General features: G+C 74.1%; 51 protein-coding genes, 1 tRNA gene and 2 pseudogenes. 25 read left to right on the top strand and 29 right to left on the bottom strand.

Annotation, left to right across the window (positions count from 1 at the left end):
- Positions 1–81: 81 nt before the first annotated feature.
- Positions 82–597 carry a GNAT family N-acetyltransferase gene (locus ET526_RS14170; protein WP_135468356.1) on the top strand — a complete coding sequence of 172 codons (516 nt, stop codon included), beginning with the start codon at positions 82–84 and terminating at the stop codon, positions 595–597.
- A gap of 38 nt (positions 598–635) precedes the next feature.
- Here ET526_RS14170 and ET526_RS14165 read toward each other — a convergent pair whose 3' ends face one another.
- The 7 genes from ET526_RS14165 to ET526_RS14135 form a co-directional block, all read right to left on the bottom strand.
- Entirely contained in the window at positions 636–1,568 is a 933-nt protein-coding gene (locus ET526_RS14165) for a phosphotransferase family protein (RefSeq protein WP_135468355.1), read from the bottom strand.
- The gene (locus ET526_RS14160) at positions 1,565–2,164 is read right to left on the bottom strand and encodes a malonic semialdehyde reductase (RefSeq protein WP_135468354.1); all 600 of its coding nucleotides are present in this window, start codon (positions 2,162–2,164) and stop codon (positions 1,565–1,567) included. The genes ET526_RS14165 and ET526_RS14160 overlap by 4 nt, the downstream gene beginning before the upstream one ends.
- 247 nt (positions 2,165–2,411) lie before the next feature.
- Positions 2,412–2,972 carry a NifU family protein gene (locus ET526_RS14155; protein ID WP_135468353.1) on the bottom strand — a complete coding sequence of 187 codons (561 nt, stop codon included), beginning with the start codon at positions 2,970–2,972 and terminating at the stop codon, positions 2,412–2,414.
- Positions 2,973–3,058: 86 nt separating this feature from the next.
- Complete coding sequence (locus tag ET526_RS14150; RefSeq protein ID WP_135468352.1) at positions 3,059–3,559, bottom strand: universal stress protein; 501 nt, start codon at positions 3,557–3,559, stop codon at positions 3,059–3,061.
- Positions 3,559–4,308, bottom strand: a complete 750-nt coding sequence (locus ET526_RS14145; protein ID WP_158295590.1) for a TIGR02186 family protein — start codon at positions 4,306–4,308, stop codon at positions 3,559–3,561. Before ET526_RS14145 ends, ET526_RS14150 begins: the two co-directional genes overlap by 1 nt.
- Positions 4,305–5,213 (bottom strand): sulfite exporter TauE/SafE family protein, encoded by a 909-nt coding sequence (locus ET526_RS14140; protein WP_135468351.1) that lies wholly within the window; start codon positions 5,211–5,213, stop codon positions 4,305–4,307. The genes ET526_RS14145 and ET526_RS14140 overlap by 4 nt, the downstream gene beginning before the upstream one ends.
- An 89-nt stretch (positions 5,214–5,302) precedes the next feature.
- On the bottom strand, positions 5,303–6,070 hold the full coding sequence (locus tag ET526_RS14135; protein ID WP_135468350.1) for an MlaA family lipoprotein: 768 nt from the start codon (positions 6,068–6,070) through the stop codon (positions 5,303–5,305).
- A gap of 59 nt (positions 6,071–6,129) precedes the next feature.
- Here ET526_RS14135 and hpnI point away from each other — a divergent pair, with 59 nt between their 5' ends.
- The 4 genes from hpnI (at position 6,130) to ET526_RS14115 (ending at position 10,750) form a co-directional block, all read left to right on the top strand.
- A complete protein-coding gene (gene hpnI / locus ET526_RS14130) occupies positions 6,130–7,296 on the top strand; it encodes a bacteriohopanetetrol glucosamine biosynthesis glycosyltransferase HpnI (protein WP_135468349.1) in 1,167 nt (388 codons plus the stop codon).
- A 5-nt stretch (positions 7,297–7,301) separates the two neighbouring features.
- Positions 7,302–8,159 carry a hopanoid biosynthesis-associated protein HpnK gene (gene hpnK, locus ET526_RS14125; RefSeq protein ID WP_135468361.1) on the top strand — a complete coding sequence of 286 codons (858 nt, stop codon included), beginning with the start codon at positions 7,302–7,304 and terminating at the stop codon, positions 8,157–8,159.
- Complete coding sequence (locus ET526_RS14120) at positions 8,156–9,085, top strand: isoaspartyl peptidase/L-asparaginase family protein (RefSeq protein ID WP_135468348.1); 930 nt, start codon at positions 8,156–8,158, stop codon at positions 9,083–9,085. The genes hpnK and ET526_RS14120 overlap by 4 nt, the downstream gene beginning before the upstream one ends.
- An 87-nt stretch (positions 9,086–9,172) precedes the next feature.
- The gene (locus ET526_RS14115) at positions 9,173–10,750 is read left to right on the top strand and encodes a fatty acyl-CoA synthetase (RefSeq protein ID WP_135468347.1); all 1,578 of its coding nucleotides are present in this window, start codon (positions 9,173–9,175) and stop codon (positions 10,748–10,750) included.
- A gap of 9 nt (positions 10,751–10,759) precedes the next feature.
- On the opposite strand, the gene ET526_RS14110 is transcribed toward ET526_RS14115, so the two are convergent.
- Together ET526_RS14110 and ET526_RS14105 are read right to left on the bottom strand one after the other, a co-directional pair.
- Positions 10,760–11,233 carry a hypothetical protein gene (locus ET526_RS14110; RefSeq protein ID WP_135468346.1) on the bottom strand — a complete coding sequence of 158 codons (474 nt, stop codon included), beginning with the start codon at positions 11,231–11,233 and terminating at the stop codon, positions 10,760–10,762.
- Between the two features lie 106 nt (positions 11,234–11,339).
- Entirely contained in the window at positions 11,340–11,573 is a 234-nt protein-coding gene (locus ET526_RS14105; RefSeq protein WP_135468345.1) for a hypothetical protein, read from the bottom strand.
- Positions 11,574–11,913: 340 nt separating this feature from the next.
- Here ET526_RS14105 and rho point away from each other — a divergent pair, with 340 nt between their 5' ends.
- From rho to ET526_RS14090, 3 genes are all read left to right on the top strand, one after another.
- Positions 11,914–13,188: a transcription termination factor Rho gene (rho, locus tag ET526_RS14100; RefSeq protein ID WP_135468344.1), complete on the top strand. Its 1,275-nt coding sequence runs from the start codon at positions 11,914–11,916 to the stop codon at positions 13,186–13,188.
- An 89-nt stretch (positions 13,189–13,277) separates the two neighbouring features.
- Positions 13,278–14,585 carry a DUF1800 domain-containing protein gene (locus ET526_RS14095; protein ID WP_135468343.1) on the top strand — a complete coding sequence of 436 codons (1,308 nt, stop codon included), beginning with the start codon at positions 13,278–13,280 and terminating at the stop codon, positions 14,583–14,585.
- The gene (locus ET526_RS14090) at positions 14,582–15,766 is read left to right on the top strand and encodes a DUF1501 domain-containing protein (protein ID WP_135468342.1); all 1,185 of its coding nucleotides are present in this window, start codon (positions 14,582–14,584) and stop codon (positions 15,764–15,766) included. The genes ET526_RS14095 and ET526_RS14090 overlap by 4 nt, the downstream gene beginning before the upstream one ends.
- Positions 15,767–15,792: 26 nt before the next feature.
- On the opposite strand, the gene ET526_RS14085 is transcribed toward ET526_RS14090, so the two are convergent.
- The 4 genes from ET526_RS14085 to hemE are packed head-to-tail and all read right to left on the bottom strand — an operon-like array spanning position 15,793 to position 19,161.
- Positions 15,793–16,245 (bottom strand): CopD family protein, encoded by a 453-nt coding sequence (locus ET526_RS14085; protein ID WP_135468341.1) that lies wholly within the window; start codon positions 16,243–16,245, stop codon positions 15,793–15,795.
- Positions 16,242–16,934 (bottom strand): HAD family hydrolase, encoded by a 693-nt coding sequence (locus ET526_RS14080; RefSeq protein WP_135468340.1) that lies wholly within the window; start codon positions 16,932–16,934, stop codon positions 16,242–16,244. Before ET526_RS14080 ends, ET526_RS14085 begins: the two co-directional genes overlap by 4 nt.
- Positions 16,931–18,055: a ferrochelatase gene (gene hemH, locus ET526_RS14075; RefSeq protein ID WP_135468339.1), complete on the bottom strand. Its 1,125-nt coding sequence runs from the start codon at positions 18,053–18,055 to the stop codon at positions 16,931–16,933. Before hemH ends, ET526_RS14080 begins: the two co-directional genes overlap by 4 nt.
- Before the next feature lie 41 nt (positions 18,056–18,096).
- A complete protein-coding gene (gene hemE / locus ET526_RS14070) occupies positions 18,097–19,161 on the bottom strand; it encodes a uroporphyrinogen decarboxylase (protein WP_135468338.1) in 1,065 nt (354 codons plus the stop codon).
- 299 nt (positions 19,162–19,460) lie between these two features.
- Here hemE and ET526_RS14065 point away from each other — a divergent pair, with 299 nt between their 5' ends.
- The 3 genes from ET526_RS14065 (at position 19,461) to ET526_RS14055 (ending at position 21,789) form a co-directional block, all read left to right on the top strand.
- Entirely contained in the window at positions 19,461–20,354 is an 894-nt protein-coding gene (locus ET526_RS14065) for a pyruvate, water dikinase regulatory protein (RefSeq protein WP_135468337.1), read from the top strand.
- Positions 20,354–20,977 (top strand): Maf family protein, encoded by a 624-nt coding sequence (locus ET526_RS14060; protein WP_135468336.1) that lies wholly within the window; start codon positions 20,354–20,356, stop codon positions 20,975–20,977. Before ET526_RS14065 ends, ET526_RS14060 begins: the two co-directional genes overlap by 1 nt.
- 236 nt (positions 20,978–21,213) lie before the next feature.
- On the top strand, positions 21,214–21,789 hold the full coding sequence (locus tag ET526_RS14055; RefSeq protein ID WP_135468335.1) for a hypothetical protein: 576 nt from the start codon (positions 21,214–21,216) through the stop codon (positions 21,787–21,789).
- Between the two features lie 61 nt (positions 21,790–21,850).
- On the opposite strand, the gene ET526_RS14050 is transcribed toward ET526_RS14055, so the two are convergent.
- The 3 genes from ET526_RS14050 to soxC are packed head-to-tail and all read right to left on the bottom strand — an operon-like array spanning position 21,851 to position 24,384.
- On the bottom strand, positions 21,851–22,315 hold the full coding sequence (locus ET526_RS14050) for a DsrE family protein (RefSeq protein WP_158295589.1): 465 nt from the start codon (positions 22,313–22,315) through the stop codon (positions 21,851–21,853).
- Between the two features lie 25 nt (positions 22,316–22,340).
- Positions 22,341–23,111 (bottom strand): c-type cytochrome, encoded by a 771-nt coding sequence (locus ET526_RS14045; protein WP_204623633.1) that lies wholly within the window; start codon positions 23,109–23,111, stop codon positions 22,341–22,343.
- Positions 23,104–24,384: a sulfite dehydrogenase gene (gene soxC, locus ET526_RS14040; RefSeq protein WP_135468334.1), complete on the bottom strand. Its 1,281-nt coding sequence runs from the start codon at positions 24,382–24,384 to the stop codon at positions 23,104–23,106. The genes ET526_RS14045 and soxC overlap by 8 nt, the downstream gene beginning before the upstream one ends.
- A 195-nt stretch (positions 24,385–24,579) precedes the next feature.
- Between soxC and ET526_RS14035 the strand changes: the two genes are divergently transcribed.
- The 4 genes from ET526_RS14035 to ET526_RS14020 all read left to right on the top strand — a co-directional run bounded on the left by ET526_RS14035 (position 24,580) and on the right by ET526_RS14020 (position 26,428).
- A complete protein-coding gene (locus ET526_RS14035; RefSeq protein WP_135468333.1) occupies positions 24,580–24,975 on the top strand; it encodes a c-type cytochrome in 396 nt (131 codons plus the stop codon).
- Between the two features lie 11 nt (positions 24,976–24,986).
- Positions 24,987–25,376 (top strand): transcriptional regulator, encoded by a 390-nt coding sequence (locus ET526_RS14030; protein WP_204623632.1) that lies wholly within the window; start codon positions 24,987–24,989, stop codon positions 25,374–25,376.
- A complete protein-coding gene (locus ET526_RS14025) occupies positions 25,373–25,873 on the top strand; it encodes a GlcG/HbpS family heme-binding protein (protein WP_135468332.1) in 501 nt (166 codons plus the stop codon). Before ET526_RS14030 ends, ET526_RS14025 begins: the two co-directional genes overlap by 4 nt.
- A gap of 479 nt (positions 25,874–26,352) precedes the next feature.
- Positions 26,353–26,428 (top strand) — tRNA-Glu (locus ET526_RS14020).
- A 383-nt stretch (positions 26,429–26,811) separates the two neighbouring features.
- Here ET526_RS14020 and ET526_RS14015 read toward each other — a convergent pair.
- Positions 26,812–28,173 (bottom strand): annotated as a pseudogene (locus ET526_RS14015) (IS5 family transposase).
- A gap of 356 nt (positions 28,174–28,529) precedes the next feature.
- Between ET526_RS14015 and gcvA the strand changes: the two are divergent.
- Positions 28,530–29,459 (top strand): transcriptional regulator GcvA, encoded by a 930-nt coding sequence (gcvA, locus tag ET526_RS14010; RefSeq protein ID WP_135468331.1) that lies wholly within the window; start codon positions 28,530–28,532, stop codon positions 29,457–29,459.
- Here the strand turns inward: gcvA and ET526_RS14005 are convergent.
- From ET526_RS14005 to ET526_RS13970, 8 genes and pseudogenes are all read right to left on the bottom strand, one after another.
- Entirely contained in the window at positions 29,456–30,445 is a 990-nt protein-coding gene (locus ET526_RS14005) for a Bug family tripartite tricarboxylate transporter substrate binding protein (RefSeq protein ID WP_135468330.1), read from the bottom strand. The genes gcvA and ET526_RS14005 overlap by 4 nt on opposite strands.
- A 38-nt stretch (positions 30,446–30,483) precedes the next feature.
- Positions 30,484–31,212, bottom strand: coding sequence for an enoyl-CoA hydratase/isomerase family protein (locus ET526_RS14000; RefSeq protein ID WP_135468329.1), 729 nt, complete (start codon positions 31,210–31,212; stop codon positions 30,484–30,486).
- A 19-nt stretch (positions 31,213–31,231) separates the two neighbouring features.
- Positions 31,232–33,658 (bottom strand): xanthine dehydrogenase family protein molybdopterin-binding subunit, encoded by a 2,427-nt coding sequence (locus tag ET526_RS13995; RefSeq protein ID WP_135468328.1) that lies wholly within the window; start codon positions 33,656–33,658, stop codon positions 31,232–31,234.
- Entirely contained in the window at positions 33,651–34,145 is a 495-nt protein-coding gene (locus ET526_RS13990; RefSeq protein ID WP_135468327.1) for a (2Fe-2S)-binding protein, read from the bottom strand. The genes ET526_RS13995 and ET526_RS13990 overlap by 8 nt, the downstream gene beginning before the upstream one ends.
- 18 nt (positions 34,146–34,163) lie before the next feature.
- The gene (locus tag ET526_RS13985) at positions 34,164–35,048 is read right to left on the bottom strand and encodes an FAD binding domain-containing protein (RefSeq protein ID WP_135468326.1); all 885 of its coding nucleotides are present in this window, start codon (positions 35,046–35,048) and stop codon (positions 34,164–34,166) included.
- A gap of 297 nt (positions 35,049–35,345) precedes the next feature.
- A complete protein-coding gene (locus tag ET526_RS13980; protein WP_135468325.1) occupies positions 35,346–35,723 on the bottom strand; it encodes a transposase in 378 nt (125 codons plus the stop codon).
- A gap of 209 nt (positions 35,724–35,932) precedes the next feature.
- Positions 35,933–36,394, bottom strand: a pseudogene (locus ET526_RS22085) (helix-turn-helix domain-containing protein); the annotation flags it as partial.
- A gap of 140 nt (positions 36,395–36,534) precedes the next feature.
- The gene (locus tag ET526_RS13970; RefSeq protein ID WP_135468323.1) at positions 36,535–37,212 is read right to left on the bottom strand and encodes a hypothetical protein; all 678 of its coding nucleotides are present in this window, start codon (positions 37,210–37,212) and stop codon (positions 36,535–36,537) included.
- A gap of 96 nt (positions 37,213–37,308) precedes the next feature.
- On the opposite strand from ET526_RS13970, the gene ET526_RS13965 reads away from it, so the two are divergent.
- Entirely contained in the window at positions 37,309–37,497 is a 189-nt protein-coding gene (locus ET526_RS13965; protein ID WP_135468322.1) for a hypothetical protein, read from the top strand.
- Between the two features lie 4 nt (positions 37,498–37,501).
- Here the strand turns inward: ET526_RS13965 and ET526_RS13960 are convergent, their stop codons facing one another.
- The 4 genes from ET526_RS13960 to ET526_RS13945 all read right to left on the bottom strand — a co-directional run bounded on the left by ET526_RS13960 (position 37,502) and on the right by ET526_RS13945 (position 41,706).
- Positions 37,502–38,074, bottom strand: coding sequence for a transposase (locus ET526_RS13960; RefSeq protein WP_158295587.1), 573 nt, complete (start codon positions 38,072–38,074; stop codon positions 37,502–37,504).
- Positions 38,075–38,148: 74 nt separating this feature from the next.
- Positions 38,149–39,120 (bottom strand): quinone oxidoreductase family protein, encoded by a 972-nt coding sequence (locus tag ET526_RS13955; protein WP_135468320.1) that lies wholly within the window; start codon positions 39,118–39,120, stop codon positions 38,149–38,151.
- Entirely contained in the window at positions 39,117–39,602 is a 486-nt protein-coding gene (locus tag ET526_RS13950; RefSeq protein WP_135468319.1) for a methylated-DNA--[protein]-cysteine S-methyltransferase, read from the bottom strand. The genes ET526_RS13955 and ET526_RS13950 overlap by 4 nt, the downstream gene beginning before the upstream one ends.
- A gap of 49 nt (positions 39,603–39,651) precedes the next feature.
- Complete coding sequence (locus ET526_RS13945; RefSeq protein ID WP_135468318.1) at positions 39,652–41,706, bottom strand: thioredoxin domain-containing protein; 2,055 nt, start codon at positions 41,704–41,706, stop codon at positions 39,652–39,654.
- A gap of 92 nt (positions 41,707–41,798) precedes the next feature.
- Between ET526_RS13945 and ET526_RS13940 the strand changes: the two genes are divergently transcribed.
- From ET526_RS13940 to ET526_RS13905, 8 genes are all read left to right on the top strand, one after another.
- A complete protein-coding gene (locus ET526_RS13940; RefSeq protein WP_240048401.1) occupies positions 41,799–42,188 on the top strand; it encodes a (2Fe-2S) ferredoxin domain-containing protein in 390 nt (129 codons plus the stop codon).
- Positions 42,189–42,219: 31 nt separating this feature from the next.
- The gene (mnmE, locus tag ET526_RS13935; RefSeq protein WP_135468317.1) at positions 42,220–43,536 is read left to right on the top strand and encodes a tRNA uridine-5-carboxymethylaminomethyl(34) synthesis GTPase MnmE; all 1,317 of its coding nucleotides are present in this window, start codon (positions 42,220–42,222) and stop codon (positions 43,534–43,536) included.
- 4 nt (positions 43,537–43,540) lie between these two features.
- Positions 43,541–44,170 (top strand): hypothetical protein, encoded by a 630-nt coding sequence (locus tag ET526_RS13930; RefSeq protein ID WP_135468316.1) that lies wholly within the window; start codon positions 43,541–43,543, stop codon positions 44,168–44,170.
- A 33-nt stretch (positions 44,171–44,203) separates the two neighbouring features.
- The gene (gene mnmG, locus ET526_RS13925) at positions 44,204–46,075 is read left to right on the top strand and encodes a tRNA uridine-5-carboxymethylaminomethyl(34) synthesis enzyme MnmG (RefSeq protein ID WP_135468315.1); all 1,872 of its coding nucleotides are present in this window, start codon (positions 44,204–44,206) and stop codon (positions 46,073–46,075) included.
- Complete coding sequence (rsmG, locus tag ET526_RS13920) at positions 46,072–46,692, top strand: 16S rRNA (guanine(527)-N(7))-methyltransferase RsmG (RefSeq protein WP_135468314.1); 621 nt, start codon at positions 46,072–46,074, stop codon at positions 46,690–46,692. Before mnmG ends, rsmG begins: the two co-directional genes overlap by 4 nt.
- Positions 46,685–47,491 carry a ParA family protein gene (locus ET526_RS13915; protein ID WP_135468313.1) on the top strand — a complete coding sequence of 269 codons (807 nt, stop codon included), beginning with the start codon at positions 46,685–46,687 and terminating at the stop codon, positions 47,489–47,491. Before rsmG ends, ET526_RS13915 begins: the two co-directional genes overlap by 8 nt.
- Positions 47,488–48,369: a ParB/RepB/Spo0J family partition protein gene (locus ET526_RS13910; RefSeq protein WP_135468312.1), complete on the top strand. Its 882-nt coding sequence runs from the start codon at positions 47,488–47,490 to the stop codon at positions 48,367–48,369. Before ET526_RS13915 ends, ET526_RS13910 begins: the two co-directional genes overlap by 4 nt.
- A 119-nt stretch (positions 48,370–48,488) precedes the next feature.
- A complete protein-coding gene (locus ET526_RS13905) occupies positions 48,489–50,900 on the top strand; it encodes a recombinase (protein ID WP_135468311.1) in 2,412 nt (803 codons plus the stop codon).
- Positions 50,901–50,949 lie beyond the last annotated feature (49 nt).

Below are 50,949 nucleotides of genomic sequence, written 5' to 3'. Positions count from 1 at the left end.
CTGCTGCTGACCGAGGGCGGCGGCTACCGGCTCGATCCCACGGCGGGCCAGGCCGTCGCGGCCTGACCGCGCGGCCGCGGGATGGAGGCGCGGAGCGTCCTGACGGCGCGGCTGCGCCTGCGGCCCTTCCGCCCGGAAGACGCCCCCGCCTATGCGGCGATCCGCGCCAGGCCCGAGGTGGTGCGCTTCCTCCCGGGCGGCGAGGCGCTGGCCGCCCGCGCGGCGGAGGATGCGCCGCGCCTCGTCGCCCGCTTTGCCGCACAGTGGGAGGCGGTGGGCTACGGCCCCTGGGCGGTGGAGGAGCGGGAGACGGGCCGGCTGCTCGGCCATTGCGGGCTGCGGCTGCTGCCCGAACTCGGCGGCGAGACCGAGATCCTCTACCTGCTGGACAGCACTGTCTGGGGCCGCGGCCTGGCGAGCGAGGGCGCGGCGGCGGCCCGCGACTACGGCCTCGGCCGGCTCGGCCTGACGCGCCTTGTCGCCTACGCGCTGCCCGAGAACGCGGCCTCGGTCCGCGTCCTGCGGCGCATCGGCATGCGCGAGGAGGGCCCGGCGCGGGCCTTCGGGCTCAACGCCCTGCGCTACGCCATCCCCTGAGCGCCAAAACGCGCGGCCCGGCTCCGGGGCGCGCGCCTTCACGGCGGCCGGCCGCCGGCCCAGTCCGCGACGATCCTCAGCATCGCGGGGGCGCGCGCGGCATCCCCGGCGTGGTCCGCGAGCTCCGACAGCCGGAGCACGCCGCTGAGCAGCGCGATGCGCGCGCCATCGAGGGCGCGGCCGGTCAGCGCCTCGTACTCGGCGACGATCCGCGCGGTGAGGTCCCGCGCGATCCAGTTCGGGTAGACGAACTCCCGATGCAGGGGGCCGAAGCCGGAACCGCCGAAATCGTAGAGGCCGTTGAGGCGCCCGGCCGTATGGTCGAACGCCATGTTCCAGCCATGCCCGTCGAAGAAGCCGTAGGTCGTCCCGTGCGGGTCCGGCGGCAGGTCCTGCCAGGCCGTGATGGTCCGCTCGGCGTAGGAGCGGAGCCGGGGCGGCAGGACCGGCCAGACCCGCCGCAGGATGGCCTCCGGCGGCAGCCAGGGGGTGACCGGCCCGGCCCCCGCGCGCTCCATCACCCGCGCGTCGAGCGCGTGAAGCTCGGCGAAGAAGAGCGCCATGTCGGCGGCCAGGCGCTGCCGGGACGCGGCCGGCAGCGCCTGGTACTGCGCGCCCAGCAGGTGCTCGCCCGCGATCTTGGCGTGGCGGGCGAACAGCGGCGGGCCGGGATGGAGGATCGGCTCCGGGACCCGCATGGTCACCGCCGGGCGGATGGCGGCGAGCAGCCCGGCCTCCTTCGCCAGCCGCCGCTCCGCCGCCTGGTGGCGCGGGAACCTGAAGATCAGCCGGTCATCGACATCGACGGCGACGCAGTCCCACCCCTCCGTGAGGAGGGCGAAGCTCGAGAACGCAAGCTCCGGGAACGCCCCGAGGATGACGGACCGCAGCGCCTCCAGGGTCGGGCACGGAGCGGCGCCGCCCGCGAGCGGCGGGCCGGAGGCCGGGCGATCCGCGCCGCCCTCCCTCATTCCAGCCGGCACGCCTCGTCGAAGGGCAGCCGCGGGCTGCGCGGGAACAGGCCGGAGGGGTCGCCATAGCCGAGGTTGACCAGGAAGTTCGACTTCCATCCGGTGTCGGCGAAGAAGGCCTGGTCCACCTTGTCGTTGTCGAAGCCGCTCATCGGCCCGGCGTCGAGGCCCACCGCGCGCGCCGCCATGATCAGGTAGGCGCCCTGCAGCGTGCCGTTGCGGAAGGCGGTGGTGTGGGCCAGCGCCTCGTTGCCGGCGAACCAGGAGCGCGCGTCGGTGTGCGGGAACAGGCGTGGCAGCAGGTCGTAGAATTTCGGGTCGTGGGCGACGATGACGGTGACCGGCGCGGCCATCGTCTTCTCCGTGTTGCCCTCCGACAGGGCGGGGCGGAGCTTCTCCTTCCCCTCGCGGGTGCGGATGAAGACGAAGCGGGCGGGGGAGGAGTTGGCGCTGGTCGGGCCCCATTTCAGCAGGTCGTAGAGTTCCTGCAGCTTGGTGTCCGGCACCGGCCGGTCCTGCCAGCGGTTGTGGGTGCGCGCGGCACGGAAGATCTGGTCGAGCGCACGGTCGTCGAGGATCGAGGGGTCGGTCAGCATCGGGTGCGGATCCCTGTCTCTGGTGCCGTCGCCGCCCGCGCCCGGTCCGCGGAGGCGGAGGGACGGAGCGGCGCCTCGGCGGCTTGATAGGCGCGGCGCGGCGGCCGGCGCCAATCGCGGCCGCGCATCGGCCCCATCACCGCGGCGAATGGCGGGGCTCGCACGGCGGCCGCCGGCCGGGTTCCGCGACCCCCTCGGAGAGGCGCGGCATCCCCGATGGGCGCCCGTCGCGGCCTCGGCGCGGCTGTCAGGCCTCCACCTGCTCCACCGCCACCACCTCGGGCACGTAGTGGCGCAGCATGTTCTCGACCCCGTGCTTCAGCGTGGCGCGGGAGGAGGGGCAGCCGGAACAGGCGCCCTGCAGGTGCAGGCGCACGATGCCGTCGCGGAAGCCGCGGAACACGATGTCCCCGCCATCGCCCGCCACCGCCGGGCGCACGCGGGTGTCGAGCAGTTCCTTGATCTGCTCGACGATCTCGGCATCGGCGGGGTCGTAGTCCTCGGCCCCGTCCTCGTCCTCGCCCTCGAGCACCGGCAGGCCTGCCAGGAAGTGCTCCATGATGGCGCCGAGCACCTGCGGGCGCAGGCTCTGCCAGTCGGCCTCGCCGCTCTGGGTCACGGTGATGAAGTCGGCGCCGAGGAACACCCGGGCGACGCCGGGCAGGGCGAAGAGGCGGGCGGCGAGGGGACTGCGCGCCGCCGCCTCGGGGCCGGCGAAGTCGGCGGTGCCGCGCGCGCCCATCACCTCACGGCCGGGGAGGAATTTCAGGGTGGCGGGGTTGGGGGTGCCTTCGGTCTCGATGAACATGCGGTCCTGTCCACGCGGGTTTCCCGACTGATCTGGTCTGCTTTGGCCCGCCGCGCAACCGCCGGCGGGCCCGGTCCGGGGCCGGATCAGGTGACCCGGTCCAGCTCCGCGTCGTCCAGCCCGCCGGGCACGATGGTCATCGGCACGGTCAGGCGCGCGGCGTAGCGGCCGGTGAGGGCGGTGATGAGGGGTCCCGGCCCCCCGCCCCCGGTGGCGGAGGCCAGCACCAGGATGGAGATGCGCGGATCCTCCTCGAGCAGCGCCAGCAGCTCGTCGCGGGGGTCGCCCTCGCGGATGATCAGGATCGGCAGGGTGCCGGTCATCTCGTTCACCTGGGCGGCGAGGCCGGAGAGCAGCTTCTCCGCCTCCTCCCGGCGCTCCTCCTGCATCATGGCGCCGACCCCGGCCCATTCGACCAGCTCGGCGGGCTCGAGCACGCGCAGCAGCGCCACCCGCCCCCCGCCCTTGCGGGCGCGCAGGCAGGCGTATTTCAGCGCCACCTCGCGCTCCGGGCTGTCGTCCACCACCACCAGGAAGACGCGGTCGCGCCTCGCGGGAGCGGCGGCTTCCTCCTCGGTCTGCGGCATCAGCTCCTCCGGAACAGGACGCTGCCCAGCCAGCCGGCCAGCGCCGCCAGCAGGACGCAGGCCAGACCGTAGACCAGCGGCTGCACCTCGGCGACGGTCGCGATGCGGTCGGCGGCCCCGACGCGGTTCACCCAGAAGCCGAGCTCCTCCCGCGCCGCCACCTGGCGGGCGCGCACCAGCAGCACCTCCACCCGGTACTCGCCGGTCGGCACCGTGGCGGGCAGCGCGATGGTGGCGTGGAACAGGCGGTTGCCCCGGATCTCGACCGGCGTCGCGTCCTCGGACCACAGGCCGCGCTCGGTCTCGAGCGCGAGCAGCGCGGCGCGGAAGGCGGGGCCGCGCGCGCCGCGGCTTTCGAGCGGCAGGGCATCGAGGCCCACGCCGTGCCGCATCCGCTCCTGCTCGGGCAGGATCTGCCAGGCCGGACGGGTGGCGGCCAGGGCGTAGAAGCCCGGCACGTGTTCGAACCGCGCCGACGGCCCGTTGACCCAGAGCAGCCCCGCGACCTGCACCTTGCGCCGCACCACGATCGGGCGGGTGGGGCCGCGGACCAGGATCACCACCTCGTCCCCCCCGGGGCCGATCGGCTCCCCGGTGCTGCCGAAGACGGTGAGGGTGGCGCCGGTGAAGCCGGTGGTGACCTCGACCACGCCCTGCGACAGGGCGGCAACCAGCGGCGGCTCCGCCGCCGCCGCGCGCGCCGGAGCGAGGGCGAGCGCGAGCAGCAGCCACCACCACGGCGCCGTCACAGCGCCGGCCCGATGCTGAAGGGCCGCTCCGGCGGCCGCACCAGGTCCCAGAGCAGGCTCGCCGCCACGGCGAGCACGAGCAGGCCGAGCAGGGCCCGCGTCTCTTCCCCGCGCAGCCGCGCGCCCATGGCGGCGCCGAACTGCGCCCCGGCGACCGCGCCCAGCAGCAGCAGCATGGTCAGCACGATGTCCACCGTGCCGAGCTGCACCGCCTGCAGCAGCGTGACGTTGGCGGTGACGAACACCACCTGGAACAGCGAGGTGCCGATCACCACCGCCGTCGGCATGCCGAGGAAGTAGATCATCGCCGGCACCAGCATGAAGCCGCCGCCCACGCCCATCACCGCCGACAGCACGCCGACCGCGAACCCCACCAGCAGCGGCGGGATCACCGAGATGTAGAGGCGCGACTTGCGGAAGCGCATCTTGAAGGGCAGGCCGTGCGCCCAGAGGTGCTCGTGCAGCCGCCGCCGCACCGCCTGGCGCCGCCGCAGGATGGCCCGCACGCTCTCCATCACCATCAGCGTGCCGACGGTGCCGAGCACCACCACGTAGAACAGCGCCACCGCCAGATCCACCTGGCCGATCCGGCGCAGCAGGCCGAAGAGCTGCACCCCGGCGGCGGAGCCGAGGAGGCCGCCCACCAGCAGCACCGTGCCCATCTTCGCGTCCACATTGCCGCGCCGCCACTGCGCGATCAGGCCGGAGACGCTCGCGCCGAGCGTCTGGTTGGCGCCCGAGGCGACGGCGACCGGGGAAGGGATGCCGATCAGGATCAGCAGCGGCGTCAGCAGGAAGCCGCCGCCCACGCCGAACAGGCCGGACAGCCAGCCGACGGCGAAGCCGATGCTCACCAGCAGCAGGGCATCCACCGACATCTCGGCGATCGGCAGGTAGACCTGCATCGCGGCATCCGGCTAGGGCGGGCGGGGGGCAGACGCCGGTTTGGACCCGGAGCGGATCGGACGCAACCCCCAATCCGCGGCCCGGCGCCTCAGCGCGACGGCGGCGCCTCCTCCCCCGGGTCGTCCAGCACGTCGAGGCCCACACCCTCGGGCGTGGCGAGGCCAAGCTCCGCCGCCCGGCGCTGCCGCGCGACGCTGCGCAGCCTGGCGTAGAAGTCGAGCGACTCGGCCCGCAGCGCGTCCAGCGCCTCGACGGTCTGCTCGCGCGCGTCGATGCCCCAGACCACGTCGCGCGCCGCGATGCCCCAGATCGGGATCAGCCAGTTCAGCGGGTTGAGGAATCCGTCCGTCACCATGCCGACCGTGTCGCGGGGGTTGGAGGGGCCGGCGATCGGCAGCATCAGGTAGGGCCCGCCGGGCAGGCCCCAGGCGTGCAGGGTCTGGCCGAAATCCCGCGGCTTGCGCTCCGGCCCGCCGAACTGGGCCATGTCGAACATCCCGCCCAGCCCCATGGTCGAGTTGATGAAGAAGCGCATCAGGCTCTCGCCCGCCGCCAGCGGCCGGCCCTGCAGCAGGTTGTTGGCGACGAAGCGCGGCTCGTCCATGTTGTTGATCACGTTGCGCACCCGGGTGCGGACCCAGGAGGGCACCGCGTCGCGGTAGCCGAGGGCCACGGGGCGGATGCAGCAGTCGTCCACCGCGAGGTTGAAGTCGAGGATCCGCCGGTTGGTGTTCTCCCAGGGGTCGCCGGTGTCCACCGGGGGGGCGCCGGTCGCGGCCTGCCGTCCGGCGGGGGACTGGGCGCAGGCGCCGAGCAGCAGGGCGAGCAGCAGGGCGAGGAGGGGGATGCGGGTCATGGCGCGGGGGAAGGTAGCCGAAGCGCGTCGCGGAATCAGAACAAGGATCGCGGCGCGGCATGGCTGAGGCGGCGCTCCTCGCCGCCGGGCTCGCGGCGGCGGCGCTGGCCCTGGCCGGAGCGGCCTCGGCGCTGCTCGCGGCGCGGGCGGTGCGCCGCCTCGCCGCCGCGGCGCCGGCGGCGGGGCCGGCGCTGCCCGCCTCGGTGCTGAAGCCGCTGCACGGGCGGGCGCCGGGGCTTGAGGGAACGCTGCGCACCACCCTCGCCCAGCGCCACGCCGCGCCCTTCGAGCTGCTCTGCGCCGTGCGCGACCCGGCCGACCCGGCCGTGCCGGTGGCCGAGGCGGCGCTGGCCGCGGGGGGCGGGGCGCTGATCCGCGACCCGGCGCTGCACGGACCGAACCGCAAGGCCTCGCAGCTCGAGAACCTGGCGCGGCGGGCGCGCCACCCGGTGCTGGTGGCGGTGGACGACGACATCGCCGTGCCGCCGCACTGGCTGACCGCGGTGACGGCGCCGCTCGCCGACCCCGCCATCGGGCTGGTCACCTGCCTCTACCGCGGGGAACCGGCGGACGCCTCGCCCTGGTCGCGCCTCGCCGCGCTCGGCATCGACTGGCACTTCCTGCCCAGCGCCGCGCTGGGGGAGGCGATGGGCCGCGCCCAGGGCTGCTACGGCGCCACCATGGCGCTGCGCGCGGAGACGCTCCGCCGCATCGGCGGCTTCCGCGCCCTGGCCGGGCTGCTCGCGGACGACCACGCGCTCGGCGCCGCGGTGCGGCGGCTGGGCCTCCGGGTGGTGGTGGCGCCCGTGATCCCGGGGCATGTGATGGCCGAGCCCTCGCTGCGGGCGCTGCTGGCGCACGAGCTGCGCTGGGCGCGCACGGTGCGCCAGCTCGACCCGCGCGGCTATGCCGGGATGGCGCTGACCCATCCGCTGCCCTTCGGGCTGCTGGCGGCGGCGCTGCTGCCCGGCGGGTGGGGCCTGGCCACGCTCGGCACCGCGCTCGGGGCACGGCTGGCGCTCGCCGTGCTGGTGGACCGCGCGCTCGGCCGCCGCCCCGCGCCGGGGCGGCTGGCGCTGCTGCCGGCGCGCGACCTGCTCTCCTTCGCCGTCTGGCTCGCGGGGCTGGCCCGCGGCAGCGTGACATGGCAGGGTCGGCGCTACCGCATGCGCCGGGACGGGACGATGATCGAGCCGGGGCAGGCCCCCGGCGGCAGGGCAGGGTGAGCGCCATGGCCCGCGCGCGGCCGGAGCGCCGCGTCATCCTCACTGCCGACGATCTCGGCCTCGCCCCGGAGGTGAACGAGGCGGTGGAGCGCGCCCACCGCGAGGGCGTGCTGACCGCCGCCAGCCTGATGGTGGGCGAGCGGGCGGCGGCGGGGGCGGTGGCGATCGCCCGCCGCAACCCGCGCCTCGCCATCGGCCTGCACCTGACGCTGACCAACGGCACGCCCGTGCTGCCGCCCGCGCGCATCCCGGCGCTGGTCGGCCCCGACGGGCGCTTGCGCGACGACATGGCCGCGCTCGGCCTCGCCCTCGCCGCCAGCCGCGCGGCGCGGCGGCAGCTCCGCGACGAGATCGCGGCGCAGTTCGCCGCCTTCCGCGCCACCGGCCTTCCCTGCGACCACCTGAACGCCCACCGGCACTTCCACCTGCACCCGGTGATCGCCGCCCTCGCCTTCCGCGCGGCGCGCGAGCACGGCGTGCGCGCCGTGCGCATCCCCTGGGAGCCGCCGGCTCTGGTCCGCGCCGCCGACCCCGCCACACCGCGTACCCAGAGCCGCGCCCTGGTCCCCTTCGCCGCGCTGCTGCGCCGCCTCGCCGCGCGCTTCGGCCTTGCCGCGCCCGACCGGGTGGTGGGGCTCGCCTGGTCCGGCGCCTTCACCGCCGGGCGGCTCGCGGCCGTGCTGCCCCTGCTGCCCGCCGGCACCACCGAGATCTATCTCCACCCCGCGACCGCGGGCGGCTTCCCCGGCGGGGCCCCCGGCTACCGCCACGCCGAGGAGCTGGCGGCGCTGACCGATGCGCGGGTGCGCGAGGCGGCGGCGGGGCTCGCCAGCGGCGGCTACGCGGCAATGCTTGGCGCATGAGCGGCTGGACCCTGGCGATCCATGGCGGCGCCGGCACGCCACCCGCGGCCGAGCTGACGCCGGCGCGCGAGGCCGCCTACCGGGAGGGGCTGCTCGCCGCCCTCGCCGCCGGACGGGCGGTGCTGGAGGGGGGCGGCACCGCGCTCGACGCGGTGGCGGAGGCGGTGCGGTCGCTCGAGGACTGTCCGCTGTTCAACGCCGGCCGCGGCAGCGCGCTGACCGCCGCCGGCCGGGTGGAGATGGACGCGGCGGTGATGGACGGCGCCGCCGGCCGGGCCGGGGCGGTGGCGGCGGTGACACGCATCCGCAACCCCGTTGCTGCGGCCCGGCGCGTGATGGAGCGCACGCCGCACGTGCTGCTGGTGGGCCCCGCCGCCGACGCCTTCGCCGCGGCCGAGGGGCTGGCGACCGAGGAGCCCGCCTGGTTCGTCACCGCGCACCGCCGCGCGCAGCTCGCCGCGGCGGCAGGGCGGGTGGCGCTCGACCACGACCTCCCCGGAAGCATGGGCACGGTCGGCGCGGTGGCGCGCGACGCGGCCGGCCGGCTCGCTGCCGCCACCTCCACGGGCGGGATGACCGGCAAGCGCGACGGGCGGGTCGGCGACAGCCCGCTGATCGGCGCCGGCACCTGGGCGGACGGGACGGTCGCCGTCTCCTGCACCGGCACCGGCGAGGCCTTCATCCGCTGCGCCGCGGCGCACGAAGTCTCGGCGCTGATGCGCCTCGGCGGCCTTGGCCTGCGCGCGGCGGCGGAGCGCGTGGTGCTCGGCCGCGTGCCGGAGAGCGGCGGCCAGGGCGGGCTGGTCGCGGTGGACGCGGCCGGCGCGGCGGCGCTGGTCTTCGGCACCGCGGGGATGCATCGCGGCCTGCTGCGCGCGGGCGGAGCGCCGGAGGTGGCGATCCTGCGCGGGCCCGGGGAACCCTGACGCCGCCCGGGCCTTGCATCGCCGCCGCGGCCCGGCAGACTGCGCGCCGCCCGCGCCCCGGGCGCGGCCGAGAGCAGGGAGACCACCATGGACGCCAATGCCGCCCGGGCCGGGCGCAGCACCGTCGGCGACGCGCTGCGGCGCGCGGCGCGGCGGAACCGCGACCGCACCGCGCTGCGCTTCGCCGACCGCCGCTGGAGCTTCGCCGACCTCGACCGCGCCGCGGACCGGGTGGCGCGGGCGCTGCTCGCGGCGGGGCTCGCGCCCGGGGAGCGGGTGGTGGCCTATGGCCGCAACTCGGACGGCTACCTGCTGCTCTGGCTTGGCTGCGCGCGGGCGGGGCTGGTGCACGTGCCGGCGAACTATGCGCTGACGCCGGGGGAGCTCGCCTACATCCTCCGCCAGTCGGGGGCGCGGGCGCTGTTCCACCAGCCCGCCCTGGCCGCCGCGGCGGACCAGGCGGCGGCGCAGGCGGGGGTGACGCTGCGCGGCACCATAGACGGGGGCGGGGGCGCGGCCGATGCGCTCGCCGCCGCGCTGGATCCGGCCTGGGACCGGGGGCCGCCGCCGGACGAGGCGCTCTCCGACACCGACCTGGTGCAGATCATCTACACCTCGGGCACCACCGGGGCGCCCAAGGGGGCGATGATGACGCACCGCGCCTACATCGCCGAATACGCCGCCGCCGCCATGGCGCTCGACTTCTCGGAAGAGGACCGGGCGCTGGCGGCGCTGCCGCTCTACCACACGGCGCAGATGCACGCCTTCACCATGCCCCAGCTCCTGGTCGGCGCCGAGACGCTGCTGATCGAGGCGCCGGAGCCGGCGCGGGTGCTGGCGCTGATCGAGCGGGAGCGGATCACCAGCTTCTTCGCGCCCCCCACCGCCTGGATCAGCCTGCTGCGGCACGAGGAGTTCGGGAGGCGCGACCTCTCCTCGCTGCGCCGCCTCTACTACGGCGCCGCCATCATGCCGGTGCCGGTGCTGCAGGAGCTGCAGAGCCGCCTGCCCAACGCGCTGCCCTACAATTGCTACGGCCAGAGCGAGATCGCCCCGCTCGCCACGGTGCTGCGGCCGGAGGAGCACGCGGCGCGCCCCGCCTCGGTCGGCCGCCCGATCCTGACCGTGGAGACCCGCATCGTGGACGCCGAGATGCGCGACGTGCCGCCGGGCGAGCGCGGCGAGATCGTGCACCGCTCGCCGCAGCTGCTGACCGGCTACTGGGGCATGGAGAAGGAGACGGAGGAGGCCTTCCGCGGCGGCTGGTTCCACTCCGGCGACGTCGGCACCATGGACGCGGAGGGCTACATCACCATCGTGGATCGCGTGAAGGACGTGATCAACACCGGCGGCGTGCTGGTGGCGAGCCGGGAGGTCGAGGACGCGATCCTGACCCACCCCGCGGTCTCGGAATGCGCCGTCGTCGGCCTGCCCGACCCGCGCTGGATCGAGGCGGTGACGGCGGTGGTGGTGCTGCGCCCCGGCCAGCAGGCGAGCGAGGAGGCGCTGATCGCCCATGCGCGGCAGACGCTCGCGCCCTACAAGCTGCCGAAGCGGGTGATCTTCGCCGACCACCTGCCGCGCAACACCGCGGGCAAGCTGCTGAAGCGGGAGCTGCGCGCGCGCCACGGCGGCAGCGCGGAGGCGCTGCCGGGGGTGGGCTGAGGGGAAGCCTCAGCCCGCCGCCCGCTCCCCGGTGAAGCCGAGGCGGCGCAGGGCGGCGATGGTGTCCTCCGCCGAGCGGTGGTGGACGAAGACGCCGCCCTTCCGCTCCCACCCCTCGCGGGCCGAGGCGCGGTCGTCCACCAGCACGTGGCCGGGGCCGGACCAGCGCGGCTTTTCCCGGCTCATGCAGGTGATCACCGGCACATGCGCGCCCAGCATCCGCGCCACCCAGCGGCGCTTCTGCTCCGGCGCCCAGGCGCCGAGCGGCAGGCCGGTGAGGATGGTCGGGCGATGCGGCTCGCAGAAGCGCCACAGCGCCTCGGCGTCGTGCAGGAAGGCCAGGGTCTCGAAGAAGCGCGGCGCGCGGGCGAGCGCGGCCCACATGGTCTTCAACGGCAGCTCCTCCGGCCGCTTCCCGGTCACCTCCCGCACGCCGCGGTCGAAATCGGCCAGCACCCCGTCGAGGTCGAGGAACAGCCGCATCAGCGCCGCCTCCTCCCGGCCGCGGCCATGGCGACAGCCCCATCGCTCCGGCCGCGGGGGCGGCGTGGCCCGCCCGGCCGGTTCCGGCCCCCGAGCGGGCGGGGTCCTACCCCTCGTGGCGGCCGCGCGGCGGCCCCGCGGTGGGGAGGGGCGCGAAGAGGCCGAGGCGGCGCCGCAGCGGCTCCAGCCGGCGCAGCGGCTGGCGCACCGCCCGCACGCAGTGCATGGCGCTCTCCCCGCTCGTCCCCGCGCTGGCGCGCCACAGCAGCGCGAGCCGCGACCATGCGCGCGAATCGGCGCGCAGCCGGCGGAGCCGCCGGCCGAGTTCGTCGCCGTCCATCGTTTCCTCCTTCCGACACGGAAGCTGAACGCGCGGGCGCGGCGCCGGTGGCGCGGGCCTTGAACGCGACCGGCCCTTCCACCATCTGCGCATTGACGGGCGGGGTCGTGGTGCTTAGGGTTGCGGCGCGTCTCCCCCGCGGTGGACGAAGCGGCCTGTCCGCCTCGCCATCAATCTCCCCTTCTTCTTTCGGGACAGCGCCGGCCGGCGGCGGAGGGCCACTCAGGGCCCGCGGCTTCCGGCACAGGCGACGGGCCGAGGCCCAGGCGCGGCGCCCCCGCGCCGGCGCCGGCCAACGGGAAGGGTCCCGGCCTCCCTTCGCATCCGGACGCGTTGCGCCATGCATCTCTCAGAACTCAAGTCCAAGAGCCCAGCCGACCTCCTCTCCTTCGCCGAGAGCCTGCAAATCGAGAACGCGTCCAACCTGCGCAAGCAGGACATGATGTTCGCGATCCTGAAGCAGCTCGCGGAGAACGACCAGGCGATCTACGGCGAGGGCACCCTCGAGATCCTGCCCGACGGCTTCGGCTTCCTGCGCAGCCCGCAGGCCAACTACCTGCCCGGGCCGGACGACATCTACGTCTCCCCCGCCCAGGTGCGCCGCTTCGGCCTGCGCACCGGCGACACGGTGGAGGGGCAGATCCGCGCCCCCAAGGACGGGGAACGCTACTTCGCGCTGCTCAAGGTCAACGCCATCAATTTCGAGCCGCCCGAGGCGCTCCGCCACCGCATCAATTTCGACAACCTGACGCCGCTCTACCCGAACCGGCGGCTGAAGATGGAGAACCCCGAGCTCGAATCGGTGGCGAAGGGGCCGACCAAGGACTACACGCACCGCGTCATCGACCTGATCGCGCCGATCGGCATGGGCCAGCGGGCGCTGATCGTGGCGCCGCCGCGCACCGGCAAGACGGTGATGCTGCAGAACATCGCCCGCAGCATCACCGCCAACCACCCCGACGTCTACCTCATCGTGCTGCTGATCGACGAGCGGCCGGAGGAAGTGACGGACATGGCCCGCACCGTGCGCGGGGAGGTGATCGCCTCCACCTTCGACGAGCCGGCGACGCGCCACGTGCAGGTGACCGAGATGGTGCTCGAGAAGGCGAAGCGCCTGGTCGAGCACAAGCGCGACGTGGTGATCCTGCTCGATTCGATCACCCGCCTCGGGCGCGCCTACAACTCCGTCGTGCCCTCCTCGGGCAAGGTGCTGACGGGCGGCGTGGACGCCAACGCGCTGCAGCGCCCGAAGCGCTTCTTCGGCGCCGCGCGCAACATCGAGGAGGGCGGCAGCCTCACCATCATCGCCACCGCGCTGATCGACACCGGCAGCCGCATGGACGAGGTGATCTTCGAGGAGTTCAAGGGCACCGGCAACTGCGAGATCGTGCTCGACCGCAAGCTCTCCGACAAGCGCACCTTCCCCGCCATCGACATCACCAAGTCCGGCACGCGGAAGGAGGAGCTGCTGGTGGACCGCGCGACGCTGGCCAAGATGTGGGTGCTGCGCCGCATCCTGAACCCGATGGGCACCCAGGACGCGATGGAGTTCCTGCTGGACAAGCTGAAGTACAGCAAGACCAACCAGGACTTCTTCGACGCGATGAACACCTGAGGGCGGGCCGGGGCGCCTGCCCCGGCCCCGTCACACTCCGTTACGCGCCGGCGGCGGAATTCGCCCCCGGGTTGTGCTAGGCAGGGCCCATGCCGCCCGCCGCCGGCCATGTCGCCGCCATCCGCTTCGGCCTCGGCCCGAGGCCCGGAGAGGTGCCGCCCGCCGATCCCCTCGCCTGGCTTGAGGCCCAGCTCGGCCCCGAGGCGCCGCTCCCCCCCGGCCCCAGCGCCGCCGACGGGCTGCGCGCCCGCCAGGCCGACGAGGAGGATCGCGCGGCGAATGGCGGCATGCCCCCCGGCCGCGGCCGCGTCCCCGCCCTGGCGCGGGAGGAGGCGCTGGCCTGGGCGCGCCGCCGCCTCGCCACCCCCCAGCCCTTCCGCGAGCGGCTGGTGGACTTCTGGATGAACCACTTCACCATCAGCCGCCGCGGGCCGCTGGTGAACGCGGTGGCCGGCGCCTACGAGCGCGAGGCGATCCGCCCCCACGTCACCGGCCGCTTCGCCGACATGCTGCTGGCCGTGGCGCGGCACCCGGCGATGCTGCTCTACCTCGACAATGCCGGCTCGGTCGGCCCTGCGAGCCCGGCCGGCCGGCGCGGCGGGCGCGGCCTGAACGAGAACCTGGCGCGCGAGATCCTGGAACTGCACACCCTCTCCCCGGCCGGCGGCTATACCCAGGCCGACGTGCAGGCGCTGGCGCGCCTCCTCACCGGCTGGAGCGTGGCGCTGCGCGCCGAGCCCTTCGGCTTCGTCTTCCGCGCCGCGGCGCACGAGCCGGGGGAGAAGCGCCTGCTCGGCCGCGTCTTCGGCCCCGGCGAGGCGGAGGGCGAGGCGGCGCTGCGCTTCCTCGCCACCCACCCCGCCACCTTCCGCCACCTCGCCACCCGCCTGGTGCGCCACTTCGTCGCCGACACCCCGCCCGAGGCGGCGGTGCGCGCGGTGGAGGGGCGGCTGCGCGACACCGGGGGCGACCTCGGCGAGGCGGCGCGGGCGCTGATCCGCCTGCCCGGCGCCTGGGAGCCGCCGCTCACCAAGCTGCGCGCGCCGGTGGACCACGTGCTCGCCGCCTGCCGCGCCCTCGGCCTGCCGGAGGAGCGGGCGGAGGCGGTGCCGGCCGGGCTCGCCGCGCTCGGCCAGCCGCTCTGGCGCGCGCCGCAGCCCAATGGCTGGCCCGACACCGCCGCCGAATGGGCGGCGCCCGAGGCGCTGATGCGCCGGGTGGACTGGGCCTACACCCTCGCCGGCCGCTTCGGCGCCGGGGCCGACCCGGCGGCGGTGGCCGAGCTGGCGCTCGGCCCCCTCATCCGGCCCGGGACGCTCGCCGCCATGGCCCGCGCCGGGGCGGTGCGCGACGCGCTGACGCTGCTCCTCGCCAGCCCGGAGTTCATGGCCCGATGAGCCTCCGCCCCACCCGCCGCGGCTTCCTGCTCGGCCTCGCCGCCACCGTCGCGGTCGGCCGCACCCGCATGGCCTTCGCCCGCCTGCCGGGGGAGCGGCGGCTGGTGGTGGTGATCCTGCGCGGGGCGCTGGATGGGCTCTACGCCGTGCAGCCCTACGGCGACCCGGCGCTGGCCGGGCTGCGCGGGCCGCTCGCCCTGCCCGAGCCGGGGCGGGAGGGGGGGCTGCTCGACATGGGCGGCTTCTTCGGCCTGCACCCGGCGCTGTCCGCCCTGCACGGCATGTACGCAGCGGGGGAGGCGCTGGTGCTGCACGCCGTCGCCGCCCCGCACCGCAGCCGCAGCCATTTCGAGGCGCAGGACCTGCTGGAGGGCGGGGCGCCCGAGCGCCTCTCCAGCGGCTGGCTGAACCGGGCGCTGGCCGCGGTGCCGAACCCGCCCGAGGCGCGGGCGGGGCTCGCCGTCGGCACCGGCGTGCCGCTGCTGCTGCGCGGTCCGACCCCGGTCGGCGCCTACGCCCCGCCCGGCTTGGCGCGGCCCTCCCCCGAACTGCTCGACCGGCTGGCGGCGCTGCACGCCGCCGACCCGCGGCTCGGCCCCGCCTTCGCGGAGGGGCTGCGCGCGCGCGGCTTCGCCGAGCAGGCGATGGGCGGCACGGCGGCCGGGCCCGAGCAGCGCGGCAGCTTCCCCGACCTCGCCGCCGCCGCGGCGAGGCTGCTCGCGGAGCCGCAGGGGCCGCGCGTGGCGGCGCTCGAACTCGGGGGCTGGGACACCCATACGGGGCAGGCGGCGCGGCTGCAGGGGCCGCTGCGGGCGCTGGATGCCGGGCTCGCCGCGATGAGGGAGGGCCTCGGCCCGCACTGGGCGCGCACCGCCGTGCTGGTGGTGACGGAGTTCGGCCGCACCGCCCGCGTCAACGGCAACAACGGCACCGACCACGGCACGGGCGGCGCCGCCTTCCTGCTTGGCGGCGCGGTGGCCGGCGGGCGGGTGCTGGCGGACTGGCCGGGCCTCGACGAGGCGGCGCTGTTCGAGGGGCGCGACCTCGCCCCGACGCTCGACCTCCGGCGCCTCGCCAAGGGGGTGCTGCGGGATCACCTGCTGCTGCCGCCCGCCGCGGTGGCGCAGGCCTTCCCCGGCAGCGACGCCGCCCCGCCGCTCGGCGGCCTGCTGCGGGGCTGAGGCGCGGCCCGCGCCGCCGGGCCGGGTCAGAACGGCTTCACGATCACCATGACGACGATGAGGATGAGCAGCACCGTCGGCAGCTCGTTCATCGCCCGCCAGTAGCGCTCCGAGCGCGGGCGCGCCTCCGCCGCGAAGCCGCGGCGGGCGGCGGCGAGGTGCATGTGGAACCAGGTCATGCCGAGGAAGCCGGCCATCTTCCCGTGCCACCACCCCGCCCGCCAGTCCACCACGCCGGGCGTCAGCACCAGGGCGAGGCCGAGGATCCAGGCCGCCGCCATGGCCGGGTTCATGATGCCGCGCAGCAGGCGCCGCTCCATGGTCTTGAACAGCTCGGAGGTCGCCGAGCCGGGCGCGACCCCGCTGTGGTACACGTAGAGCCGCGGCAGGTAGAACAGCCCCGCCATCCAGGCGAAGACGGCGAGCAGGTGCAGCGCCTTGGTCCAGGGGTAGAGGGGCGCCAGCGCCTCCACGCTCATGCCGCCGCCCCCCTCGCGCCGGCGAGGCCGAGGCGCGCCGGCAGCTCCGCCATGGCGGCGAGCGGCTCGGCGCCGATCGCCCGGAACACCGCCGCGTCGGTGCCGCGCGTGAGGCCGAGCACGCGGCAGCCGGCGGCGATGCCGGCCTTGGCGCCGAGCAGGCTGTCCTCCACCACCACGCAGCGCGCCGGGTCGGCGCCGCAGGCGCGCGCCGCGGCGAGGTAGAGGTCGGGCGCCGGCTTCGGCCGCGCCACCTCCTCGAAGCTGAAGGCCCGCCCGGCGAACAGGGGGGCGAGGCCGAGACGGGCGAGCTTCGCCGCCAGCTCCTCCCGTCCCGAATTGGAGGCGACCGCCACCGGCAGCCCCGCTGCCACCACCGCCCGGACCGCTTCCGGCGCCCCCGGCACCGGCTCCAGCTCCGCGGCGAGGCGGGCGGCGATGCGCCGCGCCAGCGCCGGCACCCAGCCCGGCGGCAGCCTGCCGACCCGCGCCTCGATCACCGGCAGCATGTCCGGCACCGCCATGCCGAGGAAGGTCTCCCGCGCCTGCTCGCCGGAAAGGCGCCAGCCGCGCATGGTGAGGTCCTCGGCCACCAGGCGGTTCACCAGCCCCTCGCTGTCGGCCAGCACGCCGTCGCAGTCGAACAGCACCGCGGCGGGCCGCGGCGGCGGACCGTCGTGAGGGCTCACGACGCGGCGTGCGCGGCGGCGCGCCCGGTCTCGCGCGCGCGGGCGTGCGGGCAGTCGCCGAAGGCGCGCGGGCACTGCCTGGCGCCGGCGAAGCTGCACAGGGCGCGGCCGGAGGCGCGGGCGCGCAGCACGAGGTCGCGCAGCGCGGCGATGAAGCCCGGGTCGCTGTTCTGCGCCGGCACGCGGAAATAGCCGGGCACGCCGAGCTTCTCCGCCTCGTGACGGTACTCGACGTCGAGCTCGACCAGGGTCTCGGAATGCTCGGAGACGAAGGCGATCGGGCAGACCAGCACCGCCACCTTGTCCTGCGCGGCGCGGGCGATCTCCTCCTCGGTCGAGGGGCCGATCCATTTCTGCGGCGTGACGCGGGACTGGTAGCAGATGGCATGGTCGAGCCCCGCGATGCCGAGGCGCTCCACCACGCGCTCCACCGTCCGCTCCACCTGCCACTGGTAGGGATCGCCCCGCTTCACGATGCTCTCGGGGAGGCCATGGGCCGAGAACAGCAGGCGCAGCCCCACCCCCGCGGGCAGGGCGGCGCGCGCCTCCTCGAGGGCGCGGCGGATCAGGGCGGTGGTGGCGGCGACGAAGCCGCCGTCGGAGTGCCAGCAGCAGAGGGTGGTGGTGGGCGCCGAGAGGCCGACGCGCGCGCAGGCCTCCTTCCAGGCGGCGATGCTGCTGCCGGTGGTGGTGGTGGAGAATTGCGGGTAGAGCGGCAGCAGCAGCACCTCGTCCGGCGCCCATTCCTTCACCGCCCGCGCCGCCGCCTCGCTCATCGGGTGCCAGTAGCGCATGGCGACGAAGCAGCGCGCCTCGACATCCTCCGCGGCCAGCGCCGCCTCCAGCGCCCGGCCCTGCGCCTCGGTCAGTTCGAGGAGGGGGGAGCGGCCGCCGAGCACGGCGTAGTTCTCGAGCGCCGGCCTGGTGCGCCGCCAGGCGATCAGCCGGCCGAGCAGCGGCCGCAGCGGCCCCGGCACGCGCAGGATGGCGGGGTCGGTGAACAGGTTCACCAGGAAGGGCCGCACCGCCTCCGGCCGGTCGGGCCCGCCGAGGTTGAACAGCACGATGGCGAGCCTGGGGCGGGCGGGGGCGGGGCGGGGGCTCGGGGCGGAATGGTTCATGCGGCCGGACATGACGTGCAACCGGCCGCGGTCAAGTGCGCCTACCCCGCCCGCACCAGCCGCACCAGCGCGGCGACGTGCTCGGGCGGCGTGGTCTTCTCGATGCCGTGGCCGAGGTTGAACACGAAGGGCCGGCCGCGCATCGCCTCGAGGATGGAGCGCGCCTCCGCCTCCAGCGCCGCGCCGCCGGCGATCAGCGCCAGCGGGTCGAGATTGCCCTGCAGCGCCTGGTCCGGCGCCACCGCGCCGGCGGCCCAGCGCGGATCCATGGCGGTGTCCATCCCGAGTGCCTGCACCCCGGTCCGCGCCGCGTACTCCGCCAGCATCGGCCCGGCCAGGCGCGGGAAGCCGATCAGCGGGATGCCGGGGGCGCGGCGGCGCACCGCCCGCGCCACCGCCTCGGTCGGCGCGATCACCCAGCGGCGGAACTGGGCGGGGGGCAGCAGCCCCGCCCAGGAGTCGAACAGCATCAGCGCCTCCGCCCCCGCCTCGGCCTGCGCCACGAGGTAGTCGGCGGTCGCCTCGGCCAGCAGGGCGATCAGGCGGCCGAACAGGTCCGGATCGGCATGGGCGAGGCGGCGGGTCTCGTGGAAGGCGCCGCCGCCGCGCCCGTCCACCATGTAGCAGGCGACGGTGAAGGGGCTGCCGGCGAAGCCGATCAGCGCCGTTCCCGGCGCCTCGGCCGCGAGCCCCGCGCGCACGCGCCGCACCGTCTCGAGGATCGGCGCCGCCCGCGCCAGCGCCTCTTGCGGGCGCAGCGCGGCGAGCCCCGCGGCATCCCGCACCGGGTCGAGCAGCGGTCCCTCGCCCTCGGCAAAGCGCAGCCCCTGCCCCATCGCCCAGGGGAGCATCAGGATGTCGGAGAACAGGATCGCCCCGTCGAAGCCGTAGCGGCGGATCGGCTGCAGCGTCACCTCGGCGGCGAGGTCGGGCGTGGTGCAGAGGGTGACGAAATCCCCCGCCCTCGCCCGCACGGCGCGGTATTCCGGCAGGTAGCGCCCGGCCTGGCGCATCAGCCAGACGGGCGGTGGCCACACCGCCTCCCCCCGCAGGCTGCGCGGCAGGGGCTTGTCGGGCGCCTGGGGATGGCGGGGATCGCTCGGCATCGCGCCCTCTCATCGCAGGAAAGAAGAAAGTCTGGAAGGTCGGGGTGGCGGTTGGGCCTGTGGATGACGGGGATGCATTCCCAGCCGGTTCCGTCCACAGCCCTGTCCACCGCGGGCGCGCCCGCCAGGGCGCTGATTCCGCGTCCGGAATCGCCGCCGTCCCGGACTCGCGCAGGGCGCCGCGCGGACCCGTCCCCGGCGGCGGCCGGCCCCGGCCTCTCCCCGGGATGCGATGCATCCCTGGGGGCGGGGCGGGGTTTTCCCCGCGATCCCCAGCCGCGCACGCTATTCTCCACCGCATGGCCCACCGCACCATCAACCTGCACCTGGTCTCCGACAGCACGGGCGAGACGCTGAACTCCATCGCCCGCGCCACCCTCGCGCGCTTCGACGGCCACCACGTCATCCCGCACCGCTGGAGCCTGATCCGCTCCCGCCTGCAGCTCGACCGGGTGCTGGAGGGGCTGCGGCACGAGCCGGGGCCGGTGCTGTTCACCCTGGTGGACCGCAGCCTGCGCCACGCGCTGGAGGAGGCGTGCGAGCGGCTCGGCGTGCCCTGCCTGTCCGTGCTCGATCAGGTGATGGAGCTGCTGCAGAGCCAGATCGGCGAGAAGGCGCGGGAGAAGCGGGCGGCGCAGCACGTGCTGGACGCCGACTACTTCCGCCGCATCGACGCCATGCACTTCGTGCTGGCGCACGACGACGGGCAGGGCGTGGCGGGCATAGCGGAGGCGGATGTGTGCCTGGTCGGCGTCTCCCGCTCCTCCAAGACGCCGACCTGCTTCTATCTCGCCAACCGCGGCATCAAGGCGGCCAACGTGCCGATCGTGCCGGGCGTGCCGCTGCCGCCCGAACTCGACGACCCGCCCTGCCCGGTGGTAGGGCTGACCATCGAGACCCACGCGCTGATCGAGATCCGCCGCCACCGGCTGCGGCTGATCGGCGCCGGCGGGGTGCGGCAGGACACGAGCCAGTACGTGGACCCGGAATCGGTGAAGGCGGAGATCCTGGCGGCGCGACGGATCTGCGCGCAGCGCGGCTGGCCGGTGATCGACGTGACGCGGCGCAGCATCGAGGAGACGGCGGCGACGGTGCTGCAGCTCATGGAGGCCTGGCACGCCCGGCGCGGCCGCGCCGCGGCGCCGATGCCGCACGACCCCGCCGCCGCGGTGCTGGGCGGGGGGGCGCCGTGATGCTGCAGCGGCCGGAACCGCGCCTCGTCCTCGCCTCCGCCTCCACCGCCCGCCGCGCGGTGCTGGAGGCGGCGGGGCTCGCCGTGGAGGTACGGGCGGCGGCGGTGGACGAGGCGGCGATCAAGGAGAGCGCCCGCGCCGAGGGCCTGCCCGCCGCCGAGACGGCACTGCTGCTGGCCGAGGCCAAGGCGCGCCGCATCGCGGCGCGGGAGCCGGAGGCGCTGGTGATCGGCGCCGACCAGATGCTGGTCTGCGACACCGGCGAGGGCCCGCGCTGGTTCGACAAGCCCGCGGACATGGCAGATGCGCGCGCGCAGCTTCTTGCGCTGCGCGGGCGGTGGCACGAACTGGTCACCGCCGTGGTGTGCTGGCGGCATGGCGGGCGGGTGTGGCAGCACGTGGCGCGGCCGCGCCTCGCCATGCGCGACTTCTCCGAGGCCTTCCTCGACGCCTATCTGGCGGTGGAGGGGGAGCGGGTGCTGGCCTCGGTCGGCGCCTGCCGGCTGGAGGGGCCGGGCGCGCAGCTCCTGCGCGCGGTCGAGGGGGAGTATGCGGCGATCCTCGGCCTGCCGCTGCTGCCGCTGCTCGACTTCCTGCGCGGGCATGGGGTGCTGCTGCGCTAGAGCGGATCGCGGAGCGCCGGAACCGGCCGGGAGCGCGGCTGGCGGAGCGGCCCTGGTGCCCGATCCGCGCCGCGGAATGCCGGGACGACGGCGGGCGTCGATGGCGTGGAGGGGCGCCGAGCCCTAAACACGATAGAAAAGATTACGATATACAATCTTAGGTTGACGATCCGTCCAGGAATCACAAGATCGTGCGCAAGCCGGCGGCACCGACCCCCGGCGACAGGGGAGCAGTCATGGGGATCGAGCAGCGGCCCGGCGGCCTCGCCGGCCAGGGGGGGGAGCGCGCCGAGGCCGGCCGGCGCGCCCGGGCGGCGGTGCCGGCGGCGCTGCTGGCCGGGCGGGTACCGGGGCTGCGCGGCCACCTCCAACTCGCCGCCGAGAACGAGGGCTGCACCGCCTGGTGCGGGCCGGCGGCGCTGGCCCTCGCCACCGGGCGCAGCTACGCCGGGGCCTGCGACCTGCTGCGCGCCATCGCGCCCGACTGGTACCCCCCGGCGGCGCCGATCGTCACCGCCTACTGGCGGGACCTGCTGGCGGCGCTGGACGCCGCCGGGGTGCCGCACGCGCCGCTCCCCCTGCCGGAGCGGCGCCCGACGCTGCTCGGCCTCGTGCGCGGCGGCCTGCCCGCGGGCTGGTACCTGCTGCGGGTGACCGACCACTTCCTGCTGCTGCGCAGCCTGGGCTTCGGCCTCGCCGCGCTGCACGACAATCGCCACACCGCCGCGCTGGTCACCGGCCGCACGCACGGGCGGCGGAAGGTGACGCACGGCGTGCGGCTGCTGCGCGGGCCGAGCCTGCTACCGCCCTGACGGCGGCTGCCGCTGGCCGTCCTTGCCTTCGCGCGGCTGCGTCCGGCTGCCGCCGGCCGCGTCACACCTTGATGTAGGCGAAGCCCTGGTGCTGCAGCCGGGCAAGCTGGGCGACGCCGCTCTCGACCAGGTCGTCCTCCGCGGCGTCGTACAGCTCCTCGAGCCTTATGTCGTCGAGGCGCAGCGTGATGCGGCAGATCTCGAAGCGCACGCCGGCGAGCTTCAGCTCGTCCACGCTGGCCGCGATCTGCGGGTCCTGCCGCGCCGCCTCGCGCAGCAGGCCGAGGCCGGCGCCGTGCATCACCACGCGCAGATCGTGGCCCTCGGGCGGCAGCACGCTCAGGTGGTTGCGCAGGTTGCGCAGGAGCTGGCGGTAGTAGCGGAAGCCCTCCCCGCCCGGCTGGTTGAGGTGATAGACGATCCGCTCCTTGGCCGGTGCCGCCTGCGCCGCCGCGGTGGCGGCGGCCGTGCCCGCCGCGGCCAGCGCCGTGAGACCGGCCGCCCTGCGTCCGATGGTCCTGCGCATTGTCCTGTCTCCTCCCTCCGCCCGGTCACTGCGGCTCCGAGAAGCCGGAGCCGGAGCCGGGCTCCACGAAGCGGCGGCTGTCCATCGTCACCGTCACCGGCCGGCCCTGCCGGCAGCCCTGCATGCAGGCCTCGTCGGGCGTGTCCGGCCGCTCCTCCAGCACGAAGCCGTCGCGGTTCGGCATGCGCAGCGCGCGCAGCCCCTCGGCGTCGAGCTCGGCCTCCTCGGGCAGCAGCTCGTTCAGGTGCAGCACATAGGCGGTGATGGCATAGTACTCGTCGTTGGAGAGGCTCATCGGCGCCTGGTAGGGCATGGCGCGGCGGATGTAGTCGAACACCACCGGCGCGTGCGGCCAGTAGCTGCCGACGGTGCGCCGCGGCTGGTCGGTGTTCAGGCTGCCGCGGCCGCCGATCAGCGCCGGCCAGCGCTCCAGCCCCTCGCCGAAATCGCCGTGGCAGGCGGCGCAGTGCTGCACGTAGAGCTCCTCGCCGTCGCGCACCGTGCCGCGGCCGGGCGGCAGGCCCTCGCCGTCGCCGCGCACGTCGATGTCCCAGCCCGCGATCTCCTCCGGGCTCGCCGGCCTGCCGATGCCGGGGATGGGCGGGGGCAGCGCGCCGGCGATGCCGGGCGGCGCCGGCCAGGGCGCGAAGGGGCCCGCGGCGGCGCCGCTCTCCGGCAGCGGGAAGGGGCGGTAGAGCGCGTCCCACCTGTCCGCGCCGCTGGGCGGCTGCGCCATGGCGAGGCCCGCCGCCGCGGCGAGCAGCAGGGCACCGAGCAGCGGTGCCGCCCTAGTCATCGATCTGCACATTCACCACCGTCCCGTCGGGCTCGACCAGCCAGGTGTGGATCGCGTTCCTGTGGTAGATGCTCTCCACCCCACGCGCGCGGCGCAGCGCGGTGATGGTCGGCTGCACGCGTCCCGTCTCGTCCATGGCGCGGGACTGCAGGAAGGCGCGCTCGCCCTCCCGCCACTCCCAGGGGATGCGGAAGCGCGTCAGCGCCTTGTCCAGCACCGGCTCCTGAAGCTGCGCCGTGCGCCAGGTGTCGCCGCCATCCACCGAGACGTCCACGCGCGCGATGCGCCCCGCCCCGCTCCAGGCGAGGCCGGCGATCTCGACGAAGCCGGGGCGGCCGTTCAGCGGCTTCTCCGGGCAGGGGAAGGTGATGACGCTGTTCACCTCGTTGACGAAGGTGAATTTCCGCGCCCGCCCGTCCGGCATCAGGTCGGTGTAGTGGCGCGTCTCCTCGCGGTGATACCAGGGGCGGTCGCCCACCTCGATGCGGCGCAGCCACTTGACCCAGACATTGCCCTCCCACCCGGGCACCACGAGCCGCACCGGATAGCCCTGCTGCGGCCGCACCGCCTCGCCGTTCTGGCCATAGGCGACGATGATGTCGTCGAGCGCCTTGGCGATGGGGAGGGAGCGCGTCATCAGGCTGGCGTCGCCGCCCTCGGCCAGCAGCCAGGAAGCGTTGGGCCGGAGCCCGGTCTGCGCCAGCAGGAGCTTGAGCGGCACGCCCGTCCATTCCGAGCAGGAGAGCATGCCGTGCGTGTACTGCACGCCCGACATCTGCGCGCCGCGCCACTCCATGCCGCCATTCGCCGGGCACTCGATGAAGTGGATGCGCGAGACCGAGGGCAGGCGCTTCAGGTCCTCGAGGGTGAACAGCAGCGGCCGCTCCACGAGGCCGTGGATCATCAGCCGCCAGTCCGCCGGGTCCACCTCCGGCACGCCGCCGTGGTGGCGCTCGAAATGCAGGCCGGAGGGGGTGATGATGCCGTGCATCTCGGCCAGCGGCGTGAAGGAGACGGAGGACTGCCGGTCCTGCGTCAGCCAGGGCACGTAGCGGCGCAGCACATGCGCCTCGTGCCGGCTCGGCGTGCCGTAGGCCTCCTCGATCACGCCGGGGCCGAGGCTGCGCGACCACTCGGGCGGGTTGGGCGGCAGGTTGTCCGGATTGCCCGCCGCCGCGCCGCGGGCGAGGGAGGCGGCGCCGAGCGTGCCCGCCGCCGCCTTCAGCATCCCGCGCCGCGACGCGGCGCCTGGTGATGGCTGCCGATGCGCCATGCCTTCCTTGTCTCCTCCGCGCCATCCGGGGCGGACGCCGCCGCCGCGGCATGTCCTCCCCGAGGCGTGTGCTTTACATCTCCAGCCGTTGCGCCATCCTGGCGGTGTCGGTCGTCCAGGCCCTGGCGCGTGTCAGACGCGCGAAGGCGCGGTTTCATTCCCCCGCTTCCCGCGGGCCAAGGAGGACCCAGGTTCATGGCTTTCCGATCCACCCTCGCCGTCACGCTCGCCCTGGCGCTGGCCGCCCCCGCGGCGGCGCTGGCCCAGGACCCGGCGGCGGGGCAGCGCGTGTTCAACCAGTGCCGCGCCTGCCACACCGTCGAGCAGGGCGGGCGCAACGGCGTCGGCCCCAACCTGCACGGCGTGTTCGACCGCAAGGCCGCGGCGGTCGAGGGCTTCCGCTATTCCCGCCCGATGCAGCAGAAGGCCGAGGAAGGCCTGACCTGGACCGAGGACAACCTGCGCGCCTACATCGCCAACCCGCGCGCCGTCGTGCCCGGCGGCACCATGGCCTACGCGGGGCTGCGCAACGAGCAGCAGATGAACGACCTGATCGCCTATCTCCGCCAGGCCACCGGCGCGGCCAACTGAGCGGGCCGGCGATGCGGCGGCGCCTCCTCCTCCTTCTCCCCGTCCTCGCGTTCCGCCCGGCGCGGGCGGCGGAGCGGGAGGGCGCTGCCCTGGTCATGCTCGAACGCCACGACTGCCCCTGGTGCCGCCGCTGGCTGCGTGAGGTGGGGGAGGAGGGGTGGAACGCCTCCGACCTCGGCCGCCGCGCGCCGCTGCGGCGCGTGGACGTGGCGCGCGGCCTGCCGCCCGATCTCGGCTTCATCGCCCACTGGCGCTTCACGCCCACCTTCGTGCTGGTCCGGGAGGGGCGCGAGGTCGGGCGCATCATCGGCTACCAGGGCGCGCTGTTCTTCTGGCAGCAGGCGGAGGCGCTGCTGGCCAGGCTGCCGCCCGACACCCCGGAGGAGGAGGAACGGAAATGAGGAAGCCGCTGCCGATCGCGGCCGCCGCGCTGCTGGCCCTGGCGCCGGCCGCCGGGGCGCGCGGGGAGGATTTCACCACCTTCCGCGTCATGTCGCCGCCGCTCGCGCTCGCGCTGGCGCAGGCGGCGCTGAAGGCCTGCCACGACCGCGGCTACCAGGTGGCGGTCGCGGTGGTGGACCGCTTCGGCGTGCCGCAGGTGATGCTGCGCGACGCGCTGGCCGGCCCGCACACGCCGGACACCGCCATCGCCAAGGCGCGCACCGCGGTGAGCTTCCGCGCCGCGACCGAGGAGCTCTCCGCCGCCACCCAGGCGGGGCAGATCAACTCCGCCATCCGCCACATCCCGGGCTACGTCTTCCTCGGCGGCGGCGTGCCGGTGGAGGGGGGCGGGGCGATCGTCGGCGGCGTCGGCGTCTCCGGCGCGCCGGGCGGGCCGGAGGACGACGCCTGCGCCCGCGCGGGCATCGAGGCGGTGGAGGAGCGGCTGCTGATGTGACGGCAGGCGCCCGGACGGCGCGCATGCCTGGCGACCTGAGGCGTTGCCGGCTGTCGCGGACCCGGAGGTCGCCGGTCGACACAAGCCCGGATGGTGGCGCCGTTCATCGGGTGGTCGAGGACCAGCCGACCCGCGACCAGCATTCGGGTCTTCCGGTGCCCGCGCGGCGCGGCGGCCACGAACCCTGGCGCGCGGGCTGTGCCCCTGTCGCCAGCCATGGTCGTGCCGAAGCCGGTCTCGTCGAGAAGGACCAGGCGGGCGGCGGCCGCGTCCGCGCGCTCCTGCTCCGTCGCGGCACGCCATCGTCGCCCTGGCTCCAGCATCGGAGGGGGATCCGGAAGCCATATCCGCGGCCTTGCCAAGAAATTCGAAGCTATTGGGGCTTATCGAACCGACCTATCCATTGATCCATTTTATGCCAGATTCCATATCCCAGGTGTTGATGGGGATCACCCTTCCCTGTAAAGCGACGGCCGCGAGTCCCCTTCGTCTAGAGGCCTAGGACACCGCCCTCTCACGGCGGCAACACGGGTTCGAATCCCGTAGGGGACGCCATTTCTCCAAACAAACTCGCTCTCCGGTTGGCAAGCAGCCACGCTGAACCGCAGGTTTGGCCTGAGGAGGGGCGGTAGCCTTGGGAATGCCGGGGCCACGGACGGCCGGAAATCTCTCTCCAGACCTAGGAGTTTGGTCAGTATACTCCCAAGGTGATATTCCAGACAAATCAAAAGCTTGAAAAGCCGACTAAGGCTGAGGGTCTGAATCCCGTCTGAGACGCCAGTTCGCCTGCGAGATTTGCTCTCTAATGGGCAGCCAAATGCCTGGAGTCGCAGGTATCCTGAGCCTCTCGGCGAAAACCCCAGCACTCCGCGTGTCTCGTAGGGGCGGCAGTTCGGTCTCCCGCCGGCCTTAATTAGTCGCCCGTGAAGAACGTGGGTTCAGGCGGCCGCCGGTCGCGGTAGGCGGACTGTGCCGGTCCAGTGCGGTGCCGAGAGCAGGCCGAGCAGGAGCGCCAGAAGCCGGGCCAGCCACCACCGAAGCAGGCGGAGGTTGTGCCCTGCGGCGGCGAGGACGACGTTGACGGCGTCGCCCTCGACACCGCGCAGGAAGTTGCGGCCGAGGTGGCCGTCCTCCTTCATGTGGCCGATCACAGGCTCGGAGCCGTTGCGGCGGCGCAGCTCGCGGCGAATGGTCGGTGTGACGCCGCGCCTCTGGCGGGAGATGAAGACCCGCCCCTTGTCGGCGTCGTGGCCGCGGTAGCCGCGGTCGACGTAGGCGCGCTCGATGCCGACGCCGGCGACGCGCTCGGTCTGGGCGATCTGGGCCGCTAGGGTGTGCCCGTCATACGGGTTGCCGGGCAGCGCGCGCGTGCCGACGACGAACTGCCCGCCCGGCGCGACGGCGTTGGTGGTGGCGACCGAGACTTTGCAGCCGAACTCGAAGCGCGCATGCGCTTTGCCCTTGCCGATTCACTCCACCTCCGGCGCGTGCAGCGAGTAGAGCTTCTCGCGGCCGCGATCCTCGCGCCGCTGCCGCAGCAGCCGGGCGACGAGGCCGAGCGGCCCGGCGAAGGCGGCCTCCGCGGCGGCGCTGCCGGCGATCTTGCGGCCGATGTCGCGGAACAGGCGGCCGAGCCAGGTGCGCAGCTGCCGGACGTGCCGCTCGGCCTGGCGGGGGCGGCCCGAGTGGATCAGCTTCGCGGCTTCGCGCCGGGCGCGCTTCGCCACGCGCAGGTAGGACTGCCGCAGCCAGATCCCCTGCCGCCGTGCCAGGCGGCCGAGGATCTCGATGCCGCGGTGGAGCAGCTTTCTGTCCGTCGGATGCGTCACCGCCTTCGGCTGGACGGTGGTGTCGATGGTGACGCGCCGGAGGTGTTTCTCCTCCACCGCGCCACCGCGCTGTGCCGCGGCCAGGCTCTCGGCCCGCAGCACCTCCAGCCGCTCGGGCCCGATGCGTCGGCGCCAGCGCGTCATCGAGGAGCGGTCGAGCGGCAGGGCGTGCCGGAAGTAAGTCTCGCCGCAGAAGAGCTGCCCGTAGGGGCTGTCGAGGTAGCGCGCGCAGACCGCCTCGTCGGAGAGCCCGTCCATGTGCTTCAGCAGGTGCAAGCCGACCATCAGCCGTGTCGGCAGGCCGGGACGACCGATCGCATCGGTGTAGAGCGCCCCGAACTCCGCTTCGAACCGGCCCCACTCGATCAGCCCGGCCAAGCGCACCAGCGGGTGTCGCGGATCCACCAGGTTCTCCAGCCGTGCCTGGAAGAGGTCCTCCTGCGGCTCGGCCTGGGGCTGCTTGGGGCGCATCGACGGGCTCCCGTTCAGGGTGCCGCCGACCGAATCACGCCTCGTCCGGTCCCGCAACGCACAGCTGGGTTTGCAAGGTTCTGCCCCTCGCTCCGGGCCGAACCTGCAAAACCGGATACTTCCCGACCGCCAAAATCGCAGAAAGCCAGCACTTTCAGCCTATTTCACGGATGACGAGCTTCGTCGCGGAGGTGGAGATCGATCTGCCGAACCTCGCCCCCGGGGCCGAGCACCTGTTCGATACTGGGGGTTCCCTCGGTTGCGATGAACCTTTATCTCTAAACGGAACTATAGGCTGCGATCTCTGCCGCACCTGACACCATTCTCGACAGCCTTCGTGACCGTGAGCGGTGCACATGCCAAGCCGTAAGCTTCCCCCGCTGAACGCCGTGCGGGCCTTCGAGGCGGCAGGGCGGCATGTGAGCTTTACCAAGGCGGCGGCCGAGCTGCACGTCACGCATGGGGCCATCAGCCGCCAAGTGGCGCAGCTCGAGGCCTGGCTTGGCACCGCGCTCTTCCTGCGGCGGCCCTCGCAGCTCTCGCTGACGCCGGCAGGCCGCCGCTATCTCGCGGAGGTGACAGCAGCGCTGGACCGGCTTGCGGTCGCCTCTCTGCATCTGCGCGAGGAGGCACCACGGAGCACGTTGCACGTGAGCGCACCGCCTACCTTCACCATGCGCTGGATGATCCCGCGTCTCTCGGGCTTCCAGCGCGAGCGCCCGGGGGTGGAGGTTCGCATGACCACCGGCATCGACGCCGTGCGCTTCGAGGCAGGGGGCTATGATGTCGCCATCCGCGGGGGGCAGGCGCCGCTGCCGGGCTGCATCTCAATACCCTTTATGACCGAACTGATCCTGCCCGTCTGCGACGCCGCGCTGGCCGAGCGAGGCCGGTTACGCACGCCGGAGGACCTCGCCGCGCATACCCTGATCAGCTACACGACCGAGCCCTATGGCTGGGCTGACTGGCTGACGGCCGTCGGGCTCGAAGGGCTGCGCCCCGCCGGCACGCTGCGATTCGAGCAGATGTTCTTCGCCCTGCAGGCGGCGGCCGAGGGGCTGGGCGTGGTGCTGGTGCCGGTGTTCCTGGCAATCGACGACATCCTCGCTGGCCGGCTCTGCGCTCCCTTCGGTCCGCTGGCTGCGCGGCGCCGGCGCTACTACGCGCACGCCGCCCGCCGGAGCCCGGCGGTAGACACCCTGATCAAGTGGCTTCTTCGGGAGGGGCGCGCCACGGAGGAGGCCATGGATGCCTGGGCGAAGAGCGCGCCGCTCCCGCAGACCTAATCGAGCGTCACTCCGCTGCGGCGCACCACCTCGCCCCAGCGGACGAACTCCTCGCGCATGTAGGCAGCCGCCTCGTCGGGGCTCGCACTGTAGCGCGGGATGGCGCCGATGGTCAGCAGCCGGTGCTCGATCTCGGGCACGCGCATGGTTCGCTCGATCGCCGTGTGGGTCTGTTGCAACAGCTCGCGCGGCACGCCCGCCGGATAGATCACCATCAGCCAAGTGACGGCGTTGAAGCCCGCGAAGCCTTGCTCCTGGAAGGTAGGCACATCGGGCAGCATCTCCAAGCGGCGGCTGGTGCCCGCGGCCAGCGCGCGCAGTCGGCCGGCCTGGATGTGCGGGAGGGTGGAAGCCACCGTCTCAAGCGCCAGCTGCACCGTGCCGGTCATTACGTCCGTCACGCCCAGCGCGCTACCGCGATATGGCACGTGGGTGATGGCGAGCCCGCCTGCGAGGCGCTTGAACTCCTCCATTGCGAGGTGGGAGACGGTGCCATTGCCGGAGGAGGCGTTGCTCAGCCTGTCGGGGTTGGCGCGGGCGTAGCGGACCAACTCCTCCAGGTTGCGCACTGGAAGCCGCGGATTGCAGACGAGCACGAAAGGCAAATCCGCCATCAGCCCCACCGCGTCGAAGTCGCGCAGCGTATCGTAAGCGACGTTGCGGTAGAGGTGCGGGTTGGTCGCCAGCGCTGACATGTGCGCGAGCATCATGGTCGTGCCGTCTGGCGCGGCGCGCGCCACCTGGCCGAGCGCTATGCTGCCGCCCTGGCCGGGGCGGTTGTCAACGATGAACACGTCGCGCGAGCCCTCGGCCATGCGCTCGGCCCAGAGGCGCGCGACAATGTCCGTCGCCTGTCCGGCAGGGAAGCCGACCACGATGCGGATGGTGCGGCCGCCGGCCCCCTGCGCCCGCGCGGGCGATGGCGCGAACAGCGCGGCCGTGCCCCCAAGGAGCAGGCCGCGGCGGGGAAGAGTGGATCCAGACATGTTCCTCTCCTGTCTCGTTGTGGTGGGGTCGCCTGCGATCAATGCGCAGGGCGCTTCATCGCGGCCGCGGTGTTGACAAGCGAGTGCAGGCTGCGCGCGTAGTCGGTGGCGCCCTGCTCGTCCATGCGCGGAGCGACGCGCAGATACTCCTTCAGGCCAAAGATCGCAGGGCGCGGGCGGGCGAGCACCGTGGCGCAGAAGCGCTCCACCTCCGCCACAAGCGTCGTCTCGGGCACCACTTGGCTGACGATGCCGTACTCAAGCGCACGCTTGGCGCCGATGAATTCCGCTCCGTAGGCCATCCAGAGGATGGCGTTGCGGTTCACACGATCACACAGCGCGGACATCACCATGGTCGGCATCACGTTGTGCGTGATCTCGGGGATGTTGAAGCGCGCTGTGTCAGCGGCGAAGGAGACGTCGCACAGCGCGGCGACCGCCGTACCGTAACCCATGGCGCGGCCGGCGATTCTCGCGATCACCGGCACCTGCGCGTTGCGAATGGCGCGATAGCTGTTGAACACGCCATCGTATTCCGGTCGGCGCGCATAGGCCTCGGGCGCGGGCGGGCCGGGGAAGTCACGCACGCGCCCGGTGCAGAAATCAGGCCCTGCGCTGGTCAGCAGCACCGCCTCGGAGGTCTCGTGTGCCTTCGCAAGCGTCTTGGCCAGCGTGGCGGCCATGCTGTCGGTGACGCCGCCATCCTCGCGCGCGAAGGTGATGCGTAGCAGGCGGCCGTCCTGCACGATGTGGAGGGCTTCGCTCATTCCTCGTATCTCCTGTCTGTCAGGTCGGCTCGCGCGTGGACTCGGTCGCGGCGCGCGCCATCTGGGCGGCGCGCAGGGTGCGCCAGATCGCGGCGGGGGTCATGGGCAGCGCATCCAGCGCAGCGCCGAGCGGGGCGAGTGCGTCGTTGATCGCGCTTGCGATCGCCGCAGGACCACCAAGATAGCCCGCCTCGCCCGAGCCCTTTTGGCCGAACTCGGTCAGCGGAGATGGCGTGCAGTGATCCACAATGGTGATCGGCGGCACTTCCTGTGCGGAGGGCAGCAGGTAGTCCATCAAGGAGCCCGAGAGGAGTTGGCCCTCGGGCGAATAGGCGAACTTCTCCATCAGTGCCGCGCCCAGCCCATGCGCGACGCCGCCATAGGTCATGCCGTGCACCACATCGGGGCTGATCATCACTCCGCAGTCGTGCCCTACCACGTAGCGGTGCAGCGCAACCTTGCCCGTCTCCGGGTCCACGCTCGCCAGCACCACATGGGCCTCGAAGGAGTGGCAAGGATACATCTGGATGCGGCCATCGGGGGTGGGCAGCCCACCGCCGCCGGGCACCTCCCACACGAAGCTCTCCTGGAGCCCCGGCTCCATCCCGGGCGGAAGGTTGTGGAACTCACGGTGTGCGATCTCCACGAGCCGAGCCCAGGAAAGGGCGCGCGTCGGGTCCGCGCGCAGCACGGCCGCGCCTTCGCGCCACTCCAGCGCCTCCTCCGCCACGCCAAGGTTGTGCGCGGCGATGCGCAGCATCTTCGCGCGGATGCGCTTCGCCGCTCCCGCCGCGGCGCCGCCCAGCATGATCGCCATGCGGCTGCCGACAGGGCTGTTGGAAGGCAGGGCGGAGAGTGAGTCCGCATGGATCACGCGGATGGAATCGGGTTCGCGCTGCAGCACCTCGCCCACCACGGTGGAGACCAGAGTCTCGTGCGCCTGGCCGGAGCTGGAGGTGGCCATCACCGCCGTCACCGCCCCGTTCAGGTCCACGCGGATCAGGCAGGAATCCATCCAGGTGGTGGTGGTGTTCTTCGGGTTGAACAGCGGCTCGAAGGAGGAGTTGCCGCCCGAGGGCTCGAGGCAAGTGGAGACGCCAATGCCCGCGAGCCTCCCCTGCGCGCGCAGCGCCTCGCGCTGGCGCAGCAGCTCGGCGTAGGGCGCGGCGGCGAGCGCCTTGTCCAGCACCCGTGCATAGTCCCCGGAATCGTAGAGCGTCCCGGAGGGGATCAGGTAGGGGAAGCGCTCGGGCGGGATTAAGTTGCGCCGGCGCAGTTCGATGCGATCAAGGCCCAGGAAGCGCGCGACCTTGTCCAGCCCCGTCTCGATCGCATAGTTGGTCGGAGCCTGGCCGAATCCGCGCACCGCCTCCTGCGGCGTCTTGTTCGTCAGCACCGAGATCGCCTCGTAGGCGACGCTGTGGATCGTGTATGGCCCGACGATGGCCCCCACCGGCTTGCCGAGCTGGAAGGGCGAGCGGCCGGCATAGGCGCCCACATCGTCCAGCGCGCGCATGCGCATGGAGCGGATGACGCCCTTGTCGTCGAAGGCAAGGGTCACGTCGAAGAGGCGGTCCGGCCCCTGCATGTCGCCGCCGCGCATGTTCTCCAGCCGGTCCTCCAGAAAGCGCACGGGCCGGCCGAGCTGGCGCGCGAGGAAGCCCACTAGGATGGCGTGCTTAAGGCCCCGCTTCACGCCGTATGAGCCACCTACATCCACGTCGAAATGCACGCGCACTGCGTTGCCCGGCAGGCGCAGGCAGCGCGCCAGCAAGTCCGGGAACTTCGGCATCTGGATGGAGGCCCAGACATCGAGCAGGTTGGTCGCGTCGTTCCAGGCGGCGGTGCAGACGAAGGTCTCGATGGGCACCGTGGCAGAGCGGCCCCAGCGCACGCGGTAGGAGAGGCGATGCGCAGCGGCGGCGAAATCCTCCTCCACCGGGCCCCAGACGAACTCTCGCCTGAAGATCACGTTGGAGCCACGCATCGGATGCACCAGAGGCGCGCCGGGCGCGATCGCGGCTTCGGGGTCCACCACATGCGGCGAGGGCGCATAGTCCACCTCGACGAGCTCGGCTGCGTCCTCGGCGATGGCGCGGCTGTCCGCCACCACAGCCGCCACCCACTCGCCGGCGTAGCGCACGACATCGCGCGCGAGCGGGAAGCGCCGCACCTCCGGCGCGTCCACGCCCGGCAGCATGGGCTCGATCTCCGGCTGGAGGTCCTCGCCGGTCAGCACCGCGTGAACGCCGGGCAGGGCGAGCGCGGCGGAGGCGTCCACGCTCAGGATGCGTGCGCTCGCATGCGGGCTCGCGACGATGGCGACGTGCAGCAGGCCGGGCAGGGCGATATCGGCCGCGTAGCGCCCCTGGCCGGTGACGAAGCGGCGATGCTCGACCGCCCGACGGTGTTGGCCGATGTAGCGGAAGCGCGGGGGCTCAGCCATGCGCCGCCTCCTGGCCCGAGGCGAGCTTCACCGCGTCCACGATCTGCTGGTAGCCGGTGCAGCGGCAGAGGTTGCCGCCGATCGCCTCGCGGATCTCCTCCTCGCTGGGACGCGGATTGCGCGCCAGGAGGTCATGGCAGGCGATGAGCATGCCGGGCGTGCAGTAGCCGCACTGCAGCGCATGCGCTTCACAGAAGGCGTTCTGCAGGCGCGAGAGTTCGCCTCGCGCGGGCGCGAGCCCCTCCACCGTGGTGACCGACAGGCCCTCCACCTGCAAGGCGAAGAGGCAGCAGGCGCGCACCGGTTCGCCCTCCAGCAGCACGGAGCAGGCGCCGCAGATGCCGTGCTCGCAGCCGATATGAGTGCCGGTGAGGCCGAGATGCTCGCGCAGGAAGTCCACCAGCGTGGTGCGCGGCTCCACGCAGGCGCGGCGCGGCGTTCCGTTGACGATGATCTCGACAGTGACGGGGGACGGCGGGGCCAACATGGGGGGTGGTCCTTCCTCTCAGATCGGGGCACGGGCCGGCGCGCCCGCCGCGCGCAGCAGGACGCGGCGCAGCAGCACGGCGGCGAGGTGGCGGCGGTATTCGGCGTCAGCGTGGGTGTCGGAGCCGGGCTCGCTGCGCGCCGCCGCGGCTTCCGCGACCTCTTGGGCGAGGCGCTCGTGGATGCGCCGGCCCTCAAGCTGCGCGGCGAGGTCGGGGAAGGCGAGCGGCGTGCCCGCCACCCCGCCGAGCCCGAGCGCCGCGCGGCGGCACACCCCGTCCGCGTCAAGCTGGATCTGGCAGGCAGCGGCGGCCATGGCGAAGTCGCCGTGGCGGATCGCCACCTCCTCGAAGGCGCAGGCGACGCCGGGCCCCTCCCACACCGGCCATTCGATGGCGGTGAGGCATTCAGCCTCCTCCGCCGCAGTGACCATGGGGGCGAGGAAGAAGTCGGCTGCGGAGAGGCGGCGCTCGCCGCCAGCGCGGCTCTGTAGCACCAACGTCGCGTCTAGCACGCAGGCGGCAAGCGGCAGTTCGGCCGAGGGATCGGCATGCGCGAGGCTACCGCCCACCGTGCCGCGGTTGCGCGTCTGCACATGGCCGACCCAGGCCAGCGCGGCGCGCAGCAGCGGCACGGCGCGGTGCAGCGCCGCATCTTCCTCCACCGCGCGCTGACGAGTCGTGGCGCCCATGACAGCGCACCGCGGGCCAACCGCCACTCCCTTCAGCGCCGGCAAGCGGTTGATGTCCACGAGCAGGGCGGGGCGGGCGAGGCGCATGGCCATCATCGGCACGAGGCTCTGCCCGCCAGCGATGGGCTTCGCCTCGCCGCCATACGCGGCGAGGAGGTCGAGGGCGTGGTCCAGGCTCTCGGCCCGGACATAGGCGAAAGGGGCGGCCTTCATGCCGGCCGCTCTTTCAGTGACGGGTATGGCATGGACGGCGCCCTTCCCACTGGGATGCAAGATGGCTAGGCGCCAAACCCGAGAGCAACAAACCAGAATTGCTCACATGTCGTGAGAAAATCTCACGATCCATGCGCTCGCGGCCGCTTGTCGGGAAAGGCGGCGGTCTGGCCGTTGCGGCCAAATGCCGAACCGCCGGTCAGCAGGATCGCGTGCGGGCGGCCTTGCTCGTCGCAGAGCGCGTGGATCCTGGTGGTGCGCCCGCCGCGCGAACGGCCAGATCGCCTGGCGGCAGGATCACCACCGCCCCTTTTTCGCGCCAGCCGCCGAGCGGTGCGCCTTCACCGCGGAACGGTCGATCAGCGTGACCTGCGGCGGGTCGGCGCAGGCGACGAGGGCGGCGAAGAGGCGCGGCCAGAGGCCGCGCTGGCTCGAGCGGTTCCAGCGGTTGAACACCGTCGTGTACGGCCCGTATTCCGGCGGCAGGGCGCGCCAGCGGCAGCCTTCGCGGAAGCGGTGCACGATGCCGCTGATCACCCGCCGGTCGTCCACGCGCCGCGGCCCGGTATGGACCATCGGCAGATGCGGCTCCATTGCCGCCCACGGCACGTCGCTCAGCCAGAACAGGCGCGCCGCGGTCCATCCCCCGCCGGTTGGCGGGGTGACTCCCCGCAACCCTCTCACGTCAATTGGGTACAGACCCTAGTTCGATCATCTGGCTGCTGTCGAGCACGGCTTCCTGGAACTTCGGCTTCGGGGCAGGCGCGGGCTACTGATCCTCGTCGAACTCCTTTGGTTTCGGTCCGTCCTTCGCCTTCGACGCCTCCGGAAGGGCGAACTCGACGGCGGCCTCGGGCGGGAGGGTCGCGGCCGCCAGGGTGGCTCTCGGGGTGCTGCGGGCGCACCGCAAGCCGGCGGAAGTCGAGCCGGCGCGGCAGCTTGCCGACGCTGCGCTCATGCAGCGCGACGCCGAACTCGCGCGCGGTCAGGTCGCGCGGATCAACCCGCCGCCAGCGCACCAGGCCGCCAGGCACTGCCGGGTCAGGCCCGCCTTCGACCCAGGCCTGCACCTCCGCCTCCTGCTCGGGCGTCAGCCGCGGCTTGGCGCCCACCGCGCCGCGACGATCGAGCGGCCCGGCCAAGCCCTCGGCGTTGCAGCGATGCACCCGGTCGCGCAGCGTCTGACGGTCCCTCCCGCGGCTCTCCGCCGCCTTCGCCCGCGACCTGCCCTCCAGCACCAGCGCGATCGCCAGCATCCGCCGCGCCGCCCGCGCATCCCCGCTTGCCGCCGCGGCTCGCCGTGGCTCCGAAGGCGGCCGATCCAACCGCGTCACCACAGCCGCCAACGTCCCGCCCTCCCGCGAACCGGCCGCAGGAGCCAGCCAAGCGCAACGCGCAGGGAAGCCGCCACGAGCAGTGCTCGGGGCCGTTGGTATGATCCGGCGGGCCGCCTTCACCGGCCCGGGGCGGCGGTGGCCCGGCCGCCTCATGCCCAGCGCGCCTGATCGGGGCGGTCCGTGGCGGTGAGCAGCGTGGTCGTATACACCACAGTCCAGGTGCAGAGGTCGTAGCGGCGGCTGAGGGCCTCGCGCACCGCGGCCTCGGCCGGGCCCTGCGGCAGCTTGGAACGCTCCCACATGGCGAGGTCCGGCCGGCGCGTCAGCAGCAGGCTCAGGATCCCCTCCCCGGCGCCGGGCATCTCGGTGGCGCCGGTCACCTCTCCCGAGCAGCGCCAGAGGCCGATCACCTGGGAGTCATAGGCGGCCTCGAAGCCGGGCCAGCCCTGGGTGCAGAGAGCAAGGAATTCCGCCCAGTCCCGCTCCGGGGTGAGGAACCAGCGGAAGGCGTAGTTGCCCTGCCGCTGCGGCGGCGCCGGCGTGGTGGGGCGGAGCGTGGGCGCCATCGCCCGGCTGGAGGCGCCGCGCACATCCGCCGTGCCGCCGATCAGCGCCGCCTCGGCCCGGGTGGCGTCCGCCAGCGCGGACCAGGCGGTGATGGCCGTCACCTCGTCCCGCGGGCGGCCGATCTGGCTGCGCCACAGGCCGTAGAGCGCGCCGCCCGCTTCCGCCAGCGCGGCCCGGCGGCGCGCCAGCGCCTCGGCCACCTCCCGCCAGCGCCGCGGCGCGGCGGTGATGCGGTGGTGCACATAGCCCGGCGCGCTCATCGCCTCCTCCGCCGCTGGACGCGCCCCGGCGCGGGCTGGCAGGCTTCGTCCCGGGGCCGGCACGGGGCGGGCCTCTTTGTGGGAAGGCGGCGCAGCATGGGACCGGTCGGCAGTTTCCTGGAACGCAATATCCTCGCCGTGCTCCTCGGCCTCGCGGTGCTCGGCGCGCTGGCGGCCGCGCTGGGCGCCGGGCAGAGCGCAGCGGTCATCGCCATGCTCTGGGGTGGGATCGTGATGTGGTGGACCGGCGCCGGCAATCCTACCGCCAGCACCGGCGGGGAGTGACCCCTCACGGCGGGGCGAACTTCCTTGACCGGACGCGCCTGCCGCCTGCGGTGGCGAGGCGGCGGAGGGTTCCGGGGGGCGGCCTCTGCTCGGGCAGGCGGTCGAGCAGGGCGGTGGTGGGGGTGGCGAGGCGGTGGGACACATCGCGGTTGGTCAGCATCCGGGGCAGCATGGGCCGGGCGCTGAGCAGGCCGAGACGCTGGGCGAGGTCGAGGCCCTTCATGCCGAGCAGGCGCATGGCGCGGCGGGCGGCGCGGCGGAGCCGGTACTCGAGGGCGCGCAGCGCGGGCGGTGCCTTGGGGTGGGCGAGGGCCTCGAGCAGTCGGGTCCAGAGGCCGGCCTGGGCGAGGCGGTGGAAGTGGCGGGCGATGGTGGTGCTGCGGCCGTAGTGTTCGGGCCGGGCGCGCCAGGGCAGGCCGGTGGTGGCGGCGCGCAGCCTGGCGTCGAGGCGGGGGCGCGGATCGGTGCCGAGGGGGCGGCCCGGGCGGCGCTCGTGGCGGCGGAAGGGGCGGAGCGCCTGCCACTCGGCGTTGGAGAGCGGGGCCCCCTTGCGGTCCTGCCACGGAACATGACACAAACAGAACGGCAGGGGCAAAGGGAAAGGGCGGGGCGCCCCGCCTCAGCCCAGGCGGCCGGGACGCGGCGCCCCCCTCAGGGCAGCAGCACCGTGCTGCCCGTCGTCCTGCGGCCTTCCAGCGCGCGGTGCGCCTCGGCGGCGTCCTTCAGCGGGAAGGTCTGGTTGACGCGGATCTTCACCGCGCCGGAGCGCACCACCTCGAACAGGTCCTGCGCGGTGGCGAGCAGGTCCTCGCGCTTCGCCGTGTAGGTGTTCAGCGTCGGCCGCGTGACGTAGAGCGAGCCCTTGGCGGCGAGGATGCCGAGGTCGGGCACCGAGACCGGGCCGGAGGCGTTGCCGAAGCTCACCATCAGCCCGAGCGGCCGCAGGCAGTCGAGCGAGGCGAGGAAGGTGTCGCGCCCGACGCTGTCGTACACCACGGGCACCATGGCGCCGCCGGTGATCTCCTGCACCCGCGCCGGGATGTCCTCGCCGGACAGCAGCGCGTGGTCGGCGCCGTGGGCCTTGATCAGCTCCGCCTTCTCCGGCGTCGAGACCACGCCGATGACGGTGGCGCCGAGGTGCTTCGCCCACTGCACCATGATGAGGCCGACGCCGCCGGCGGCGGCGTGCAGCAGGATGGTGTCACCCGGCTGCACCCTGTAGGTGCGCCGCAGCAGGTACTGCGCCGTCATGCCCTGCAGCATCATCGCCGCGGCCTGTTCGGTGCTGATGCCCTCGGGCAGCTTCACCAGCCGGTCGGCGGGAACGCAGCGCGCCTCGGCATAGGCACCGAGCGCGCCGGCATAGGCGACGCGGTCGCCGGGCTTGAGGTCGGTGACGCCCTCGCCCACCGCCTCCACCACACCGGCGCCCTCCATCCCGATGGTGACGGGAAGCGAGGGGGCCTTGTAGAGGCCGGTGCGGAAATAGACGTCTATGTAGTTCAGCCCCACCGCCTCGTGCCGCACCAGCGCCTCGCCGGGCTTCGGGTCCGGCCGGGGCACCTCCTCCCAGACCAGCTTCTCGGGGCCGCCGGGCTCGTGGACGCGGATGGCGTGGTTCATGTGGGGGCTCCTTGCCGGCGCGCGCGGCGTTCGAGGTCGAGCAGGTAGCGTTTCGTAGCCAGCCCCTCGCCGCCGGAATAGCCGCCGAGCGCGCCGCCAGTGGCCACGACCCGGTGACAGGGGATCAGGATCGGGATCGGGTTGGCGCCGTTGGCCCGCCCGATGGCGCGGGCGGCGCGGCAGCCGACCTCGCGCGCGATGTCGCTGTAGGTGCGGGTCTCGCCGGGCGGGATGCGGCGCAGCGCCTCCCAGACGCGGCGCTGGAAGGCGGTGCCGCGCGGGGCGAGGGGCAGGTCGAAGGCGACGGCGCGGCCGTCGAAATAGTCCTGCAGCCGCACGGCGGCCTCGCGCAGCAGCGGCGTCGGCGCCGCCGCCCCGCCCTCCGGGTGCAGGCCGCGGCCCCAGTCCAGGGCGACGATCGCCCCCTCCTCCTCGAACAGGGTCAGGTCGCCGAGCGGGGTGTGCAGGCTGAGCTGAGGCATGGTCGCGGGTCCGGCAGGGGGCGGATGCCACACCCGCCCGCCCCCGCCGTCAAGCCGCCGCTCGGGGGCGGGCCAGGGCGTCGCGCAGCGCGGCGGGCTCCGCCACCGGCAGGCCGCAGGCGCCGGCGCGGCAGACATAGGCCGCCGGGGCGCCGCCGACCGGCCCCTTGCCGTGGGCGGGGTGGCCCGGCGGCAGCGCCCCGGGTGCCGCGACGCGCAGCAGGGCGAGGGCGGGGTCGGGGTGGGCCAGGGCCGCCTGCGCCAGCGCCGCCGCGCGCGGATCGGCGGGGTCGCCGGCGATGACGACGCCCGCGCCCTCGGTCAGCAGGTCGGCGGCGGCGAGCAGGGTGGGCATGGCGGCGAGGCCGCGCTCGAGGCCGGTGAAGGCGCCGATCGTGGCCTCCGCGGCGGCGCGCCAGCGCGCCTCGCCGGTGAGGTGGAAGAGGCGCGCCTGCACCTCCGCCATCAGCCCGTTGCCGGAGGGGGTGGCGTTGTCGCCGGCGGTGCGGCCGCGCACCAGCACGTCGGCGGCGTCGTCGGCGGAGGTGAAGTAGCCGCCGTCGGGGGCGGCGAAGTGGCGTTCCGCCGCCTCCATCCAGCCGAGGGCGCGGCGCAGGCACGCCGCCTCGCCGGTGGCCTCGAACAGGGCGAGGGCGGCGCGGGCCATGGCGGCGTGGTCCTCGAGCAGCCCGGCCGCCGAGGCCTGGCCGGCGCGGAAGGCGTGGTGCAGGCGGCCATCGGGCGCGGCCATGCGCGTGGCGACGACATCGAAGGCGGCGCGGGCGGCGCCGAGCCAGTCGGGGCGGCCGAAGACCGTGGCGGCGCGGGCCAGGGCGGCGATCATCAGCCCGTTCCAGTCGGCCAGCACCTTGTCGTCGCGCCCGGGCGGCACGCGCCGCCACCGCGCCGCGAACAGGGTGGCGCGGCAGCGGGCGAGGGTGGCCTCCGCCGCCTCCGAGAGCGGCTCGGGGTGGCGGCGGCGGTTGAGGATGGTCCTGTGCTCCCAATTGCCCTCGGGGGTGACGTCGTAGGTGGCCTTGAACAGGGCGGCCTCCTCCGGGGGAAGCAGGGCGTCGATCTCGGCCTCGGTCCAGACGTAGAATTTCCCCTCCTCGCCCTCGCTGTCGGCGTCCTGGGTGGCGGCGAAGGCGCCGCCCTCGACGGTCATCTCGCGCAGCAGCCAGCCGACCGTCTCCTCGGCGCGGGCGGCGTAGAGCGGATCCGGGCGGGCGGCATGGGCCAGCGCCAGCAGGTCCAGGATCTGCGCGTTGTCGTAGAGCATCTTCTCGAAATGCGGCACCAGCCAGATGGCGTCGGTGCTGTAGCGGGCGTAGCCGCCGCCGAGATGGTCGTAGATGCCGCCCTGGCTCATGCGGCGCAGCAGGATCTCCACCACCTCGGCGCAGGCGGGCTGGCCGAGGCGGAAGCGCATCTGCCACAGGAAGCGGAACACCGGCGGGTTGGGGAATTTCGGCGTGCCGGAGAGGCCGCCCTCCTCGCGGTCGGTGCCGCGCACCAGGGCGAGCGCCACCTGGCCGAGCAGCGCGGTGCCGGGCAGCGGGCCGGGGTTCGCCGCGGCCATGCGGGAGAGGGCCTCGCGGATCGCGGCGACGTTCTGCGCCACCTTGTCGCCCTCGCGGCGGTAGGCCTCGGCCACGCCCTGCAGCACCTGGCGGAAGGAGGGGCGGCCCCAGCGCGGCTCGGGCGGGAAGTAGGTGCCGCCCCAGAAGGGCTCGCCCCGCGGGGTGAGGAACATGGTCAGCGGCCAGCCGCCATGCTCGCCCATCAGGTGGAGCGCGTTCATGTAGAGGGCGTCGATGTCCGGCCGCTCCTCCCGGTCCACCTTGATGTTGACGAAGAGGCGGTTCATCAGCGCCGCCGTCTCGGCATCCTCGAAGCTCTCATGGGCCATGACGTGGCACCAGTGGCAGGCGGCGTAGCCGATGGAGAGCAGGATGGGCCGGTCGAGCGCCCGTGCCTCGGCCAGCGCCTCCGGGCCCCAGGGGCGCCAGTGGACGGGGTTGTCGGCGTGCTGCAGCAGGTAGGGGCTGCTGGCATGGCGCAGCAGGTTCTCGGGCGGGGGAAGGGAGGGGGCGTCGGACATGGTGCGCGGGCCCTGGCCGCTGGGGGATGAGGCCGCTAGATGGGGCGTGCGTGGCGGGCTTCCCAGCCGCCCCCCGCCCGGAGAGAGTCGACGTGACCGATGGCCAGCCCCTGCCCGGCAGGGCAAAGGACGACCCGCCCCTGTTCTACCGGGCCCATGTGTTCGTCTGCTGCAACCGGCGGCCGGAGGGGCATCCGCGCGGCTGCTGCGCCGGCAGGGGCGGCGAGCGGCTGCGGGACTACATGAAGGCCCGCGCCAAGGAGCTCGGCCTCCGGGATGTGCGGGTGAACATGGCGGGCTGCCTCGACCGCTGCGAGTTCGGGCCGACGATGGTGATCTACCCCGAGGGGGTGTGGTATCGGCCGCGCACCACCGAGGATGTGGACGAGATCCTCGCCGTGCATCTCCAGGGCGGGGGGCGGGTGCGGCGGCTGATGCTGACCGAGCGGGACGTGCCGCCGCCCAAATCCACCGGGGGTTGAGCTCGGCCGCCGGGGCGGGGCCGGTGGTTGCATGAATGGCGATACGATCTTCGCCCTCGCCTCCGGCGCCGGGCGGGCGGCAGTGGCGGTGATGCGCCTCTCCGGCCCCGAAGCCGCCAGGGTGCTGGCGGCGCTCGCCGGCCGCCTGCCGCGCCCGCGGGAGGCGACGCTGCGCCGGCTGCGCCACCCCGCCACCGGCGAGGCGCTGGACCGGGCGCTGGTGCTGTGGTTCCCCGGCCCGCGCAGCTACACCGGGGAGGATGCGGCGGAGCTTCACCTGCATGGCGGCCCGGCGGTGATCGCCGGGGTGGCGGAGGCGCTGGCCGCCGCCGGCGCCCGTCCGGCCGAGCCCGGGGAGTTCACCCGCCGCGCCTTCCTGCACGGCAAGCTGGACCTGACGGCGGCGGAGGGCATCGCCGACCTGATCGCCGCCGAGACCGCGGCGCAGCGGCGCCAGGCGCTGCGCCAGGCGGAGGGGGCGCTGGCCGCGCTCTATGGCGGCTGGGCGGCGCGGCTCTCCCGCCTGCTGGCGCGGCAGGAGGCCTTCATCGAGTTCGAGGAGGAGGACCTGCCCTCCGGCCTCGACGCCGCGGTGGCGGCCGAGGCGGCGGCGCTGCGCGCCGAGATCGCGGCGCATCTCGACGACGAGGGGCGGGGGGAGCGGCTGCGCGAGGGGCTGCTGGTGGCGATCCTCGGCGCGCCGAACGCGGGCAAATCCTCGCTGATGAACGCGCTGGCGGGGCGGGAGGTGGCGATCGTCTCCACCCGCGCCGGCACGACGCGAGACGTGGTGGAGGCGCGGCTCGACCTCGGCGGCGTGCCGGTGACCCTGGCCGACACGGCCGGGCTGCGCGAGGCGGCGGACGAGATCGAGGCGGAGGGGGTGCGCCGCGCCCGCCTGCGGGCGGGGGAAGCCGACCTGATCCTCGCCGTCTTCGCCGCCGACGCCCCCCCGGATGCGGAGACGCTGGCGCTGGTGCGCCCTGGCGTGGTGGTGGTGGCGAACAAGACCGACCTCGCCCCGGCGCCGGCGCAGATCGGGGGCGAGGCGCCGATCCCCGTCTCCGCCCGCACCGGGGCGGGGCTGGCCGCGTTGCAGGCACGTCTGGCCGAGGCGGCGGCTTCCCGGGCCGGGCTCGCGGCGGAGGCGCCACTCACCCGCCCCCGCCATCGCGCGGCGCTGCGCGAGGCGGCGGGGTGGCTGGCAGCGCTGGAGGCCGCCCCCCTGCCGGAGCTGCGGGCGGAGGCGCTGCGCGCGGCGCTGCGCAGCCTCGGCCGCCTCACCGGCCAGGTCGGGGTGGAGGCGGTGCTTGATCTGGTCTTCGGCGAGTTCTGCATCGGGAAATAGGGCGATGGGCGAGGTCTTGGAGTTCTACCGCCGCTGCGCCGCGCTGCGGCAGCGCTTCCAGGACGCGGCGCTGCGCACGGTGCCGATGCCGAAGCTCTTGGAGCAGGCGCGGCGGCTCGGCCTGCCGGTGACGGAGGCGCTGGCGCAGATTCCGGATGCGGACCTCGCCTTCGCCTTCGACCTCGCCGTGCACACCGCCCTGCCCGGCCGCTCCCGCGCCATCGAGCGCGTCGCGCGCCAGCATCGCGGAGCCGGGGAGGAGGAGGCGCTGGTGCTGCGCGGGCTGGAGCGGGCCTGGTTCTCGGTGTTTCGCGTGCTCGGCCCGCATCCGGAGGCGGGGCTGCTGCTGGAGGACGCGCTGCTCGGCGGCGAGGCCTGGGTGATGGACGAGGCGCTGGCGGAGAGTGCGCCAGCGGGCACGGTGCTGGCGACGCGCCTCGCGCGGGTGCGGGGCTTCGCCATCACCTGCGGCGCGGTGGCGCCGCTGGATGAGGCGATCCTGGCGGGCTTCCGCCGCGCCCTCGCCGGGGCCGGCACGCCGCCCGCGGAGATGGCGGCCGATCCGCGCTTCGCGCTGCTGATCTACCAGCGGGCGCTCGGCTTCCATCTGAGCGATCCCGACGCCGAGGGCTGATGCCGGTCGGGGCGCTCCGCTATATGCGCCCCCATGGTGGATGAGAGCTGGGATGTGGTGGTGGTCGGCGGCGGCCACGCCGGCGCGGAGGCGGCGGCGGCGGCGGCCCGCTGCGGCGCGCGCACGCTGCTGCTGACGCACCGGATCGAGACCATAGGGGAGATGTCCTGCAACCCCGCGGTGGGCGGCATCGGCAAGGGGCATCTGGTGCGGGAGGTGGACGCGCTGGACGGCATCATTGCCCGCGCCGCCGACGCCGCAGGGATCCATTTCAAGCTGCTCAACCGCAGCAAAGGGCCGGCGGTGCGCGGCCCGCGCGCGCAGGCCGACCGGGCGTTGTTCCGCCGCGCGGTGCAGGCACTGCTGCTCGCCACGCCGAACCTGACGCTGCGGGCGGGGGCGGTGGAGGATCTGGCGCTGGACGCCGCCGGCCGGGTCGCGGGCGTGGTGACGGCGGAGGGCGTGCACATCGGCGCGGGGGCGGTGGTGATCACCACCGGCACCTTCCTGCGCGGCGAGATCCATATCGGCGAGCGGCGCATCCCTGCCGGCCGGGCGGGGGAGGCGCCCGCCCTCGGCCTTTCCCGCACCCTCGCCAGGCTCGGCCTACCGCTGGGGCGGCTGAAGACCGGCACGCCGCCGCGCCTCGACCGGCGGAGCATCGCCTGGGCGGCGCTGGAGGCGCAGCCGGGGGACGACCCGCCCGAGCCGCTCTCCTGGATGACGGAGCGGATCGTCAACCCGCAGCTCTCCTGCGCCATCACCTATACCACCGAGGCCACCCATGCGCTGATCCGCGCCAACCTGCACCGCAGCGCCGTCTATGGCGGGCGGATCGAGGGGGTGGGGCCGCGCTACTGCCCCTCGATCGAGGACAAGGTGGTGCGCTTCGCGGAGAAGCCGCGGCACCAGATCTTCCTGGAGCCGGAGGGGCTGGAGGACGACACGATCTACCCCAACGGCATCTCCACCAGCCTGCCGGAGGAGGTGCAGGCGGCGGTGATCGCCTCTATCCTCGGGCTGGAGCGGGCGCGCATCCTCCGCCCCGGCTACGCCATCGAGTACGACCATGTGGACCCGCGGGCGCTGCGCCCGACGCTGGAGCTGCGCGCTGTGCCCGGCCTGTTCCTCGCCGGGCAGATCAACGGCACCACCGGTTATGAGGAGGCGGCGGCCCAGGGCGTGATGGCAGGGATCAACGCCGCCTGCCGCGCCGGCGGGGCGGAGCCCGACCGGGTTCTGGGGCGGGGCGAGGCCTATATCGGCGTGATGCTGGATGACTTGGTGCTGCAGGGCGTCACCGAGCCCTATCGGATGCTGACCGCGCGGTCGGAGTTCCGCCTCGCCCTGCGTGCCGACAATGCCGGGCTGCGGCTGACGGAGAAGGGCATCGCCTGGGGCTGTGTCGGCGCGGAGCGCGCGGCGTCGCACCGACGCTTCGCCCGTGCCGTGGACGAGGCGCTGGCCCGCGCCCGGCAGGAGGGCGCGACCCCGGCGCAGTATCAGGCGGCCGGCATCGCGGTGAACCAGGACGGGCGCTGGCGCAGCGCGCTGGAGGCGCTGGCGCTTCCCGGCCTTTCCGGCGAGGCGGTGGAGCGGCTCTTTCCCTGGCTACGCGGGCTGGCGCCGCGGGTGCGGGCGGAGCTGGAGGCGCGGGCCCTCTACGCCCCCTATCTGGAACGCCAGGCGGCGGAGCTGCGCCTGCTGGAACGGGAGGAGCGGCTGACGATCCCGGCGGGGCTGGATTTCGGGGCGGTGCCCGGTCTCTCCCTGGAGATGCGCCAGCGCCTGTCCCGGGCGCGGCCGGCGACGCTCGGCAGCGCGGGGCGGGTTCCGGGCGTCACCCCGGCGGCGCTGGCGGCGCTGGCCGTGCATCTGCGGCGGCTGGAGGGACGTTCCACGTGAAACAGGCGGCAGACCCCGCCCTGACGGTTTCACGTGAAACGGAGGCGCGACTGCGAGAGTTCCTGGCGCTGCTGCGGCGCTGGAACCTGCGCATCAATCTGGTGGCAGACCGCGACGAGACCGCGCTGTGGCGGCGCCACGTTCTCGATTCGCTGCAATTGGTGCCGCTTCTGCCTGAGGGCGCGGGGCCGATCGTGGACCTCGGCTCCGGCGCCGGCTTCCCGGGACTGGTGCTGGCGATGGTGACTGGCCGGCCGACCCACCTGATCGAGTCCGACCGTCGCAAGGCCGCCTTCCTCGGCGAGGCGGCGCGCAGCCTGGGGCTTGGCGTCGTGACGGTGCATCCGCACCGCATCGAGGCAGCCGCCCCGCCGCCTGCCGCGGTGGTGACCGCCCGTGCCCTGGCGCCGCTGCCGGAGTTGCTGCGCTATGCCCACCCCCTGCTCGCGCCGGGCGGCGTTGCCCTGTTCCCGAAGGGGCGCCGTGTGCAGGAAGAATTGACCGCCGCTGTCCGGGGCTGGACAATGCACGTCGAACGCTTTCCAAGCCGGACCGACCCGGTCGCTACCATCCTCCGTCTCAGCGAGATCCACCCTGCCGCCGGCGCCCATGCCTGACCGCGCTTCCCCGCGCATCGTCGCGCTTGCCAACCAGAAGGGTGGCGTCGGCAAGACGACCACCGCCATCAACCTGGCGACCGCGCTCGCCTCCGAGCACCGTGTCCTGCTGGTGGATCTCGATCCGCAGGGCAATGCTTCCACCGGCCTCGGCCTGGACCGCGGCGCGCGTGGCCTCGGCACCTATGCGCTGCTGGTGGGGGCGCAGCCGCTCGCGGCCGTGATCCGCCCTACCGCTGTGCCCCAGCTTTCCATCGTCCCCGCCGATCCCGATCTGGCCGGCGCCGAGGTGGAGCTGGTGGAGCTGGAGGACCGGGAACGGCGGCTGCGCCACGCGCTGCGGGCGGCACCCGAGGCGTTGCGCGGCTACGACTACGTGTTCCTGGACTGCCCCCCTTCCCTGGGGCTGCTGACGCTTAACGCCCTGGTGGCGGCGGAGGCGGTGCTGGTGCCGCTGCAATGCGAGTTCTTCGCGCTCGAAGGTGTCAGCCAGATCACCCAGACCATCGAACGCGTGCGGCGCGGTCTCAATCCGGCGCTCGGCCTGGAGGGCATCGTGCTGACCATGTTTGATCGCCGTAACAACCTGTCCGAGGCGGTGGCCCAGGACGTGCGCGGCTTCTTCAAGGACAAGGTGTTCGAGACCGTGATTCCGCGGAACATCCGGATCAGCGAGGCGCCCTCCCATGGGCTGCCGGTGACCCTCTACGATTTCCGCTCCCCGGGGGCGCAGGCCTATGTGCGCCTCGCCGCGGAATTCCGCCGCCGCGACCGGGCCCGGGCGAGGAGCGCCGCATGAGCGTCGTGCCGACCAAGCGCCCGCCCCGCCTCGGCCGCGGCCTCTCCGCCCTGCTCGGCGACCTGCCCGCTTCGCCCGACCCCATCGAGGCCGCCCCGCCCGGCGGGGAGGGTCTGCGCACCGTCGCCATCGAACTCCTGGAACCGAGCCCCTTCCAGCCGCGCGCCGCGGCGGAGCCCGGAGCGCTGCAGGAGCTCGCGGACTCCATCCGCGAGCATGGCCTGCTGCAGCCCATCCTGGTCCGCCCCAAGCCCGGCGCGCCGGGCCATTACCAGATCATCGGCGGGGAGCGTCGCTGGCGCGCGGCGCAGCAGGTGCCGCTGCACGAGGTGCCGGTCGTCATCCGCGAACTCGGCGACCGCGAGGCCATGGCGGCGGCCCTGGTCGAGAACCTGCAGCGCCAGGACCTCAATGCGCTGGAGGAGGCGGAGGGCTATCGCCGCCTGCTCGACGAGTTCGGCATGACGCAGGAGGCGCTCGGCCAGGCGGTGGGCAAGAGCCGCAGCCACGTCGCCAACACGCTGCGCCTGCTCGGCCTGCCGGAGCGGGTGCGGGACCTGCTGCGCGACGGCGCTCTGACGGCTGGCCACGCCCGCGCGCTGCTGACCGCGCCGGATCCTGTCGGCCTCGCCCTGCAGGTGGTGGATCGGGGCCTGAACGTGCGCCAGACCGAGGCGCTGGCCGCCGCCAAGCCGCGCTCCGAGCCGGCCTCGCCCGCTGTCCGCGACCCGGAAACCGCGGCGCTGGAGCGCGACCTTTCGGACCGGCTGGGGCTGAAGGTGTCCATCCGTCACGCCGGCCGCGGCGGCCAGGTGACGATCCGCTACCGCGATCTCGACCAGCTCGACGGGTTGGTCCGCCTGCTCGGCGGCGGCTGAAGGCGGCAGGGCCGCACACGCCGGGTGCAGAATGATACCGCCATATAGTTGGTGACGGCGGGACAGAAACCCTATATCTAGTGTCCGGGGTCGCTCCCGAAGGATGCGGAGGGCACAGGATGGATGGGTTCCTGCCGGCGTGGTGCGCGGCCGCTCCCGGTGCCAGCTTCGGGGAGGCGCCGCTTCCCCCCCGCGCGCTGGAGGCGGGCATGGGCCTGGCGGTGGCCCGCCGCACCGTCTTCCGCCCTGGCGATGCGGAGGATTGGGGCCGGGTCGCCGACCGCGTCGCCGCCGGCAACATGGCGCTGCTCGGCCCGGCCGCCGATCCGGTGGAGCAGGCGCGGCTGCGCAACGCCATCGCCACCGGGGCGCTGATCACCTCGGGGCGGCACCTGCAGCATGGCGATGCCAACCAGCCCCGGCGCAACATGGAGGTGTTCACCAACTGCGCCACCGCCATCGCCTCCTTCACCCTGTTCTACCTGCTGCTGAACGGCAGCGGCGTCGGGCGGGCCTATGACGACGCGCTGGTGGCGGTGGACTGGGCCGGGGCGCCGCGCCTGCTGCTGCACCTCTCGCCCGCGCATCCGGATTTCCCGCACCGGCGCGAGGATCTGCACCGCTTCGGCGTCGAGTTCGGCCTGCTGCCCTGGGGCACCGGGCTCGAAGCCTTCACCGCGGCACAGGAGGCCGAGATCCGCGCCTGGATCGCGCGCGAATTCCTCGCCGACCCGGCCGAGGCGCCGCCCGGTGCCCTCCGCCACGCCGTCGCCGACAGCCGCGAGGGCTGGGCCAAGGCGGTGGAGCTGCTGGAGAGCCTGGCCTTCGCCGGCGCGCGGGACGCCACGCTGCTGCTTGACTTCTCCGTCATCCGCCCGCGCGGCGCGCCGATCGGCGGGATGCAGGGGCGCCCGGCCTCCGGCCCCCTCTCGCTGATGCGCGCCTTCGTCAACCTGCGCCACCACGTCATCGAGCCCGCCCGCCACCGCGCGCCGGGAGACGAGGCGATGGCGCCTTGGGAGCAGGCGCTGCTGGTGGACCACTACCTCTCCGTCGAGGTGCAGGTCGGCGGCGCCCGCCGCGCCGCGCGCATGGCCACCAAATCCTGGCGCGATCCCGGCATCTTCCGCTTCATTCGCGCCAAGGCCGAGGGCGGGCTGTGGACGGCGAACAACTCGGTGATGGTGGACGCCGGGTTCTGGGAGGGCGTGCGCGCCGCCCGCGCCGGCAGCACGGCGCCGCTCGACCGCCACGCTCTGGCGGTGTTCGAGGAGGCGACGCGCTGCGCCTTCATCAACGGCGAGCCCGGCTTCATCAACGGCGACCGGCTGGAGGATTGCCGCGCCGGCACCGCGCGGGAGAAGCCGGTGCACGAGGACGGGCGCGACGTGCGCTCCGCCCGCTACCGCGCCGACCATGCGGTGGCGCTGCTGGCGGAGCTCGCGCGGCGGGCGCGGACGGCGCGCTTCCCCGTCACCACCAACCCCTGCGGCGAGATCGTGCTGCACGTCACCGGCGGCTATTGCGTGATCGCCGATTTCGCGCCGCTGCTCGCCTGCCCGGTGCCGTTCGAGCAGGTGGCGCCCGGCGCCGTGCCGCCCGGCATCGCCGCCGAATGGGATGCGCGGGTGGAGGACAGCGTGCGCCTCGGCGTGCGCTTCCTAATGCGCGCCAACCTGATGGACGCGCTCTACGCCGAGGAGGTGCGGCGCACCAACCGCATGGGCATCGGCCCGACCGGCCTGCACGAATGGGCGTGGATGCGCTTCGGCCTCGCCTTCGACGACCTGCTGGACGAGGCGCGCGCCGCCCCGTTCTGGGCGATGCTGGCGCGGCTCTCCGCGGCGGCGAAGGCGGAGGCCGATGCCTATGCCGCGGCGCTCGGCCTGCGGCGCCCCTTCACCGTCACCACCGTGAAGCCCGCCGGCACCACCTCCAAGCTGTTCGGCCTGACCGAGGGCGCGCACCTGCCGGCGCGGCGGCAATATCTGCGCTGGGTGCAGTTCAAGGGCACGCGCGACGCCACCGGCGCCTGGGCCGCCGACAGCGATCCGCTGCTCGCCGAGTACGAGGCGCGCGGCTACCCGGTGCGGCCGCTGCGCAGCTTCCCCGGCATGAGCATCGTCGGCTTCCCGACCCTGCCGCTGATCCAGCGCCTCGGCTTGGGGGAGCGGCTGGTGACCGCGCCCGAGGCCTCGCCCGAGGCGCAGTATCGCTGGCTCGAATTGCTGGAGAAGCACTGGATCGGCGCCGCGCGGGGCAACCAGGTCTCCTACACGCTGAAGGTCTACACCGACCGCCATGGCCTCGATGCCTTCCGCGACATGCTGCTGGCGCACCAGCCGCGGATCCGCTGCTGCGCCATCCTGCCGAGCCGGCCGGACCATGCGCTCGGCTACGAGTACCTGCCGGAGGAGGAGGTGCCGATGGACCGCTTCGTCGCGCTGGTCGAGGCGATCCGCGACCCCGCGCTGCACGAGGCGGTGGATCTCGCGCATCTGCACTGCGCGGCCGGGGTCTGCCCGCTCTAAAGTCTGTTAGACAATCTTTGCCTAGGCCGCGTGGACAAACCGGTAGGCT

Origin of the sequence: Crenalkalicoccus roseus (genome assembly GCF_004761865.1) — a bacterium.
GTDB lineage: Bacteria > Pseudomonadota > Alphaproteobacteria > Acetobacterales > Acetobacteraceae > Crenalkalicoccus > Crenalkalicoccus roseus.
This window is presented reverse-complemented; position numbering and strand designations above follow the sequence as displayed.

Excerpts from the sequence above, each read along its gene's own strand:
- hemE (WP_135468338.1), bottom strand. The coding sequence starts at position 19,161 with ATGCCGAGCGATCCCCGCCATCCCCAGGCGCCCGACAAGCCCCTGCCG.
- soxC (WP_135468334.1), bottom strand. The coding sequence starts at position 24,384 with ATGGCGCATCGGCAGCCATCACCAGGCGCCGCGTCGCGGCGCGGGATG.
- hpnK (WP_135468361.1), top strand. The coding sequence starts at position 7,302 with ATGGCCCGCGCGCGGCCGGAGCGCCGCGTCATCCTCACTGCCGACGAT.
- ET526_RS14065 (WP_135468337.1), top strand. The coding sequence starts at position 19,461 with ATGGCCCACCGCACCATCAACCTGCACCTGGTCTCCGACAGCACGGGC.
- ET526_RS13990 (WP_135468327.1), bottom strand. The coding sequence starts at position 34,145 with ATGTTGGCCCCGCCGTCCCCCGTCACTGTCGAGATCATCGTCAACGGA.
- ET526_RS14030 (WP_204623632.1), top strand. The coding sequence starts at position 24,987 with ATGCGGCGGCGCCTCCTCCTCCTTCTCCCCGTCCTCGCGTTCCGCCCG.
- hemH (WP_135468339.1), bottom strand. The coding sequence starts at position 18,055 with ATGAACCATTCCGCCCCGAGCCCCCGCCCCGCCCCCGCCCGCCCCAGG.
- ET526_RS14160 (WP_135468354.1), bottom strand. The coding sequence starts at position 2,164 with ATGCTGACCGACCCCTCGATCCTCGACGACCGTGCGCTCGACCAGATC.
- ET526_RS13965 (WP_135468322.1), top strand. The coding sequence starts at position 37,309 with ATGGGACCGGTCGGCAGTTTCCTGGAACGCAATATCCTCGCCGTGCTC.
- ET526_RS13910 (WP_135468312.1), top strand. The coding sequence starts at position 47,488 with ATGAGCGTCGTGCCGACCAAGCGCCCGCCCCGCCTCGGCCGCGGCCTC.
- ET526_RS14150 (WP_135468352.1), bottom strand. The coding sequence starts at position 3,559 with ATGCCGCAGACCGAGGAGGAAGCCGCCGCTCCCGCGAGGCGCGACCGC.
- ET526_RS14135 (WP_135468350.1), bottom strand. The coding sequence starts at position 6,070 with ATGACCCGCATCCCCCTCCTCGCCCTGCTGCTCGCCCTGCTGCTCGGC.
- ET526_RS14170 (WP_135468356.1), top strand. The coding sequence starts at position 82 with ATGGAGGCGCGGAGCGTCCTGACGGCGCGGCTGCGCCTGCGGCCCTTC.
- ET526_RS14055 (WP_135468335.1), top strand. The coding sequence starts at position 21,214 with ATGGGGATCGAGCAGCGGCCCGGCGGCCTCGCCGGCCAGGGGGGGGAG.
- ET526_RS14120 (WP_135468348.1), top strand. The coding sequence starts at position 8,156 with ATGAGCGGCTGGACCCTGGCGATCCATGGCGGCGCCGGCACGCCACCC.
- ET526_RS14105 (WP_135468345.1), bottom strand. The coding sequence starts at position 11,573 with ATGGACGGCGACGAACTCGGCCGGCGGCTCCGCCGGCTGCGCGCCGAT.
- mnmE (WP_135468317.1), top strand. The coding sequence starts at position 42,220 with ATGAATGGCGATACGATCTTCGCCCTCGCCTCCGGCGCCGGGCGGGCG.
- ET526_RS14095 (WP_135468343.1), top strand. The coding sequence starts at position 13,278 with ATGCCGCCCGCCGCCGGCCATGTCGCCGCCATCCGCTTCGGCCTCGGC.
- ET526_RS13955 (WP_135468320.1), bottom strand. The coding sequence starts at position 39,120 with ATGAACCACGCCATCCGCGTCCACGAGCCCGGCGGCCCCGAGAAGCTG.
- ET526_RS13905 (WP_135468311.1), top strand. The coding sequence starts at position 48,489 with ATGGATGGGTTCCTGCCGGCGTGGTGCGCGGCCGCTCCCGGTGCCAGC.
- ET526_RS14090 (WP_135468342.1), top strand. The coding sequence starts at position 14,582 with ATGAGCCTCCGCCCCACCCGCCGCGGCTTCCTGCTCGGCCTCGCCGCC.
- ET526_RS13915 (WP_135468313.1), top strand. The coding sequence starts at position 46,685 with ATGCCTGACCGCGCTTCCCCGCGCATCGTCGCGCTTGCCAACCAGAAG.
- ET526_RS14110 (WP_135468346.1), bottom strand. The coding sequence starts at position 11,233 with ATGCGGCTGTTCCTCGACCTCGACGGGGTGCTGGCCGATTTCGACCGC.
- ET526_RS14140 (WP_135468351.1), bottom strand. The coding sequence starts at position 5,213 with ATGCAGGTCTACCTGCCGATCGCCGAGATGTCGGTGGATGCCCTGCTG.
- gcvA (WP_135468331.1), top strand. The coding sequence starts at position 28,530 with ATGCCAAGCCGTAAGCTTCCCCCGCTGAACGCCGTGCGGGCCTTCGAG.
- ET526_RS13995 (WP_135468328.1), bottom strand. The coding sequence starts at position 33,658 with ATGGCTGAGCCCCCGCGCTTCCGCTACATCGGCCAACACCGTCGGGCG.
- rho (WP_135468344.1), top strand. The coding sequence starts at position 11,914 with ATGCATCTCTCAGAACTCAAGTCCAAGAGCCCAGCCGACCTCCTCTCC.
- ET526_RS13945 (WP_135468318.1), bottom strand. The coding sequence starts at position 41,706 with ATGTCCGACGCCCCCTCCCTTCCCCCGCCCGAGAACCTGCTGCGCCAT.
- ET526_RS14155 (WP_135468353.1), bottom strand. The coding sequence starts at position 2,972 with ATGTTCATCGAGACCGAAGGCACCCCCAACCCCGCCACCCTGAAATTC.
- ET526_RS13985 (WP_135468326.1), bottom strand. The coding sequence starts at position 35,048 with ATGAAGGCCGCCCCTTTCGCCTATGTCCGGGCCGAGAGCCTGGACCAC.
- ET526_RS14035 (WP_135468333.1), top strand. The coding sequence starts at position 24,580 with ATGGCTTTCCGATCCACCCTCGCCGTCACGCTCGCCCTGGCGCTGGCC.
- hpnI (WP_135468349.1), top strand. The coding sequence starts at position 6,130 with ATGGCTGAGGCGGCGCTCCTCGCCGCCGGGCTCGCGGCGGCGGCGCTG.
- ET526_RS14115 (WP_135468347.1), top strand. The coding sequence starts at position 9,173 with ATGGACGCCAATGCCGCCCGGGCCGGGCGCAGCACCGTCGGCGACGCG.
- ET526_RS14085 (WP_135468341.1), bottom strand. The coding sequence starts at position 16,245 with ATGAGCGTGGAGGCGCTGGCGCCCCTCTACCCCTGGACCAAGGCGCTG.
- ET526_RS14060 (WP_135468336.1), top strand. The coding sequence starts at position 20,354 with ATGCTGCAGCGGCCGGAACCGCGCCTCGTCCTCGCCTCCGCCTCCACC.
- ET526_RS14005 (WP_135468330.1), bottom strand. The coding sequence starts at position 30,445 with ATGTCTGGATCCACTCTTCCCCGCCGCGGCCTGCTCCTTGGGGGCACG.
- ET526_RS14000 (WP_135468329.1), bottom strand. The coding sequence starts at position 31,212 with ATGAGCGAAGCCCTCCACATCGTGCAGGACGGCCGCCTGCTACGCATC.
- mnmG (WP_135468315.1), top strand. The coding sequence starts at position 44,204 with ATGGTGGATGAGAGCTGGGATGTGGTGGTGGTCGGCGGCGGCCACGCC.
- ET526_RS14050 (WP_158295589.1), bottom strand. The coding sequence starts at position 22,315 with ATGCGCAGGACCATCGGACGCAGGGCGGCCGGTCTCACGGCGCTGGCC.
- ET526_RS13930 (WP_135468316.1), top strand. The coding sequence starts at position 43,541 with ATGGGCGAGGTCTTGGAGTTCTACCGCCGCTGCGCCGCGCTGCGGCAG.
- ET526_RS14045 (WP_204623633.1), bottom strand. The coding sequence starts at position 23,111 with ATGACTAGGGCGGCACCGCTGCTCGGTGCCCTGCTGCTCGCCGCGGCG.
- ET526_RS14165 (WP_135468355.1), bottom strand. The coding sequence starts at position 1,568 with ATGAGGGAGGGCGGCGCGGATCGCCCGGCCTCCGGCCCGCCGCTCGCG.
- ET526_RS14025 (WP_135468332.1), top strand. The coding sequence starts at position 25,373 with ATGAGGAAGCCGCTGCCGATCGCGGCCGCCGCGCTGCTGGCCCTGGCG.
- ET526_RS13970 (WP_135468323.1), bottom strand. The coding sequence starts at position 37,212 with ATGAGCGCGCCGGGCTATGTGCACCACCGCATCACCGCCGCGCCGCGG.
- ET526_RS13950 (WP_135468319.1), bottom strand. The coding sequence starts at position 39,602 with ATGCCTCAGCTCAGCCTGCACACCCCGCTCGGCGACCTGACCCTGTTC.